The following is a 57,671-nucleotide window of genomic DNA, read 5'->3' as shown; positions in this document are numbered from 1 at the left end:
GAGAGCGCTGCGATCCAGCTCGGGTCGTGGAACAGACGCCCGTTGCTGAGTACATGAATGGATTTCTGTGGCAAAACGGCTTTGCACTTGGCCAGGATTTCAAGCAGGCCGTCGCGATAAAGCGTTGGTTCTCCGCCGCTGATTCCCAGATTTTCCTCGCCGGAGTCCATCAGGTCGATCAGCCGTAGGTTCTCCTCGATGTGCCAACGGTCATCGATATCTTTGGGCGGCTGCGAGCACATCAGGCAGAGGCTGTTGCAACGATCGGTCATGAACAGCAGGTTGCTGTCTGAGCCTCGTCGATAGAGCACTCGCACCAACGCGCTGCCTGGTGTGATGGCAATGACATCGCCGGGCTGCACGACATCCGCATCTTTGGGGGTGTGCAGGTATGGCCGCGCGCTGTCGAAGTCGCCGATCACTGGCTCCGGGATCAGGAATCCTCCCACTGGTAATGAGAGCAGATGCGGGCTCCGTAGCCGTTTTTCGTTTGGCAGCCAAAGCAGCAGGTCACCGAACTCGGCGCTTCCGGCACACACAGCCAGGCCTTGTTCGATGAACTCATCCAGAGTGATGACCTTGAGCAGTTTCGGCTCATTCAGGTGATGGATTTTGAAGTGGGTATCTTTGCGCAGCATTGCCATCAGCCCCTGTAACCCGGGAACCCGACATCGTTGTAAGAGCGCCTGTTCAACCAAGACAGCAGCACCCTCTGCACGTTGTCGTCGCCATCGCAAAGCAGGCCGAAAAGATGCTTCAGCAGCCCCATGTTTTTCTTGCAGAAGCTGCTGAACACTCGGTGCCCGATCGGGTCAGCTTGGCGGGCATAGTGTTCGACGGGGTCAGCGCCACAGTACGGGACAAGTGCGCAGTCGCAGCAGCCCGGCAGCGCCTCTGCTACACCACTGGCGAGCAACGCATGCATAACGGGCGATGCGAGTAATTCAGACAAGGGTTGGTGTACGGTGCCGAGCCTCAAGCCGTCTTCACCCATCTCCAGCAACATTCGGGCTTCGTCCGAGGGATAGACGTAACCGTCATAGTTGTAAACCAGCGCCGCAGTGCCTGCGCCAGCAGGGGAGCGCAGGTCTACATAGCCGGATGAGAAGGGTGTCAGGATATTCTTCAGCAACAGGCTTGTATAACTCTCTGAGAGGTATACGCCCTGTTGGTTGATACGCAGTAAATAGGCCAGTGCCTTCTTGTAGAAGGCGAGGTACTGCTCAATAGGGTAATCAAGTCGATGGGCACTTTTGGTGGCAAACCCATAAGGGCTCAGAGGCCGAAGCGAGATGCTGGAGAAGCCCTGGCTTACATACTCATCGATGATCGCTTCAGGCTGTTCGAGGCTTCTTGAGGTCAGCGTGGTCAGCGCGGAAACTGAATCATGACCAAGACGCTCACGGACCCACTGGATGCCTTTTACAGTGCGTTCGTAGGAGTCTCGTGACGGGGTAGGGCGGTTGGCATTGTGCAAGGATGCCGGCCCATCGAGCGACGTAGAAAACTGGATGCGATTTTGTTCTGCGAAGTCGAGTATTTCCTCCGTCAGGTGGTGCAGGGTGGTGGTGATGACGAACTGGATATCTCGTTGTTCGACCACGTTGCGTTCAACCACCCATTTGACAATCTGGCGGACGCGCTCGAAGGCCAGAAGCGGTTCGCCACCTTGAAACTCCACAGTCAGGGCAGGAGCATTGGATTCGAACAGGCGATCGACCGCCGCCTGTGCATCCGCTTCCGACAGGTCGTGGCCGGATCCGCCCAGAGGGGCCCGCGACACCTGACAGTACTGGCAGGTGTGGTTGCAGCGCAATGTAACCACGAACAAGTGAAGTGCAGGGCCCTGGAAGAGGAAGTCCTTGCGGCTGCGATACTGCGCGGCCATTTCCGGGAGCGGGTCGTGGCAGCCTGGCTCGTAAATGAAGTGGCGGGCCAGCAGGTCCTTGTAAAAAGTCGTACTTGCTTGAACGTCGAAGTAACTGAGGGCTCGTAATTGCGTGTCGTTCACGTGCATGTACTCACCGGTATCGGAGGTGAGTAGGATGTCACGGTCATGTCCCGTGTTCATGCGCATGAATCGAAAAGGCAGCAAGCGGTAGTGCTTGACGTCTGTCGCAATCAGTGTCACTGCGAAACCCCACATCCAGCGAGCGCGGCTCGGGCTAAGACTTCGCGCAACCCTGCTGTTTCGCGGTTGATATGGTCGCGTAGGGCGAAGTCGTTCAGATGCTGGAGGATCAGCGAGTGAGCCTGCTCCGGGGAAAGCGTTAGCCTTGCTTCAGCGGGGTGGGCCGTGAGGCTTATCTGATTGGTTTCAATACCGACCTGGATCGCGACAGTGTCGGCCAGGGAATAAGCGGCGCGTTGCACCACGCTGAGCGGGTAGGCTGCGCTGTCGAGTTTCAGCCTGACTGGCCATGTCATCGGAACCTGTCCTTCAAATCCATTGGAAGCGTGTGGATTTTGCAGGTTGCCGAGGCATTATGCCATCATAATTTTTTACATTTTTACGCGTTTTCCCAGCGTGGTAGGTGGTGCGCTCACTACGGCTCGGCCAATACTACGGGGTAGGGCCGGTAGCAAACCAATGGAAGTGAATGGAGCTCCATGGTTTGTCGAAAGGCAAAAATGATCAGCTAAACTGCCTGCCCGACAAAGCCTAAAGACTCTCAGGATCGCCAAAAAACATCTGAATCCGCGACCTCAACCACCGCTCCCCCGGGTCATTATCCTGCGAACCCCGCCACGCCATATGCAGCTCAAACGAGCGCACCGGTAACGGCGGGTCCTCGGCACGCAAACCACCCGCCGAGGTCAGCGCTTCCGCCGCATAATCCGGCACCGTAGCCAGAATGTCCGTACCCGCCAGCAAGGTACCCAAGCCATTGAACTGCGGCACCGCGAGCACAACGTGGCGCTTGCGGCCGAGTTTTTCCAGCTCTTCATCGATAAACCCGCTCAAGTCGCCGGCAAAGGACACAAGCGCGTGGGGCCGTGAGCAGAAGTCATCCAGGCTCAGCGAGCCCGGTACGCTGTCGGCGCGCAGCAGTTTGGGCAGGCTGCGGCGCAGCACCTTGCGCTTGGCGTTGGCGGGCAGGTCGGCGGTGTAGCTGACGCCAATGGAGATTTCACCGGAGGCCAGCAGGCCGGGCATCAGGATGTAGTTGACGCGGCGTACCACCAGCACGATGCCGGGGGCTTCGGAGCGCAGGCGTTTGAGCAGTTGCGGGAGCAGGGCGAATTCCACGTCGTCGGACAGGCCAATGCGAAACACGGCGGTGCTGGTGGCCGGGTCGAATTCGGCGGCGCGGCTGACGGCGGTGGAGATCGAGTCCAGGGCCGGGGAGAGCAGGGCGAAGATTTCCACGGCGCGGGCCGAGGGTTCCATGCTGCGCCCGGTGCGCACGAACAGGGGGTCATCGAACAACCCGCGCAGGCGTGACAACGCTGCGCTGATGGCCGGCTGGCCGAGGAACAATTTCTCGGCGGCGCGGGTCACACTGCGCTCATGCATCAAGGTTTCGAATACGATCAAGAGGTTAAGGTCGACACGACGCAGGTCGTTACGGTTCATCTTGTGTCCTGGAAGAGTCAGCAAACTTGATGTGAGCGGTCATGTAGCAACCCCTGAGGTTCGATTCAGAGGGATGACCGGCATGAATCTTACGGGGAAAGGCTGGTACTCTGCACCGGCTAATTGATTTTTCCTACGATAGTTGAGGGGTGTTCCTCCTTCGCGGAATCAATGACAGGCATGTCGACTATTAATGGTGACCGGTGGTCTTACCCCCAAAGCCCAGATAAAGTTCATGGCATTAGAGGTTACTTTGACGAGGTTTGCGATGTCCCGCACGATCCGTTTTCACAAGTTTGGTCCGGCCGAGGTGCTCAAATGCGAAGAGCATGCGGCCGCGCAGCCCGCACCGGGCGAAGTGCAGGTGCGTGTCGACGCGATCGGCATCAGTTGGTACGACATTCTGTGGCGCCAGAACCTGGCGTCTTCCCATGCACGCCTGCCTTCTGGCCTGGGCCATGAGATGGCCGGGGTTGTGGTTGCCCTCGGCGACGGCGTGGATGACTTGGCGGTGGGCGATAAAGTGGCCAGTTTTCCGGCCGAGAGCCCCAATGATTACCCGGTGTATGGCGAGCAGATCGTCTTGCCCCGTTCGGCCCTGACCCGTTATCCGGATGTCTTGAGTCCGATTGAAGCGAGCGTGCACTACACGCCACTGCTGATTGCGTACTTTGCCTACATGGACCTGGCGCGGGTCAAACCCGGCCAGTTCGCTTTGGTGACCGATGCCAGCCACTGTGCCGGCCCTTCGTTTGTGCAGTTGGGCAAGGCCCTGGGTGTGCGGGTGATTGCGGCCACCAAAGACAGTGCTGAACGTGAATACCTGCTGTCCCTCGGGGCAGAAAAAGTCATCGTGACCGAAGAGCAAGACCTGCTGATGCAGATCAACAAGTTCACCGACAACCGGGGCGTCGACGTAGTGTTCGATGGCCTGGGTGGCCCGCAGATGTCGCTGCTCGGGGACGTCCTGGCGCCGCGTGGCAGCCTGGTGCTGTATGGCCTGCAAGGTGGCAACCAGACGCCATTCCCGGCCTGTGCGGCGTTCCAGAAGAACATTCAGTTCTTTGTGCACTGTATCGGCAACTTCACCGGCAAGCCGGAGTTGGGCATTATCCAGGATCACGTGGCGTTGCAGCGCGCGTTGCGCGATATCAACCAGCTGACAGCCGACCGGGTGCTTGTCCCACTGAAGACAACGGTATTTCCGTTCAGTCAGTTCGTCGAAGCGCACCGATACATGGATGAATGCCCTTGCCGCGAACGGGTGGCGTTGCAGGTTGAAGCTGTTTGAGCTGTAGGAGTATTCGCAAATGAATACTCCGGCGCCTGAGCTGATGAGGCAAATGCGCCATTTGACAGGGCTTAACCCGCACCGGGGTTGAGCCGCCGCAGGGGCGTTCTGCCCCGTAAACAATACTGTTATTGCCTTGCGCCGCCCTGAAATCCAGTGCGGCGCTTGTGTGTGGGCGTCATTTAAGTTGGGCAGGCAGCTCATCTGAGCTGCTTTTTGACGCTGTTCTGTATCTGTTAATCATTATTTGAGTGCCGATAATTGAGTCTTCATTGTCATCTCAAGGATTGAGCCATGATTGATTACACGGCAGTTGCGTCACGCACCTTCACAACTAACGAGGCTCGGATTGTTTTTTTCGGCAAGTGCAAAACGAATACCCTTTTGCTTTACGCGCACCCAAGGTGCGCAGGTGATTAATGTTTGTCGGACAATTCTCTAATTGCTTAGTTAAAACAGTGTAGGACGTTGTCGGAACATTCCTAAGGCTAACAGCTATTTCGCTAGAGCCCGCGCAGGCGCTGGATTCTCCGGCGGGGCGGCCATAGGCCCCCTCAATGCTCTCACCTGCGCTTTTGTTGCAAGGTGCTAATGTTGACTCAAACTTGTGCTGCGCACTGGATGACAAGCCTACAGATGTAATAAGTCGAGCAACGCTGTTTGGTAGTTGCTTGAAACTGATATTTCAACTCGGGTAGTAGAACGATGAGCACTATTCATGAACAAGCCATGAGCTATGTTTACCAGCAAGTTCTGCAACGTTTAATCGGGCACTTTACGCGTGCCGAACGAACGTCACTTCAATTGCTCGTTCAGCGCATCGTGGTGGCCGCAGGCGGCATGGAACAAGTGGGCAATTACAAAGTACTGATCGCCCACGGTGGCGGCGAAGTGAGCAGCTACACCCTCGCGTTACTGCGTGCGGCGCAACTGACCATTGCCGGCCGCTCGCCCAAGACTTTTCAGATACGGGTGGCAACATTGCGGCATGCGGGTATGACTCAAGCAACGCTCGACTGCCTGAATCAAGGCTACGCAGCGCTGTTCTTCCATGACGACCCACGGGTAGAGCTGTTGATGGTGGAAAACCATGAGGTGCTGCCGTTCAACCATCAGCGCCCGGCGTCCAGTGCCGCTCGGGAAATCAGCCAGCGTAACAAACTGATGATTGGGCACCTGACGTCCGGCGATATCCGCGCCGCCCTGTGCGATGACACGCTCCTGGCCCTGGGCGATTTCTACCAGCGGGTCGCTACCTGGAACGGCGGCGTGCATGCCCTGGTCAGCGGTGATTCAGTGCGCAAGCAAAGCCAATACATCGCGTGGCTGAAAAAAAATGCGCTGGCGACCGGCCTTGCATTTGCGCCCGGCAAGCCATCGTCGCTCAATGGGTGGTTTGCACGCATGGAGGAATGGAGCGTGGGATGCTACCGCGACCTCTATGGCGAGCACTATGCCGGCAACGAAAGTCCGGGCCGGGGCGGGCATCGTCATTTGGCCTATATCGGTATCGCTGATCTGCTCAAGGACGCCGATGTCGCCCATGCGCCACTGCTCACCGGGTTCCTCGCCTACAAACGGGACCCGTTCGAGTTCCATTTCAGCCATCCCGCCTATCCCAACCCATTGCTCATGGCGCATTTGCACGGCGTGCAGGCCCAGTGTCTGCGTGAGCTGTCCTACGAACATGGCGTCGCGGGGTTTGTTCGGCGTGCGGCAGACTTCCTGCACCGCAGGCAAGTACCGGTCGCGCTGATCAAAGAAGCGTCAGGGCCAGAGGGGCAGTTGCTGTCCACCGCCTACATTCAGGAGTTCTCCGGCCTGGACGACAGCCAGTTGACGTGCCTGTTGTTTGCGCCCTTCGTTCAACATGGCGAACGGTTGGAGAGCTTCTTGCGTCAATGCCATCCCGGCATGCTGGTGGCACTTCCTGAACTGCACAAGGCACTACAGGGCAAACCCGCTGCGGACATCCTGCACCAGTGGCTAGTGGATACCAGTGGGCTGCCGCTGCCGCTGTTGCAGCACCTGTATCGTAAGCACCCGCTGCTGGGAGGGCGCGGCATGCGGGTATGCAAACAAACGCTGGCGCGGCCCAAGGTGCGCATCGCCCAAGTGTCGGGGCGTTAGCAGCGTGTATTCGCCAATCAAAGCCGGTGATCAACAATGAACCTTCGGGGGGAGCGGCAAGTAGACTTTGCCTATCAGGCGGTGTACCGCTACATGATCAATCTGATCAACGAAGTCAGCCGGGAAACGCCAGTGAAACTGCCTTCCCTGCGGCAGTTATCGACGCGCATGAATGTGTCGATCTCGACGATTCAGTACGCCTATTCGTTGCTGGAAAAGGAAGGACGAGTGTACTCGGTGGCCAAGTCCGGCTACTTCGCCTGGCCCGTGGCTGCAAACGCGCCCCTTATGGCAGGTACAGACTTGCTCGAGCGTTTGTACACGGCCGCCCGGCGCCCGGCGATGGTGGTGCTCAGTGGCGATGAACCGGCGCTGTTGGGGTCGCTGGATGGCGCGTTGCTGGCGCTGGAACGTCAATTGGTACGCCGGTATCCCCATCACCTGCAACCTTCGCAACCTTGTGGTGTGTGGGAGTTGCGCGCCGCCTTGGCCGCACGCTATACCTCGTCGCCCACCCGTTGTTGGCAAGCGGATGAGGTGTATGTGGGGGCCGACCTTCAAGGCGTACTGGACATCCTGATTGATGCCCTGGGCCTTAAAGGCACCGTGGTGGTGGTTGAATCTCCCTGCGATTACCTGGTGTTGCGCCTGCTACAGGCCGCTGGTGTGCGGGTCATTGAATGGCCCTGGCGCGCCGACGGCCGCCCCGATTTGGCCACTTTTGAGCACCTGCTGCGCCATGAGCCGGTGCACCTGGTGCTGCTCTCATCCGTGGTCAGCATGCCCTCGGGTAACGCCATGACCGAGCCCGAGCGGCTGCACGTAGCGCGTCTGCTCGACCAGCACGGCTGCTGGTTGCTGGAGAACGATACCTTTGGTGACCTGAGCTTTGCGCCGCCCGGATCGGCCTTGCGCGGCCTGGTCAACCCAGAGCGGCTGATCGTATTTTCTTCGTTCGAAAAGGTGTTGGGCCCGGAGGCGCCCTTTGGTTACCTGCTGGCGCAGCAGATGAGCAGTGAATTGCAGCGCCAATTCTTACTGCGTTCGTTTCGATTGTCCGCTATCCGACAACGCGCCATTGCCCGGCTGTACGAAAGCGGTCGGTTCGACCAGCACCTGCAGACGTTGCGCCAGCGCCTCCATGAGCAGGCGCACGCCATGAGTCACCGCTTGGATGCGCGTATGCAAGGGCGTGTGCACTACCGCATGCCCGTGGCCGGGGCGAGTTTCTGGTTGCAGTCCATGGCGCCGGTGGACATGCGCCTGGTGTTCCAACGCATGCTCGCCCAGCAGGTAGTGATTGCCCCCGGCGAGCTGTTCAGCCTCAGTGGTTTACATCACCAGCATATGCGCTTGAGCCATACCTTCAGCGGCCATCCCAACCTGGACATCGCCCTGGATACGCTGGCGCAGTCACTACGGCAGGCGCAGACTGAGTAGTGTGTGAAATTTCTCTTTAGATCGTCGGATCGATACCGTCGCGCAGTAGTCCAAGTCCCAGTAAACTGTCATTTTTTCCGAATCCTTCTTTTCGAGGTTTATGCATGACTATCAGTCCTTTTGCGGGCAAACCGGCGCCAGCCCAGTTGCTGGTGGATATCCCGCGACTGGTCACGGCTTACTACACCGGCCAGCCTGATGCAGCGATCTCCACTCAGCGCGTGGCTTTTGGTACTTCCGGGCACCGCGGCAGCTCGTTTGAACTGAGTTTCAACGAGTGGCATGTGCTGGCTATCAGCCAGGCCATCTGCCTGTACCGCGAAGCGCAGGGCATCACTGGCCCCTTGTTTGTCGGCCTGGATACCCATGCATTGTCGACGCCAGCCGGTGCCAGCGCCTTGGAAGTACTGGCGGCCAACGGCGTGCATGTGATGCTGGCCGAGGGCGATGAGTACACGCCGACGCCGGCGATTTCCCACGCCATCATCTGCTACAACCGCGGCCGTACCAGCGGCCTGGCGGACGGCATTGTGATTACACCGTCCCACAATCCGCCGCAAAGTGGCGGCTACAAGTACAACCCGCCTAACGGTGGCCCGGCTGATACCCATATCACCAAGTGGATCGAAGCCAAGGCCAACGAACTGCTCGCCAACAAGCTGGCCGGGGTCAAGCGCATCACTCACTCCCAGGCGCTCAAGGCCGACACCACCCATCGCCATGACTACCTCAACAGCTATGTGGCCGACCTGATCAATGTGATCGACATGGACGCGATCCGCAGCGCCGACCTGCGCTTGGGCGTGGACCCACTGGGCGGAGCAGGGGTGCGCTACTGGTCGGCGATTGCCGAGCACTACCGCTTGAACCTGGAGGTGGTGAATACCGAGGTCGACGCAACCTTCCGCTTCATGAGCGTCGACTGGGACGGCCAGATTCGCATGGACCCGTCTTCCAGCTACGCCATGCAAAGTCTGATCGGGCTCAAGGAGCGTTTCGACGTTGCCTTCGCCTGCGACCCGGACCACGACCGCCACGGCATTGTCACGCCTTCCGGAGGTTTACTGGCGCCCAACAACTACCTGGCGGTGTCCATCGACTACCTGTTCCAGAACCGTCCGGACTGGCGCGCCGATGCAGCCGTAGGCAAGACCGTGGTGAGCAGCGGCCTGATCGACCGCGTCGCAGCGCGTATTGGTCGTCGCCTGTACGAAGTGCCAGTGGGCTTCAAATGGTTTGCCGATGGCTTGTTTGAAGGGTCGTTGGGGTTTGGCGGCGAAGAAAGCGCCGGTGCCTCGTTCCTGCGCAAGGACGGCAGCGTGTGGAGCACCGACAAGGACGGCCTTATCCCGGCCTTACTGGCCGCCGAAATGACCTCGCGCAAAGGCCAGGACCCCAGCCAGATCTACCGCGGCCTGACCGATGCCCTCGGTGAGCCGTTCGCTATCCGTGTGGATGCCAAAGCCACTCCAGCGCAAAAAGCCCTGCTGGGCAAACTGTCGCCGGAGCAGGTCACGTCCACGCAATTGGCCGGGGAGACCATTCAGCAGATCCTCAGCCATGCGCCGGGCAACAACCAGGCGATTGGCGGCTTGAAAGTCATGACCGAAAACGGCTGGTTTGCCGCACGGCCCTCGGGCACTGAGGACATCTACAAGATCTACGCCGAGAGTTTCGTTGGCGAAGAGCACCTCAAGCAACTGGTGGAGGAGGCGCAGGTGTTGGTTGATGGGGCAATCAGCCAATAACTGACACTCATGCGGTAGAAGTGTGGGAGGGAGCAAGCCGCCTCCCACATTAGATAGCAACAAGAGTTGAGATCAGGCCAGGTCCACCAGCACGATTTCGCTGTCCTCAATCGCCGTTACCCGCAATACCAGTTCATCCTCAACCGCCACACCATCTCGCGCCTTTGCCTGCACGCCATTGACGTCAATCACGCCCGTGGCGGGCACCAGGTACGCCCGGCGGCCACTGTCCAGCCGGTACTCCGCGCTTTCTCCAGCTTTCAGGTTAGCTGCCACCAAGCGTGCATCCGCACGAATTCGCAAGCTTTCACTGTCGCCAGCCTTGCCGCTGGCCAGGGTTACAAAGCCCTCGCGGTTGCCTTGTGGAAACGGTTTGGCGCCCCAGGACGGTGGCAAGCCGGCTTCATTGGGGATGATCCAGATCTGAAAGATCTTGGTTGGCGTAGCCTCCAGGTTGTACTCGCTGTGGGCAATGCCGGTGCCTGCGCTCATTACTTGCACGTCGCCGGCTTCGGTGCGGCCTTTGTTACCCAGGTTGTCGGCATGGCTGATGGCCCCTTCGCGCACATAGGTGATGATTTCCATGTCGCGGTGCGGGTGCTGGGGAAAGCCGCTGCCGGGGGCGATGATGTCGTCGTTCCATACCCGCAAGTTGCCCCAGTGCATGCGCTGGGGGTCGTGGTATTCGGCAAAGGAAAAGTGGTGATGAGCGTCAAGCCAGCCATGGTGGGCGCCGCCCAGTGTGTTGAAAGGTCGAAGTTCAAGCATGATCGTCTCCTGTTGATGAACCTATCATCCAGCAGCGCATGATCGAGAAAAAGCGTAAAAAATGCCTGTTTATGATTCATTTATTCGATGTTTAACCCCGGTGTTCACTTTCACTTCATCGCCTAACTGCATGACAACAAAGCATTTGGCTGGAACTGAGCGGCGTTTCCGGCGACCATGACGGCTTGGTCAAAACAAGCTCACCGCAGGAGTCCGCGTGTCGCAACAACAGCCTGATCTACCCCCCGAACTGCGCCCCTTGGCTGAAATGCCGTTGTTGAAGCGGCTTGCCGCGCGCCTGTTCGGCCATGGCCTCACCCGTTTGCGTGCGCAGCATCGATTTTCCTGGTTGCATGGCCAGGCCGACGGCTTTTGCAGTGGGCATGAGGCTGGCGTTGAGTACGGTTACCGTGAGGGTAGGGCTGATGGCATCGAGGAGGGCCGACAAGTCCTGCTGATTCGTGACTTTCGCCCCGATGAGCACCGTGCGCCAGGCATAGATGACAGCCTGTTCGACGATTGGCGATTGCCGCTCACCGCAGAGGTGAAGAAGCGCATGAAGGCCGATGTCGCGCGCCTGCTGCCAGCCCATGCGCAGCCAAGCGCGGCGCAATGGAAGATGATCTTCAGCGACACCCCCTCGACCTCGGTGATTGCGGGGGCCGGCGCTGGCAAGTCGACGTCCCTGGTGCTGCGCATCCTGCTGCTCAGCCATTACCTGGGCTTTGAACTGAGTTCGATGACTGTGGTGACGTTCACCCGCGAGTCGCGCAAGGACTTCATCAACAAACTCATGGAAATTCTCAACCTGTGGGGCCAACCCCTTGGCAGCAAGGAAGCCCAGGCGCTGGTGCGCACCTTTCATTCGCGCATCCTGCCGATGGTGCGCAGCCTGCCGGGTTTTGAGCGGCTGCAGGCCTTTGAGAACCTCAGCGGTGGTTTTGAAGACGCCGACAGCAACCCCTTCGACCTGCGTATCAGTGACGCCCAGCGCCAGCAGATGAACGCTTGTTATCACCGCTTGTATGGCCGCCATCAGCGTTTTCGCGAGTTGATTGCACCCTTGGCCCGCCATAGCCTTCAGCTCAAGGAGCTGGAGCGCGATCATCCTGACGTGCAAAAGCGTATGGCCGTGACTGAATTGGCCGCCAAGCGCGATGAAGAACTCTGTGATGTGATTGAGGACCTGTGGTTTCGCGCCGGTGCCTGGCCGATCAAAGGTATCGAACCCAGCCGTCAGACCTTTGAAATCAACGGCGCGCGATTTCATTGCCACGGCTACATCCCGGAGCTGGACGCCTGGGTGGTACTGGGGTTCGATGGGCGTGAAAACCCGCAGATCAGTCGGCCGAATTCGAAACTCTCGGTGCGTGCAGAATGGGCAGTAAAGCGCACGTTGTTTCAAGCTTTCTGTAATAAGCCACTGATATGGCTGGATAATTACAAATCTTCAAAGCGCCTTTTGAGCAGCTTGGGCGGCGATGCCACGGCCGGGCCAGGCTTTGATTACAAGGTCAAAGGCGAACTCGCTTCGGCGCCCCTGTTGGACAGTTTTGTCATGGCAGCCGGGTTTATCGAGAACCTCGGCCTGGATGTCCCCACGGCGGTTGGCCAGATGAGTTTTGCCAAGGACGACCCGGATCGGCTGTTCTTCGAGGCCCTGAGCATTTTCTGGAAGGCGCTGGAAGATCACCTGCTGGAACAATCGCCGCCGATCATGACCTACAACCGGATGTTCTCGCTGTTTGGCGAAAACACCCCGGAGAACCTCAAGCTGCTGAGTGATCCCTTGTTGCGGCCGATGTCGCACTTGATGATCGATGAATTCCAGGACGTATCGCCGCAGATCGTGTCCTGGATCCGCGCCAGCCTGCGCGAAATCCGCAGCCGTGGGCCGGCCATGCACGTCGGGCGCGCAGCCCAACGCTCATCCTTGCTGTGCGTGGGGGATGACTGGCAATCCATCTATGGCTGGCGCGGCAGCTCGCCCAAGTACTTCATGGAGTTCAACAAGGAGTTTGTTTCGCCCAGCACCACCCGCGTGATGTTGGGCGAGAACTACCGCAGCCACCAGCACATCATCGACGCTGCCGAACATATCGTCCGTAGCGCGCCGGCCATCCCGGGCAAGAAGGCCAAGGCCAGTGGCGAGCCCAAGGTATTGGTGCCCGTCACGGTGTTGGAACGTGACGACGCGGCACTGGGGCAGCGGTTGCTCGAGCACTATCAGCGGGGCGATTCAATCCTGATGCTTTATCGAAAAAGTAGCGATAAGTTATTGATTCAAGAGCATATTCAGTCTGTAGTTAATGTGGATTCTAGCTCGGCGCTTCAGGCGCGCAGGCTTAAACAGCTGACTTATCACAGTGCCAAGGGCTTGCAGGCGGATGCGGTGTTTTTGCTGGGCGATTGTCAGCATGTCACCAGCTCGCCGTATAAGAATCAGGTCTATCGCATGGCGGGCTTGGGTAAGGATGGCGACAGTGAGCCTTATGACAATGCCCAGAGAGACGAGGTGTTGCGCCTGGCCTATGTGGGGATCACCCGGGCGGTCAGCCATTGCTATTGGTATGTGGAGAAGCCGGAAGGCCAAGGCGTGAATGTGCCCAGGGCGTCTGAGCGGGTGGATGGCAGGAAGGTGTTTTTTGATGATCAGCGTGCGCCGAAGGGGGCTGGCTGACCTGCGATAAGAGCCCGACAGCCGACGCGTCTCTACCTGACAACACGGGATCGAACATGTGGGAGCTGGCTTGCCTGCGATGGCGGCCTGACAGCCGACGCCTATCTACCTGACACTCCACGATCCAACTGTGAGAGCGGGCTTGCTCGCGACGGCGGCCTGACAGGCGACACAGTTGGAACGGGGCGCCTGAGATCAAAAGCAGATCAAGAGCGACTCGCTTCGCATCGTGGTTACCGTCAGAGTGGGGCGGTTAGCCCCGCCTCACGCCCGCAACGAAACCGGCGGCACGAAACTCTCCAATTCATCCTCCACGGCCTCGATGATGCGCTCCACATCAGCCGCGTTCATCACCGTAGCGCACGGAATCCCCGCGATAGCGATCAACGTCTCGCCGCTGGCCCGGTCGAACAGGCGGGCGATCATGCTGCCGGGGGCGTCCATGCTGCCCTCGAAGCCCATGGGGTGAAAATGCCAGCGCATCAGCTGGCAGGCGTTGGGAAATGTCACTTTGTTCATGTTGCCCACCTTGTTCATTGAGCGCTTCCTTTAGCTCGCGGCAGGGGCCAGGACCTTCGCTGGTCATGACATCTAGGGCTTAAAAATAGCATTCGTTCGCAACTGCAAGGTGACTTTTTTGCGCCCGTTCGGCGGTTCTTTCGCCTGGTTTTGATATAGATCATGTCCTACAGAGGAATAGGCAAAAGGCCATTAGTCAGGCGCTCGATTTGACCATTGAAGGGGCGGGTAAACTTCGGCACTCTCAAATATTTTCTCCCGTCGTAGAGCCCAATATGCCCGACATCGCCCCAGACGATGAGTGTCAGAATTCCCACGCTACCGGCCAGTTGGTGCTGCGCCATCACCTGTGCTGGCGTCATCGCGATCTGGACGGGGTGATGGCTTACTACCATCCCGAGATCCAGTACCACGATTTTTTCCAGAACCGTGTGGTGGGCTATGCCGAGTTGCGCGAGTACTTGCAAGCCAGCATGCCCCGTGAGGCGGATGAGGCCATTGAACACACTGACCGCATCCGCGCCGATGGCGATACGGCGTTTATCCAGTACCGCATCACGTTGCGTGGCGGCCAGGGCCTGGTGTCGTTTCGTACCAGTGAGGCCATTACGGTGCGCGACGGGTTGATCTGGCGGGTGAATGAATATGCGTCCTTGGTGCACGAGCAACCCGCCCAGGCCCTGCGCCCTACGGTCAGCCGCCTGGGCCTGTCGCCCCAGCAGTTGGGTTATATGGCCAATGACCTGCAACAATATTTTGAGCGTCAGCAGCCGTATCTGGACCCGGAGCTGGATCTGCAGCGGGTCGCCAAGGCCTGTGGCTACAGTCGCAACCAGATGTCCTACCTGCTGAACCAAGTGCTGGGGCAGAGCTTCTATCGCTACGTCAACCAGGCGCGACTCCAGCATTTACTGGCCGCGCTGGACCACGCCACCGCGCCGGTCAAAGTTGATGAGTTGGCCTTTGCGGCCGGTTTCAATTCACTCTCGGCGTTTTACAGCGCTTTTCGCCAGCACACCGGGCAATCGCCCAAGGCGTACCTCAAACAAATTTCCCTGCGTGCACGCGCGCAAGACAGCCCCTGACACTGCACTCTAGGATCGGCCCTATCGAACCGAGGTAGGGGAAGCTGGCATGCCGGCATGGCGCAATATCAGTTTATGGATGGACCAGTTGGACGACCCGCTGTTAGCGCGTCCATCGCTGGAGCACGACCTGGACGTCAATGTGGCGATTATCGGCGCCGGCTACACCGGCCTGTGGACCGCCTATTACCTGAAGCGCCAGGCCCCCGAGCTGAAAATCGCGATCATCGAGGCACAGACTGCTGGGTTTGGCGCATCCGGTCGCAATGGTGGCTGGTTGATGGGCAACCTCTTGGGGGAAGACCGACTGCTGGCTGAGCTTGCCCCTCAGCACCGGAGCGCTTCGTTTGACCTGCTGCACGGTATCCCTGATGAAGTGGCCCAGGTGCTGGTCCGCGAAGGCATTGACTGCGACTACCGCAAAGGCGGCGCCTTGTATTGCGCCGCACGCTACCCCGAGCAGGAAGTCAGCCTGCGCCGCTATCTGGACAAGCTGTACGCCCAGGGCCTCACCGAAGACGACTACCGCTGGCTCAGCCCGCAGCAATTGGCCGAGCAGGTCCGCATTGCCAAGCCTTATGGCGGCATCTATGCCCCCCACGTCGCGACGATCAACCCGGCAAAGCTGGTGCGTGGCCTGGCGCGGGCGGTTGAGAATCTGGGCGTGATCATTTACGAAAACAGCCCCGTGACCCATTGGCAGTCCGGCGGCCTGCGCACCGCCAAGGCCAGCGTGCGCGCCGCCTGGGTGGTGCCTGCTGTCGAGGGTTACGCCAATACCTTGGCCCCATTGGGCCGCTACCAGTTACCGGTGCAGAGCTTGATCGTCGCCACCGAACCGCTGCCGGCCAGCACCTGGGCAGACATCGGGCTCAGTCAGGGTCAGGCCTTTGGCGAGAGCAGCCGACAGGTCACCTACGGCCAGCGTACGGCCGACAATCGTCTGGTCTTCGGCGCCCGTGGTGGCTATCAATTTGCCGGCAAGTTGCGGCACAACTTCGACCTGACCGACAGCGAAGTGGAGTTGCGTCGCTACCTGTTTGGCGAACTCTTCCCACAGCTGAAAAAGGCCAGGATTACCCATTCCTGGGGCGGCAACCTCGGCATGTCGCGCCGTTTTCGTCCGCACATGCTCTGTGACCACGCCACGGGCATCGCACTGTCCGGCGGCTATGGCGGGGAGGGCGTGGGCGCCACCCACCTCGGCGGCCGCACCCTGGCCGATTTGATCCTCGGCCGCGACACCTTGCTGACCCAACAACCCTGGGTGATTCGCGAAGGCGGCCTCAAAGCACTCAAGGCCTGGGAGCCAGAGCCGTGCCGCTGGCTGGGTTACAACGCGATCATTCGTAGTTTTGTCCATGAAGACCAGGTCTTGGCCAACCCCAACACTGCGCCCTGGCGCCGCAAGCTGGCAACTGGCGTTGCCGGTTTCATGGAAGGCTTCATGCACTGACTCGTTCCACCCACAGGGGAAAACCCATGAGTATCATGCAATTCAAAGACACGCTGAACACCCCACTGCCAGATTCATCACCGGTGGCGGTGCCCCTGGGCGAGCCCATCGCCGTGGCCTCCACCTTGAGCGTGGAGCGCAACGATGGCGTCGAGACCGGCATCTGGGCCTGCACCCCGGGGCGCTGGCGTCGGCAGATCACGTCCCAGGAGTTTTGCCATTTCATCCAAGGGCGCTGCACCTTCACGCCCGACAATGGGGAAACCCTGCACATACAAGCCGGTGACGCACTGATGTTGCCAGCCAATAGCACCGGTATCTGGGATATCCAGGAAACCGTGCGCAAGACCTATGTCCTGATTCTGTAACGCTTTGATCCTTGATCGCCTGCCATAAAAACAGCCCTAAAACCGCCAGGAAATCGAACCATGAAAGCCATTGCCCTGTTGCCCTTGATGTTGGTGGCCTCTATCAGCCAGGCCGCCGAGACCGTGAAGATCTATAACTGGTCGGACTACATCGCGCCGGACACCACCAGGAATTTCCAGAAAGACACTGGCATCGGTTTCACCTATGACGTGTACGACAGCAACGAAACCCTCGACGGCAAGCTGATGACCGGTAAATCGGGCTATGACGTGGTGTTCCCCTCCAACCATTTCATGGCGCGACAGATCCAGGGCGGCGCCCTGAAAAAACTCGACAGGAGCCAGTTGCCCAACTGGAAAAATCTCAACCCCGTGCTGCTCAAGGCCCTGGAAGACAACGACCCCGGCAATGCCCACGGTTTCCCGTACCTGTGGGGCAGCACCGGTATCGGCTACAACATCGACAAGGTCAAGGCGGTACTCGGCGACAACGCCCCGGTGGATTCCTGGGACTTGATCTTCAAACCGGAAAACATGGCCAAGCTGCAAAAATGCGGCGTCGCCATTCTCGACAACGGCCCCGAACTGCTGCCAGCCGCGCTGAATTACCTGGGCTTGCCGCACCACAGCAAAAAAGCCGAAGACTACAAGAAGGCCGAGGCCTTGCTGATGAAAGTGCGACCTTACGTGGCGTATTTCCATTCCTCGAAATACACCGCCGATCTGGCCAATGGTGACATCTGTGTCGCCGTCGGTTTCTCCGGCGACATCCTGCAGGCCGAAAGCCGCGCCAAAGAAGCCAAAAACGGCGTGAATATCGGCTACAACATTCCCAAGGAAGGCGCGGCAATCTGGTTCGACATGGTCGCCATGCCTGTCGACGCACCGAATGACAAAGCCGGCTATGCGTTCATGAACTACCTGCTGCGCCCGGACGTGATGGCGAGTATCACCAACTACGTGCATTACGCTAACGGCAACGCGGCGGCCGACAGCCTGGTAGACCCGGCGATCAAGGCCGATACCAAGGTGTATCCCAGCGCGGAAATGATGGGCAAGTTATTTGCACTGCAAGCCATGCCGTTGAACATCGACCGGGTGCGTACTCGGGTTTGGAATACCATTCGTACGGGGCGTTAAATAACAGGAAAACAGCGCCACCAGGAAGGCCGATAAGTCATCGGTACTGGGTGGAATAAATAATCACGTCATAGTTAAGACATGTGATGTCAATTATTTGGAGTGGAAAGTGTTATTGCCTGCGTGAGAGATTTCAATCCGCAACGCGTAACACTTTCACATACACTCATGATCTGACAGGTGACTTATATGTCTTCCATACAAAGCCTTCCCACTGGCGGCACGTGGACCCAACCGGAAAACAGCCCGCCCACCTTACGCGGCACAGACCAGCGTGAGCGCCTCGAAGCCAGGCGTGGCGAGCCCTCGGTCCTCATCGGCGGTGGCGGTGGCGACCAGCTGGTGGGGCGCCAGGGTGAAAACACATTCAAATATGAAAAAAGTACCGACTCCCTTAGCGATGACCCTGACACCCTGTTGAATTTCAACCCCAAGGAGGATGAAATCGATGTGGCCGGGGTATTAAAAGACCACAACATCTCAGCTATTAATATTCAGCCAGGCCCGCCCGTGGAAGTGGGGGATGTGCAACTGACTCATGAGTTTGGCGTGAGCACTTTGACTATCAAGGTCAACCCTGAAGGGCCGAACTTTTCTATACGCGTTGATGGCGTAAATCTTTTGCCGCAGCATATTAATTTCTTTCATTCGGACTAAGCCTATGGGTTCTCCAAGTCATGCCCCAACGACTGAATGAATAACGAAAACAACTCGGGTTGCGACGAAATGTCCAGCTTGGCGTACAAATGCCTGCGGTGCACCTTGACGGTGTCCGGCGAGATCTTCAGGCGTTCGGCCATGGCCTTGGAGGAGAAGCCCCGCAACACCAGCCGGGCGATTTCCAGTTCGCGGTCCGACAGTACACCGCTGCCGAAATGACTCAGGGCATCGCGAATCTGGCTGTCCATGGCCGGTGCCCGCTCGGTGCTTTGCTGCCAATGCTGCTGCATGAGCGGCAACACCCAGGCCGACAGCGTGGTCAACAGCCCGGTTTCTTCAAAGCTGAAGCGCCGTTGCATGCCCAGTGACAACGACAGGGTGCCGGCGCCTGGCAATTGCAGGATCAATTGCACTTCGTCTTCCAGCACATTGTCATGGAAATAATTGAGGAAGTACTCACTCTGACGAAAATGGTCCGGCGCCACTTCCTCCAGGCGGTATACGCCGCTGGCGTAGTTTTCCCGGCAGGCCTGGTAAAACGGGTCGAGCAGGTACAAGCCGTTGAGGTACACCAGCATCGACGCCGGCTTGCTGCTGGGCTGAGCGTCGTACTCTTCCAGGGCCTGGGGCGGGCCATCCAGCGGATAGAAAATCGCCAGGGCATTATCGAAGGGCAGGCATTGGTGCAATAACAGCACCAATTGCTTCCAGAACCGTTCGGTGCCGATCTGAGACAGGGTGCGGCCCAACCCCGCGTGCATACCGATTTCCCGGAACAGGTTCATCTCAACATCCCCACCCTCAAATGATCGGCCAAGGGTTAGGCTTCTGGGGGGCACCGTCAAGGGGAGTACGCCAATAGGGGAATTGGCCGACAGCCCCGCCAGCCGATAACGTCGTCACTGTCCAACGGGAAGCATATCCCGAGGAAAAATCATGTTTCGTTTCTGCCTCACACCAAAAACAACGACAGAGGATAACGATATGAGTGCTTCCCCCGCGCCCGATGGCGTGCTCAAGCCCACCCTGAGCGTCTTCGATGTAGTGGCCATTACCGTTTCAGCGGTAACGCCGGCCAGTTCCGTCTTCGTGATCGCCCCGTTTGCCATCCAGCAGGCGGGCAGTGGCGTGTTCCTGGCGTTTGTGATGGCGGCGTTGCTCGCGTTGATGTTTGCCTTCTGTTACGCCGAGCTCGGCCGCGCCCATAACAGCGCCGGTGGCGAGTACGTGTATGCCAAGCGCGTGTTTGGTGGCATGGCCGGTTACGCCACCTTCCTGACGGTTCTGGTGATGTTGCTGTTTATTCCGCCGGTATTGGCGACCGGTGCGGCGACTTATCTGAATAACGCTCTGGGCACGACATTCGACGCGCAAACTGTCGCCCTGGTGATCGTGGTATGCAGCTACGCCCTGGGCATCCTCAATATCAAGCTCAACGCCTGGATCACCGGCACCTGCCTGCTATTGGAAGTGGCGGCGTTACTGGTGATTGTGGTGATCGGCTTCGGTAATCCGGTGCAGCCGGCCAGTGTGTTGCTGCAGCCGCAAATCGTCGAAAACGGCGTGTTGCACCTGGCGCCCTGGGCGTTGGTGATCGGCGCCGTCGGCATCGGCCTGTTCTCGTTCAACGGCTACGGCCCGGCGGTGTTGCTGGCCGAAGACATGAAGTGCGGCGGCAAGGGCGTGCACAAGGCGGTGCTCTGGTCGTTGGGGTTGGTGGTGGTGATTGAGTTGGTGCCGATCACCGCGCTGTTGATCGGCGCGCCGTCCCTGAGCGAGATGATCAGCAGCCCCGACCCGATCGGCTACCTGTTGACCAGCCATGGCAATGAAACCCTGTCGCGGTTGGTGAGCGCCGGGATCTTCCTGTCGGTGTTCAACGCCATCGTTGCCATCGTGATCCAGATTGGCCGGGTGGTGTTCAGCAGCGGCCGCGATGCGTTGTGGACGCCTGGCATCAACAAGCTGTTCACGCGTATTCACCCGCGCTGGGACTCACCGTGGCTGGCGACGCTGTTTCTGGCGATCCCTTCGGCGCTGTTGAGCTTCAGCTCCAACCTGGCCGACCTGACCTCGTTCAGCGTTCTGCTGATCATGCTGGTGTACCTGGTGGTGGCGCTGAGCGCGCTGATGAGCCGGGTGCTGCTGCGTGATCGCGAGCATCCCTATCGCATGCCGTTATGGCCGCTGCCGGCATTGCTGGCGGTACTGGGTGCCGGTTACCTGCTGGTCACCTTGATCCTGGAGGCCTCGGTACGCGACATCATGATCATCATCGGCTTGCTGGCCCTGTCGGTGATTTTGTATTGCATCAGTGGCCGGTTGAGTCCGGCGTTTCAGAAATTGTAAGGAGTGGGTATGCGTGCACGTCAATTGGGCATCACGTTGGGGCTGGGCATGCCCGGCGAATTGAATGCCATCACCGATGTTCCCGGGGTTCGCGTCGGTCATGCCACGCTCAAGGCACAGGTCGACGGCAAGCAGGTGCGCACCGGCGTTACGCTGATCCAGCCGCGTGCCGGGGAAGCGCGGCATCAACCGTGTTTTGCCGGCTACCACGTGCTCAACGGCAATGGCGACGCCACGGGGCTTGAATGGATCAGCGAGGCGGGGCTGCTGACCACGCCGATGGCCATTACCAACACCCACAGTATCGGGGTGGTGCGCGACAGCCTGATCGCCCTGGAGCGCGAGCGCCTGGCGGACCCGGCGGTGTACTGGTGCATGCCGGTGGTCATGGAAACCTACGATGGTCTGCTCAACGATATCTGGGGCCAGCATGTTCGTCCTGAGCATGTGCGCCAGGCCTTGGATCTGGCTGAAAGCGGCCCGGTGCAGGAAGGCGCAGTAGGCGGTGGCACCGGCATGATTTGTCACGAATTCAAGGGCGGCATCGGCACTGCGTCACGGCGCTTGCCAACGGAGCAGGGCGGCTGGACCGTGGGCGTACTGGTGCAGGCCAACCATGGCAAGCGCCAGGAGCTGCGGGTCGATGGTTACCCGGTGGGCCGTCATTTGATGGACATTGCTTCGCCCTTTGCCGAGCGTGGCACTCCCGGCATGGGCTCCATCGTGGTGATCATCGCCACGGACGCCCCCTTGCTGCCGCACCAATGCCAGCGCCTGGCACAGCGCGCGTCCATTGGCATTGCGCGCACCGGTGGCGGCACCGAGGATTCCAGCGGCGACCTGTTCCTGGCGTTTGCCACCGGTAACCGTGATTTGCCGCCGGCCGACTATGGGCGCAAGGACCTGCCGCTCAGCACCGGGTTGCAGATGGTCAACAACGACCATATTTCGCCGCTGTTCAGCGCGGCGGCAGAGGCGGTGGAGGAGGCGATCATCAATGCCATTCTGGCAGGTGAAGACATGACCACTCAAGACGGCGTCAAGGTGCCGGGCCTGGCTGGCGAAACCCTCTTGGCAGCCCTGCAACAGTGTGGCTGGAGTATGTCCCGGTAATGGGGGACAGCGCACTTTAATAGTGCGAATAGTGGCTCTTTAATGTTGCTAATGACACCGTGACAATATATTGGATCCATTAATCAAGTGGGCCGCTCACTTAGAGTGGCTTTACTTGTATTTAATATTTAAATAGTGGTGTGCGCCGATTCGGCCACACAAACGCAACGGCCCCCAATAAACACTGCGTGCGTCTTCTTCAACTTGAACCTGCGTCACAAGTGTGCGATGGAAATAGATGTAGACGAAAGATTTCAAGTTGTGTCAGTTTTCTTACGCCTTCAAAAGAGGTGAGTGATAGGACTATCCTCGCCCGCGAGGTTCCTATCGAACAAAGACTGATGCACTTGCAAACAAGGAAGTACGTTTATGTCAAAAGTAAAAGACAAAGCTATTGTATCTGCCGCGCAAGCCAGCACTGCTTACTCGCAAATCGATAGCTTCAGCCATTTGTATGACCGTGGCGGCAACCTCACGGTCAATGGCAAACCGTCCTACACCGTAGACCAGGCAGCGACCCAGCTGCTGCGGGATGGTGCTGCGTACCGGGACTTTGATGGCAACGGCAAGATCGATCTGACCTACACCTTCCTCACCTCGGCTACCCAGAGCACAATGAACAAACATGGCATCTCGGGGTTCAGCCAATTCAACACCCAGCAGAAAGCACAGGCCGCACTGGCCATGCAATCCTGGGCGGATGTCGCCAACGTGACCTTTACTGAAAAGGCTTCCGGCGGTGACGGCCACATGACCTTCGGCAACTACAGCAGCGGCCAGGACGGCGCCGCGGCCTTCGCTTACCTGCCCGGCACCGGTGCGGGCTACGATGGCACCTCGTGGTACCTGACCAACAACAGCTACACGCCGAACAAGACCCCGGACCTGAACAACTATGGCCGGCAGACCCTGACCCACGAAATCGGCCACACCCTGGGCCTGGCTCACCCTGGCGACTACAACGCCGGGAACGGCAACCCGACCTATAACGACGCCACCTATGGACAGGACACGCGTGGCTATAGCCTCATGAGTTACTGGAGCGAGAGCAACACCAACCAGAACTTCAGCAAAGGCGGTGTCGAGGCTTACGCTTCCGGCCCGCTGATCGACGACATCGCCGCGATCCAGAAGCTCTACGGTGCCAACCTCAGCACCCGCGCCACGGACACCACCTACGGGTTCAACTCCAACACCGGGCGTGATTTCCTCAGCGCCAGTTCCAATGCCGACAAGCTGGTGTTCTCGGTATGGGACGGTGGCGGCAACGACACCCTGGACTTCTCCGGTTTTACCCAGAACCAGAAGATCAACCTCACTGCCACCTCGTTCTCTGATGTGGGCGGCCTGGTGGGCAATGTATCCATCGCCAAGGGCGTCACCATCGAGAACGCGTTCGGCGGTTCGGGCAACGACCTGATCATTGGTAACCAAGTCGCCAACACCATCAAGGGCGGGGCCGGCAACGACCTCATCTACGGTGGCGGCGGTGCGGACCAGCTGTGGGGCGGCACTGGCAGCGACACTTTCGTGTACGGTGCCAGTTCCGACTCCAGGCCAGGGGCTGCGGACAAGATCTTCGACTTCACCTCCGGTTCGGACAAGATCGACCTGTCCGGTATCACCAAGGGTGCGGGCGTGACCTTCGTCAACGCATTTACCGGGCATGCCGGCGATGCTGTACTGACCTATGCCTCAGGTACCAACCTGGGCACCTTGGCGGTGGACTTCTCCGGGCACGGCGTGGCGGATTTCCTCGTCACCACCGTTGGCCAGGCGGCTGCCAGTGACATCGTAGCCTGATGTAAAGCGCGCGGTGCTTCGGCGCCGCGCTCCAGGCCGGAGTTGGATATGCCACGTTTTTCCCATTTGATCGCCTGTGTTGTGCAGGTGTTGTTCGTGTCGGCAGGAGCCCACGCAATGGCTAGCAGTCTTGTATTACCCACCTCCGCGCAGCTTGCCGGGCAGTGGGAGCTGAAGCAGCAGGATCAGGTGTGCGCGCTCAAGTTAGTGGAGCAAGCCAACGCCCTGGAGGGCGATATCGCCTGTGCCGAGCAATGGCTGGGCGACAAGCCGCTGACGTGGTCGCCCACCCCGGATGGTATTTGGCTGTTTAACGCTGAAGGCTCAGGGATCACCCATTTGAATCGCCAGAAAGAGGGCGACTATCAAGCCCGCACTAAAGCGGGCGAAGTTGTAAGGCTGCAACGAAAACTTTAATTAAAAGTTATAAGCATATAACTCGATTTGTTAGGCGGCCGTACCCTACTTGGTAGGGGTGACCCTTTTGCGTAATTCGCTGCAAGGAAAAACAATTAATATGGCGAAGTCCCATGGGGTGGCGCCCTTATTCAGGGCGTTGGGTGAATACAAGAGTATTTTGATCAGCGTTGGCTGTTTCACGGCATTGATTAACCTATTAATGCTGGTGCCCTCGATTTACATGCTGCAAGTGTATGACCGGGTGTTGTCCTCCCAGAATGAAACCACCCTGGTGATGTTGACGCTGATGGTCGTGGGCTTCTTTGCGTTTATCGGCCTGCTGGAAGTGGTGCGCAGCTTTATCGTGATCCGCATTGGCAGCCAGTTGGAGCGACGTTTCAACTTGCGCGTGTACAAAGCCGCGTTCGAACGCAACCTGCAGCGCGGCCAAGGGCACGCCGGGCAATCCTTGGGCGACCTGACCGCTCTGCGCCAATTCATCACGGGGCCAGCGCTGTTCGCGTTTTTCGATGCGCCCTGGTTCCCGATCTACCTGTTCGTGATTTTCCTGTTCAATGTGTGGCTCGGCGTGCTGGCCACGGCCGGCGCGGTGCTGTTGATTGGCCTGGCGTGCCTTAACGAATACCTGACCAAAAAGCCATTGGGCGAGGCCAGCGGTTATTCGCAGCAGTCCACCCAACTGGCCACCAGCCATTTGCACAACGCCGAAACCATCCAGGCCATGGGCATGCTCGGTGCGCTGCGCCAACGCTGGTTTGGCGTGCATTCGCAGTTCCTGGGCTTGCAGAACCAGGCCAGCGACACCGGTTCGATCATCACCTCCTTAAGCAAATCCTTGCGCCTGTGCCTGCAATCTTTGGTGCTGGGCCTGGGCGCCTACCTGGTGATCAAGGGCGACATGACCGCCGGGATGATGATCGCAGGCTCCATCTTGATGGGCCGCGTACTCAGCCCCATCGACCAACTGATTGCAGTGTGGAAGCAATGGAGTTCGGCCAAGCTGGCCTATCAGCGCCTCGACGAACTGCTGCGCGAATTCCCGCCAGAGATCGAGCACATGGCCTTGCCTGCGCCCAACGGCCAAGTCAGTTTCGAGCAGGTCAGCGCCGGCCCGCCGGGGCGGCGCATGGCGACCCTGCATCAGGTCAGCTTTAACTTGGCCGCCGGTGAAGTGCTGGGCGTGCTCGGCGCGTCCGGTTCCGGTAAGTCCACCCTGGCTCGCGTGCTGGTGGGCGTGTGGCCAACCCTGGCCGGTACCGTACGCCTGGACGGCGCGGATATTCACCGCTGGAACCGCGACGACCTCGGCCCGCATATCGGCTATTTGCCCCAGGACATCGAGCTGTTTAGTGGCAGCATCGCCGACAACATCGCGCGCTTTCGCGAGGCCGACCCGGAACTGGTGGTCAAGGCCGCGCAACAGGCCGGCGTGCATGAACTGATCCTGCGTCTGCCCCAAGGCTACGACACCGTGCTGGGCGACAACGGCGGTGGCTTGTCCGGCGGCCAGAAACAACGCGTGGCCCTGGCCCGCGCCCTGTACGGCGGGCCGCGCCTGATCGTGCTGGACGAACCCAACTCCAACCTCGACACCGTCGGCGAAGCCGCATTGGCCAGCGCCATCATGCAGATGAAAGCCCAGGGCAGCAGCGTGGTGCTGGTCACCCATCGTTCCTCGGCATTGGCCCAGGCCGATAAGTTGCTAGTGCTCGGCGAAGGCCAACTGCAAGCGTTCGGGCCCAGTCAGGAGGTGTTGCGGGCGTTGTCCGGGCAGCAGGAAGCGCCGAAAGAAAAAACCGGTGTCAGCTTCAGCCGTCACTACCAGGCCGGAAGGAATCCAGGCGCATGAGCAGCCTTACCGTTGAACCTCAAATCAAAGAACGCGATGCCGGCTTTTTCGTAAAAATGGGCTGGGTGATGACCATCGTCGGTGCCGGCGGGTTTTTCCTCTGGGCCAGTCTCGCACCGTTGGACCAAGGCATTCCGGTCCAAGGCACCGTGGTGGTGTCCGGCAAGCGCAAGGCGGTACAAACCTTCAGCCCCGGCGTGGTCAGCCGCATCCTGGTGAAAGAGGGCGAGTTGGTCAAGCAAGGTCAGCCGCTGTTTCGTCTCGACCAGACCCAGAACCAGGCCGATGTGCAATCGCTGCAAGCCCAGTACCGCATGGCCTGGGCCAGCGTGGCGCGCTGGCAGAGCGAGCGTGACAACCTCTCCAGCATCACCTTTCCTGCAGAACTGAGTGCCAACCCCGATCCGGCCTTGATGCTGGTGCTAGAAGGTCAGCGCCAACTGTTCAGCAGCCGTCGCGACGCGTTTGCCCGTGAACAAGCCGGGATCCGCGCCAGCATCGAGGGCGCCAACTCTCAGCTAAGTGGTATGCGCCGTGCCCGCAGTGACTTGACCGCCCAGGCCCAATCTCTGCGCGCGCAACTGAGCAACCTGCAACCCTTGGCCGACAACGGCTACATCCCGCGCAACCGCCTGATGGACTACCAGCGCCAGTTATCCCAGGTGCAGCAGGACCTGGCGCAAAACGCCGGTGAAAGCGGCCGGATAGAGCAGGGCATTGTTGAGTCGCGGCTCAAATTGCAGCAGCACAGCGAGGAATATCAAAAAGAGGTGCGCAGCCAATTGGCCGACGCGCAACTGCGCAGCCTGACCCTTGAACAGCAACTGACCTCCGCCGGCTTCAACCTGCAACACAGTGAGATCAACGCGCCGGCCGATGGCATCGCGGTCAACCTCAGCGTGCACACCGAAGGCGCCGTGGTGCGTGCCGGTGAAACCCTGTTGGAGATCGTGCCCCAGGGCACACGCCTGGAAGTGGAAGGGCACCTGCCGGTGCATTTGGTGGACAAGGTCGGCACACACTTGCCTGTCGACATCCTCTTCACCGCCTTCAACCAAAGCCGCACGCCACGGGTGCCGGGCGAAGTCAGCCTGATCTCCGCCGACCAGATGCTCGATGAAAAGACCGGTGCGCCGTACTACGTGCTGCGCACCAGCGTCAGCGAGGCGGCGATGGAAAAACTCAACGGCCTGGTGATCAAGCCCGGCATGCCCGCCGAGATGTTCGTGCGCACCGGCGAGCGTTCACTGCTCAACTATCTGTTCAAGCCGCTGCTGGACCGCGCCGGCTCTGCGTTGACTGAGGAATGAGCATGAAGCCAGTGTTCATTTCGCTGTTGCTGGTGTGTGGCAGTGCCCAGGCCGCGATGGGGCCCTTCGATGTGTACGAGCAGGCGCTGCGCAACGACCCGGTGTTCCTCGGCGCCATCAAGGAGCGCGACGCCGGCCTGGAAAACCGCACCATTGGCCGTGCCGGCTTGCTGCCGCGGCTGTCCTACAACTACAACAAGGGCCGCAACAATTCCGAAGCGCACCTGCCCGACGGGCGCGGCGGTAGTTACCGCGACGACCGTAACTACAACAGCTATGGCTCGACCTTCAGCCTGCAACAGCCGTTGTTCGACTACGAAGCCTATGCCAACTACCGCAAGGGCGTGGCCCAGGCGCTGTTCGCCGATGAAAGCTTTCGCGACAAGAGCCAGGCGTTGCTGGTGCGGGTGTTGAGCTATTACACCCAGGCGCTGTTTGCTCAGGACCAGATCGACATCGCCAGGGCCAAGAAGAAGGCGTTCGAACAACAGTTCCAGCAGAACCGGCATTTGTTCCAGCAAGGCGAGGGCACCCGCACCGATATCCTTGAAGCCGAGTCGCGCTACGAGTTGGCCACCGCCGAAGAGATCCAGGCCCTGGATGAGCAGGACGCCTCGCTCCGGGAGTTGGGCGCATTGATCGGTGTGCAAAGCGTCAACATCAACGACCTGGCACCGCTGAACCAGAGCTTTGCCGCGTTCACCCTGACCCCGGCCAACTACGACACCTGGCATGAGTTGGCGCTGACCAACAACCCTGTGCTGGCTTCGCAGCGCCAGTCCCTGGAAGTGGCGCGCTATGAAGTGGAACGCAACCGTGCCGGGCATTTGCCCAGAATCACCGCGTATGCCACCTCGCGCAAGCAGGAGTCCGACAGCGGCAACACCTATAACCAGCGCTACGACACCAACACCATCGGCGTCGAAGTGAGCATGCCACTGTATGCCGGTGGCGGTATCTCGGCCTCCACCCGCCAGGCCAGCCGCGCGATGGAGCAGGCGGAGTACGAGCTGGAAGGCAAGACCCGGGAAACCCTGATCGAATTGCGTCGCCAGTTCAGTGCGTGCCTGTCGGGCGTGAGTAAGTTGCGCGCCTATCAGAAAGCGCTGGCATCCGCCGAGGCGCTGGTGGTGTCGACCAAGCAGAGCATTCTCGGCGGCGAGCGCGTCAACCTCGACGCACTGAACGCCGAACAGCAGTTGTACAGCACCCGCCGCGACCTGGCCCAGGCGCGTTATGACTACTTGATGGCCTGGACCAAATTGCACTATTACGCGGGCAACTTGCGTGACACCGACTTGGCCAAAGTGGACGAAGCCTTCGGCCCGGATGGAAAACTGTAGGAGCGAGCTTGCTCGCGAAAAACGTCAACGATGACGTGGACATCCTGGCTATACGCGGTGCCAGTGAGTTCTTCGCGAGCAAGCTCGCTCCTACAGGGGGAATAACAATAATAGGGAGTGTGCACATGATCACCGATTCACCACGTTTCAAACCCTTCACCGCAGGTTCCTTGCTCTTGCTGTCCGTTGCGGCACAGGCGCAATACACCGAGACCGGCCAACCGGGTAACCCCGCCAGTTGGCGCTCCGCCGAGTACCAGAGCGACTGGGGCCTGGGCCGCATGAAGGCCGATGAAGCCTACGCCGCCGGGATCAGCGGCCAAGGCGTGAAAATCGGTGCGCTGGACTCAGGGTTCGATACCAATCACCCGGAAGCTTCCAAAGACCGTTTCCACCCGGTCACCGCCACGGGCACCTATGTCGATGGCAGCGCCTTCAGCACCACGGGCGCGCTCAACCCGAACAATGATTCCCACGGCACCCACGTCACCGGCACCATGGGCGCCGCCCGCGACGGCGTGGGTATGCATGGCGTTGCTTACAACGCGCAGGTCTATGTGGGCAACACCAACGCCAACGACAGCTTCCTGTTCGGCCCCACGCCAGACCCCAAATACTTCAAGACCGTGTACACCGCACTGGTGGATTCCGGCGTGCGCGCCATCAACAACAGCTGGGGCAGCCAGCCCAAGGACGTCAGCTACCAGACCTTGGACAATATGCACGCGGCGTACGCCCAGCATTACAACCGTGGCACTTGGCTGGACGCGGCCGCGGACGTGGCCAAGGCCGGTGTGATCAACGTGTTCAGCGCCGGCAACAGCGGCTATGCCAACGCCAGCGTGCGCTCGGCCTTGCCGTATTTCCAGCCGGAGCTGGAAGGCCACTGGCTGGCCGTGTCCGGGTTGGATAAGGCCAATAACCAGAAATACAACAAATGCGGCGTCGCCAAGTACTGGTGTATTTCTACCCCCGGCGCGCTGATCAACAGCACCATTCCTGACGGGGGGTATGGGGTGAAGTCCGGCACCTCGATGTCAGCGCCCCATGCCACCGGCGCGTTGGCGCTGGTGATGGAACGTTATCCCTACATGACCAACGAGCAAGCCTTGCAGGTGCTGCTGACCACCGCCACGCAGCTCGACGGCTCGATCACCCAGGCGCCCAACGCCATTGTCGGCTGGGGCGTGCCTGACCTGGGCCGGGCGATGCACGGTCCTGGGCAACTGCTCGGGCCCATGGAGGTCAACCTGGCCGCCGGGCAGGGCGATGTGTGGAGCAACGGCATCTCCGACCAGGCGCTCATCCAGCGCCAGGCCGAGGACCGCGCCGAGCACACGGCCTGGCAGCAAACCCTGATCGACAAGGGTTGGCAAAACGGCGTGGGTGCCTCTGCCAGCCAGCAGGACCAGACTGATTACGCCATCGGCAGTGCCCGCGACCAAGCGGCGGCCCAGCGTGTGTACGAGGGCAGCCTGATCAAGGCCGGTGCCGGTAGCCTGGTGCTCAGCGGCGACAGCACCTATCGCGGTGCGACCCTGGTCAACGGCGGTCTGTTGGCGGTCAATGGCTCGCTGACTTCAGCAGTGACGGTCAATGACAGCGGCACCCTCGGCGGTTCCGGGCGTATCGCCGCGTTGTCGGTAAACAACGGCGGCCGTGTGGCCCCGGGTAATTCCGTGGGCACCTTGCAAGTGGCAGGGGACGTAAACCTCGGCGCCGGCTCGACCTATGCCGTGGAGCTGACGCCCACCAGCAGTGACCGCATTGTCGCCGGTGGCCAGGCGATTCTTGGCGGCGGCACCGTCACACTGGCGCTGGAAAACAGCCCGACCTTGCTCAGCCAGAGCGAGGCCCAAAGCCTGATCGGCCGGCAGTACTCGATTCTCGAGGCGGCGGGCGGCATTCAGGGCCAGTTCGGGCAAGTGCTGCCCAACTACCTGTTCCTCGGTGGCACCCTCGACTACGCCGCCAATGCCGTGCAACTGAACGTGGGGCGCAACGACGCCAGCTTCGCCAGCGTCGGCGCGACCCGCAACCAGCGCAACGTCGCGGTGGCTGCTGAGCAATTGGGCGCCGGCAACCCGGTGTATGAAAGCCTGCTGCAGTCGCAATCGGTTGCCGTGGCCCAGCAGGGCTTGCAACAACTGTCCGGGGAAATCTACCCGGCTGTGGGTGCGATGCTGATCAACGACAGCCTGCAACTGCGTAACGCCGTGGGCGAGCGCCTGCGCCATGTGCCAGTGGCCGGTGAAAGCAACCTGTGGTTCAAAGTACTGGGCGCCTGGGGCAAGACTGATAGCCGCACTGAAACGGCGGGGTCCACCACCTCCATCGGCGGCCTGTTGGCGGGTGTGGACGGCGCGCTGGATGAGCAGACCCGCGTGGGTGTGGTTGCCGGCTACAGCGACAGCTCCTTGAACATGGGCAGCGGTACCCATTCATCGGCGTCCATCGACAGCTACCACTTTGGCGCGTACGCCGGGCGCGAGCTGGGTGACTGGCGCCTGAGCGTCGGCGGTGCCTACAGCTGGCATCGCGGCGACGTGAAGCGCGACCTGCAATGGGGGGATGTCAGCGGCAAGCAAAAAACCAAGCTGGACGCGACCACGGCGCAGGTCTTCACCGAAGCCGCGTACCGCATCCGCCTGCAAGCGGTGGCCCTGGAGCCGTTCGCCAACCTGGCCTATGTGCATCTGAACAGCGAGTCCTTCCACGAAAAAGGTGATGCCGCTGCCCTGGAACGCGGCAGCGACCGGCGTGATGCGGTGCTCAGCACCCTCGGTGTGCGCGCCCTGAAAACCCTGGCCCTCAATGACCACCAGCAACTGGACCTGTCCGGTTCGTTGGGCTGGCAACACAGCCTGACGGCGGTGGAGTCAGAGGAACACCTGGCGTTTGTCGCCGGCGGGCCTTCATTTGCGGTGCGCAGTGCGCCATTGCTGCGCGACGCTGCCCTGGTGGGCGTGCAGGCCAGCCTGGCGTTGAATGCGTCGACGCGGGTCAACCTGGATTACAACGGCCAGCTGGGTGGGCGCGCGAAAACCCAGGGCGTGGGCTTGAGCCTGAACTGGCAGTTCTGAAGACACCGTGAACCTGATCGTTCCCACGCTCCGCTGATCGTTCCCACGCTCCGCGTGGTAACGCCTCTTGTGACGCTCCGCGTCACGCTTTGGGACGCAGAGCGTCCGGGGCCGCATTCCCACGCGGAGCGTGGGAATGATCAGCGGCGGTGTTCTGGAGAAAGTGATTTACACACGTGCAATAAGAAAACTAAGGAAGGTCACCGTGAAAAAAAGCAAGTCAGGGTTAACTACCGCCATCCACACAGGCCCGGGCTATCCGCTCAAGGCGCTGAGCTGCGTGCCATACGGCGCGTTGCTGTGTTGCCTGGCAAGCCTGGGGACCGCCCAGGCTGCACCCTATGTGGAAACCGGCAAACTGGGCGACGCCGCCAGCTGGCGCAGCAATGAGTTCAAGGCCGACTGGGGCCTGGGCGCCGTGCACGCCGACACCGCCTATGCGGCTGGCTATACCGGCAAGGGCGTCAAGCTGGGGATCTTCGACCAGCCGGTGTACGCCCAGCACCCGGAGTTTGCCAGCCCCGACAAGGTGGTGACGATTGTCACCGAGGGCATTCGCCAATACACCGACCCGTATATCCCGGTGAAGGCCGGCGACGCGTTCCGCTACGACGGCACGCCGTCCAAGGACTCCAACGGCAAGCTGGGTAACCACGGCACCCATGTCGGCGGCATTGCGGCCGGTAACCGCGATGGCGGGCCGATGCACGGCGTGGCGTTCAACGCACAAATCCTCACCGCCGAAAACGGTGACCCGGGCCCGGAAGACGGGATCATCCTCGGCAACGACGGCGCCGTGTACAAGGCCGGCTGGGATGGGCTGGTCGCCAGTGGCGCGCGTATCATCAACAACAGCTGGGGCATCGGCATCGGTGATCAGTACGCCAAGGGCGGCCGCGATCCGGCGTTCCCCAATTTCACCGTCAACGAAGCCCAGGCGCAGTTCAATACCATCAGGCCGATCCTTGGCACCCTAGCAGGTGGCGCGTACCAAGGCGCCATCGACGCGGCCCGCAGCGGTGTGCTGACCATCTTTGCTGCAGGCAATGACTACAACCTCAACAACCCGGATGCGATTTCCGGCCTTGCGTATTTTGTGCCAGAGATCGCGCCTAACTGGCTGTCCGTCGCGGCCCTCCAGCAGAACCCGAATACGGCAAGCCCCGATCCGTATGTGATCAGTACTTTCTCCTCGCGTTGTGGCTATGCGGCGAGCTTTTGCGTGTCGGCACCCGGCACCAAGATCTACAGTTCGATCATCAACGGTACCGACCTGAGCAACCTCACCACCGACTGGGCCAACAAAAATGGCACCTCCATGGCCGCACCTCACGTGGCAGGCGCCGCAGCGGTGCTGATGGAGCGCTTCCAATACATGAGCGGCGACCAGATCTCCACCGTGCTCAAGACCACCGCCACCGACCTCGGCGCGCCGGGCATCGATTCGCTGTATGGCTGGGGCATGATCAACCTGGGCAAGGCGGTCAACGGCCCCGGGATGTTTATCACCGCTGAGGATATCCCGGCCGAGTTCCGTATCGACGGCGCCTACGGCAGCGGCCAGTTCGTCGCGGACCTGCCGGGTGTCGGCGCGGTGGTGGATGCCGGCAAACCCACCCAGCGTGTGTGCGATGACCTGCACTGCGGGCGGGATGTGTGGAGCAACGACATCTCGGGCCATGGCGGCCTGACCAAGCAAGGCATCGGTACCTTGGTGCTCACCGGCGCCAATACTTACAGCGGGCCGACGCTGGTCAACCAGGGCTTGCTGGCAATCAACGGTTCGGTCACCTCCGACGTTACCGTCAGCCAGAGCGGTGTGGTCGGTGGTTCGGGGCGTATCGGTTCGCTGAGCGCGAAAAGCGGCGGCACCGTGGCGCCGGGCAATTCCATCGGCACCTTGAACGTGGCGGGCAACGTCAACTTTGAACCGGGTTCGACCTACGCGGTAGAACTGTCGCCCACCAGCAGCGATCGCATCGTCGCCGGCGGCACGGCCACCCTCAACGGCGGCACCGTGACTCTTGCCCTGGAAAACAGCCCGACCTTGCTGAGCGCCACCCAGGCCCAAAGCCTGATCGGCCGTCAGTACAACATCCTGCAAGCGGCAGGCGGCGTCACCGGTAGCTTCGCGGCAGTGGTGCCCAATTACCTGTTTGTCGGCGGCACCTTGAACTACGCCGCCAACGGTGTGCAGCTGGATGTGGCACGCACTAACAGCTTCGCCAGCGTGGCGGCTACGCCGAACCAGCGCGCCGTGGCCGCCGCCGCCGAGCAATTGGGCGCAGGCAATGGCGTGTATGAAAGCTTGCTGCTGGCACCCACGGCCGCTTCGGCTCAAGGCGCGTTCCAGCAACTGAGCGGGGAGGTATACCCGGCGCTGGAAACCGCACTGGTCAATGACAGCCGCTACGTACGCGAAGCGGTGGGCGAACGCCTGCGCAATGGCGAGATGGGCGCTACCAGCCAAGCCATCGACAGCCGTGGCAACGTGTGGGTCAAGGCACTGGGTGCATGGGGCAAGACCGACAGCCGCAACGACACGGCGGGCTACACCACCTCTATCGGCGGCATGCTCGCCGGTGTGGACGGCGCCCTCGATGAGGCCACACGCATCGGCCTGGTGGCCGGCTACAGCGACACGTCGCTGAACATGGGCAGCGGCACCCACAGCCGCGCCTCGGTCGACAGCTATCATTTCGGCGCCTATGCCGGGCATGAAATCGGCGCCTGGCGCCTGAGTGGCGGCGCGACCTACAGCTGGCACCGCGCCGATGTCAAACGCGACCTGCAATACGGCGACGTCAGCGGCAAGCAAAAAGCCAAGGTCGATGCCCACAGCACCCAGGTATTCACGGAGGCGGCGTACCGTATCAACCTGCAACCGCTGGCCCTGGAGCCGTTCGCCAATCTGGCCTACGTGCACCTGGACACTGACAGCTTCAAAGAGAAGGGCGACGCCGCCGCGCTGAGAAGTGGCGACGACAGCCGTGACCTGGTGCTCAGCACCCTGGGTATGCGTGCCTTGAAGACCTTCAATATCAACGACCATCAGCAACTGGAAGTCTCCGGCACCCTGGGCTGGCAGCACAACCTGAGCAGCACCGATTCGGAGCAGCACCTGGCGTTTGCCTCGGGCGGCCCGTCGTTCACGGTGGAAAGTGCGCCAATGGTGCGCGATGCCGCGTTGGTCGGAGCACGGGTCAGCCTGGCATTGAGCAAGGATGCGCGGGTGAACTTCGATTACAACGGCTTGCTGGCCAGCAAGGAGAAGGTGCACGGCGTCGGCTTGAGCCTGGACTGGGCGTTCTAAAGCTTCAAAAACCCCTGTAGGAGCGAGCTTGCTCGCGAAGATCATCAACGATGACGCGTTCCACCTGAAGGAACGCGGCGCACTTGAGTTTTTCGCGAGCAAGCTCGCTCCTACAGGGGGGTAACGGATAACAGGTGTTTTGGCTTTCTCTACAAATCCAACAACAGAGAGGCACTACCAATGGGTATCTTTGACTATAAAAACCTCGGTACCGAGGACTCCAAGGCGTTGTTCGCCGATGCCATGGCGATCACGCTGTATTCCTACCACAACCTGGATAACGGCTTTGCCGTCGGTTACCAGAACAACGGCCTCGGGCTGGGCTTGCCTGCCACCCTGGTCAGCGCGCTGATTGGCGGCAGCAATGCCCAAGGGGTCATCCCCGGGATACCCTGGAACCCCGACTCGGAAAAAGCCGCCCTGGAGGCGGTGCAAGCAGCCGGCTGGACGCCCATCAGCGCCAGTACCCTGGGCTACAGCGGCAAGGTTGATGAACGCGGCACCTTCTTTGGCGAAAAATTCGGCTACGGCACGGCGCAGGCCGAGGTGCTGGGCAAGTACGATGACGCGGGCAAGCTGCTGGAGCTCGGCATCAGTTTTCGCGGCACTTCGGGGCCTCGGGAAAGTGTGATCACCGACTCCATCGGCGATGTGATCAGCGACCTGCTCGCCGCCTTCGGGCCCAAGGACTATGCCAAGAACTACGCGGGGGAAGCCTTTGGCGGCTTGCTCAAAAACGTGGCGGACTACGCCAGTGCCCAGGGCCTGGGCGGCAATGACGTGGTGGTCAGCGGCCACAGCCTTGGGGGCCTCGCGGTCAACAGCATGGCCGACTTGAGCGACAACAGCTGGTCGGGGTTCTATAAGGACTCCAACTACGTGGCCTACGCGTCGCCGACCCAGAGCGCCGGCGACAAGGTGCTTAACGTCGGCTATGAAAACGACCCGGTGTTCCGTGCCTTGGATGGCTCGTCATTCAACCTGTCGTCCCTGGGCGTGCACGACAAGCCCCACGAGTCGAGCACCGACAACATCGTCAGCTTCAACGACCACTACGCTTCATCCCTGTGGAACCTGCTGCCATTTTCCATTCTCAACCTGCCCACCTGGGTCTCGCACTTGCCCACCGGTTACGGCGACGGCATGACCCGCATCCTCGACTCGGGCTTCTACGAACAGATGACCCGCGACTCGACGGTGATCGTCGCCAACCTGTCCGATCCGGCACGGGCCACCACCTGGGTGCAAGACCTCAACCGCAATGCCGAGGCGCACAAGGGCAATACCTTCATCATCGGCAGTGACGGCGACGACTTGATCAAAGGCGGCAGGGGCGCGGACTTTATCGAAGGTGGCAAGGGCAATGACACCATCCGTGACAGCAGCGGGCATAACACGTTTTTGTTCAGCGGGCAGTTTGGCAATGACCGGGTGATTGGCTACCAGACGACGGACAAGCTGGTGTTCAACGACGTGGCGGGCAGCACCGATTACCGCGACCACGTCAAGGTGGTGGGCGCGGATACCGTCATTAGCTTTGGTACGGATTCGGTGACGCTGGTGGGTGTGAGCAGTCTGTCGGGGGAGGGGATAGTCATCAGCTAACGTATTCGGTGTGGGAGCTTGCTTGCCTGCGATGGCGGCGGTCAAGACAGCCATGCGGTGACTGACAAATCGCTATCGCAGGCAAGCCAGCTCCCACATTTGATGGGGTGTTGCTAGAAGATCACTTTTCCTTACGCACCGTGGCCACATCATCGGCCTTGATACGAATACGCTTGCCGGCAATATCGGTGAACTCGTAGAAGCCGTCGGCGGTCTTGGCGTTGGGCGTGTCCTTGGTCAAATACTGCGTGCCGTTCTGCAAGGTCACCACGGTTTGCGTGGAGCAACCGGCCAATACCAGAAAAGTGAGTGCAACCAGTGGCAGACCCAAATTCTTCATGTTCATAACCCTTACCTTTAACCCTGAAAAGTCCCGCAGCGTCTGGCTGCGCGGCCATAAATATTACTTGATCAACCCCCTCATCAGATTGTTTTTTTGCAAAAAGTTGCAGGCGCCATTTATCTATTACTGATTGCAACAACCGCTTTGCCCCGGCACTCTGTATGCATAACCAGTATTTGATTGCTCTGCGCCATGGCCAACCCCCTCGAAGATCCCTTGTATTACCTGCATAACTTCCGCCAAGTGCTGGTTTGGTTGGGGCAGCGCTATGCCGATTTGCTCGATGCGCACGAACAGCATTTCATTCAGCAATTTGACAGGTTGCCTCTGGCGTCCCAGGCGTTGTTGGTGCGGATGGTGATGCGCAAGGGCGTGCATTTTCGCGCCACCAAGCTCCATTACCTGGAAATCGGTTGCCCTCATGCGGCGGCGGGGCCACTGCGTGAGTTGGGGTGGGTGGAGGATCAAAGCCCGCTGCCGTTTGCCACCCTGTTCGCCCTGCTGCAAAAAAGTGAATTGCTCGGCGCCTTCAGGCCCTGGATCGACCAACCCAAGGGCAACAAGGCCGACTGGCTTGAACCCTTGGCGGCGCAATTTACCGAACCGCGCAGCTTTACCCAGTGGTGTCCCGACGTGGGCGATGTGCTGTATAGCCTGACAGTGATGGAGTTGTGTGATCGCCTGCGCCTGATGTTCTTCGGCAACCTGCACCAGGACTGGTCGGAATTCGTGTTGGCAGATCTGGGCATCTATACCTATGAAAAAGTCGAGTTCTGCGCCGAGTCTCGTGGTTTACGCAGCCGTGACGACGTGCATGGGTTTTTATTCCTGCACCAGTGCCAGCAAGCCTTTGAAGCCGGTGAGGCACTGGATACGGTGTTGGCGCAGGTCGCCACGTTGTGTACCGACAACCCGTGGCTGGAAAAGCGTCGTGCCAAGCTGCTGTTCCAGATCGGCCAGTATTGCGAACGGTGCGCCGAGCTGGCACTGGCCGAACAGATCTACCGCAATTGCACTCATCCCGGCGCGCGGGCGCGGCTGATCCGCGTACTGGAACGTCAGGAGGATTACGCCCAAGCCATGGCCCTGGCGACCGAGGCGCAACAGGCCCCACACAGCGCAGCGGAACACCAACACCTGCTTCGCGTAGTGCCGCGCCTGCGGCGCAAACTCGGCGGGCCGGCGCTGCCCAGGGCCAAGCCCCAAGCGGTGGCACGCCTGGACCTTTCGCTGGTGCAGGAACCGCTGCTGTCGGTGGAATCCTGCGTGCTGGCGCACTTGAGCGAACCGGATGCACCGGTGCATTACGTCGAGAATGGCCTGATCAATTCGCTGTTTGGCTTGCTGTGCTGGGAGGCGATTTTTGCGCCGCTGCCGGGGGCGTTCTTCCACCCGTTCCAGCGCGGGCCGGCGGACCTGCACAGCGAGGACTTTTATCAACGCCGAGAAGCCTTGTTTGCCGCGTGCTTTGCGCAACTGGAGGACGGTCGCTACAAGGCAAGCATCCGCCAACGCTACGTGGATAAATGGGGCATCCAGTCGCCCTTTGTGTTCTGGAACCTGCTCAGCGAAGACCTGCTGGAGCAAGCCCTGGCCTGCCTGCCCGCCGAGCATTTGCGCCATTGGTTCACGCGCCTGTTGCAGGATATCCGTGCCAACCGGGCCGGGATGCCGGACCTCATCCAGTTCTGGCCGGCGCAAAACACCTATCGCATGATCGAGGTCAAGGGGCCCGGCGACCGCCTGCAAGACAACCAGTTGCGTTGGCTGGCGTTCTGCGGCGAGTACCAGATGCCGGTCACCGTCTGCTACGTGCGTTGGGCGGAGCAACCCGCTTGAGTTACAGCGTGGCCGTGCGGGCGCTGTGTGAGTTCACGGCCAAGGTCGGTGACCTCGACCTGCGCTTTACGCCGTCGCCCAGCGCCCAGGAAGGCATCGTCGGCCATCGCACGGTGGCATCCCGGCGCAGCGCGCACTATCAGCACGAGGTCACCCTGGAGGGCGATTACCAGCAGCTCAAGGTGCGGGGCAGGGCGGACGGCTACGACCCGGACGCCAACCGCCTGGAAGAAGTCAAAACCTACCGTGGCGACCTCGCTGCCCAGCCCGCCAACCATCGGCAACTGCACTGGGCCCAGGTCAAGGTGTATGGCTGGCTGATGTGCCAGAAACTCGGGCTCGATCATATCGACCTGGCGCTGGTGTACTTCGACATCGTCGGCGAAGGCGAAACCGTGCTGAACCAGCGGTTCGATGCACCCGACCTTGAGCAGTTCTTCAATCAGCAATGCGCGCTGTTCCTGGACTGGGCCCGGCAGGAGATGCAGCACCGTGCGGCACGCAACGCTGGCGCGCAGAGCCTGGCGTTTCCCCATGTCGACTTCCGTACCGGGCAGCGCGACTTGGCCGAGTCGGTCTACAAAGCGGTGACTACGGGCCGGTGCCTGATGGCCCAGGCGCCCACGGGTATTGGCAAGACCATCGGCACCATCTTCCCGCTGCTCAAGGCCCTGGCGCCGCAGCAACTGGACAAGCTGTTCTTCCTCACCGCCAAGACGCCCGGGCGCAAGCTGGCGCTGGATGCCGCCCAGGTGCTGTACGACAGCAGCCCCGAGCTGTCACTGCGTGTGCTTGAACTGGTGGCCCGGGACAAGGCGTGCGAACACCTGGACAAAGCCTGCCACGGTGATTCCTGCCCATTGGCCAAGGGCTTTTACGACCGCCTGCCTGCCGCCCGCCAGGCCGCGTCCAAGGTGCGCCTGCTCGATCAACAAAGCCTGCGCAACGTGGCGCTGGCCCATCAGGTATGCCCGTACTACCTGAGCCAGGAAATGGCGCGCTGGAGCGACCTGATCGTCGCCGACTACAACTATTACTTCGACTTTGGCGCCATGCTGTTCGGCCTGGCCCAGCTCAACCAGTGGCGTGTCGCGGTGCTGGTGGACGAGGCGCACAACCTGGTCGAACGCGCGCGCTCGATGTACAGCGCCAGCCTGGACCAGTACAGCCTCAAGACCTTGCGCGATAACGCGCCCGAGCCCCTGAACAAACCCTTGCAGCGCTTGAACCGTGAGTGGAATGCCTTGCACAAGGACCAACTCGCACCGTATCAGGCGTACGCCGCCAAACCTGACAAACTGCTCCAGGCCCTGAGCCTGTGCACCAGCGCCATGGGCGACTACTTCAACGACCACCCCGAAGCCCTCAGCGGTGACCTGCAAGCCTTCTACTTCGACGCGCTGCAATGGGCCAAAGTGGCCGAGCTGTTCAATGAGCACTTTATCTTCGATATCACCAAGCGCTCGTTCAGCGGCAAGCGCAATAGCTCGACTCTGTGCCTGCGCAACGTGGTGCCGGCCGAGTTCATCCGGCCCAGGCTGACCGCCGCGCGCAGCAGTGTGCTGTTTTCCGCGACCTTGAGCCCGCGCCATTATTACGCGGACTTGCTGGGCCTGCCGGCGGATACCGCCTGGGTTGATGTGGCATCACCGTTCAAGGCCGAGCAATTGCAGGTCAGCGTCGTTGACCGCATCTCTACGCGGTTTGTGCATCGCCAGGCGTCGCTGGAACCTATCGTGGAACTGCTCGCGCGGCAATTCGCTGCGCAACCGGGTAACTACCTGGCGTTTTTCTCAAGCTTCGATTACCTGCAACAGGTGGCCCAGTTAATGGCCGAACGGCACCCGCAGATTGCGTTGTGGTTGCAGGCGCGGGGCATGGCCGAGGCCGAGCGCCAAGCCTTTTTGGAGCAGTTCACCCACCACAGCCAGGGCATTGGCTTTGCGGTGCTGGGCGGTGCGTTTGGCGAAGGTATCGACCTGCCCGGAGCGCGCCTGATCGGTGCGTTTATCGCCACCCTGGGTTTGCCGCAGCTCAACCCGGTGAATGAGCAGATCAAGGCACGTATGGGCGCTGTTTTCGGCGCGGGGTATGACTACACCTACCTGTATCCCGGTATTCAGAAAGTTGTGCAGGCAGCGGGGAGGGTGATCCGCAGCCAGCAGGATCGCGGGGTGGTGATGCTGATCGATGACCGCTTTGGCGAATCGCGGGTGCGCCAGTTGCTGCCGCGCTGGTGGGCGATCACCCCCCTGTAGGAGCGAGCTTGCTCGCGAAAAACGTCAACGATAACGCGGGTTTTCTGAATAAACGCGGCGCCGGTGAGTTTTCCGCGAGCAAGCTCGCTCCTACAGGTTTGTGTTAGACCACTTCCAGGTAAGAGCTTTGTATCTCCCGCGCCAACTCACGCACGGTGTCGATGAATTCTGTCAGCCGAGTGTGCAGCCCATCTTCCAGAATCTCATCAATCCCCGTGTACCGCAGCCGCGCCTCGAACTCCGCCGCCAGGCGTTGCGCCGTGCGCCCATAACTGCCGGGCAGGTCGGCCAGGATATGGCTCAACTCCTCGATGCAGGCATGCAGCGAACGCGGCACATCGCTGCGCAACAGCAGCAACTCTGACACCGAGCGTGCATTCAAGGCATTCGGATACAGCTCGGTATAGGCCTCGAACGACGACAACGCGCGCAGCAGGGCGCTCCACTGGTAATAACCGCGTGCCGATACGTCGCTGACTTCTTCCGACTCCTCGCCGAACATCTCATAGCGCGCATCCAGCAGGCGCAAGGTGTTGTCAGCACGTTCGACAAAGGTGCCCAGGCGAATGAAGCGGTAGGCGTCATTGCGCATGATGGTGCCCGAGGTTGCGCCCCGAAACAGGTGCGAGCGTTGCTTGACCCAATCACAGAAGTGGCTGATGCCATGCCGTGCCAGGCCACCGGCGGCGATGCTGCGCATTTCCAGCCAGGTGGCGTTGAGGTTTTCCCACATGTCGGCGGTGATGCGCCCGCGTACCGCATGGGCATTGCCTCGGGCGGCACGCAGGCAGTTGTAGATGCTCGCGGGGTTTTGCGCGTCGAGCGCAAAGAAGTGCAACATGCGTTCGGCATCCAGGGTCTGGTGCCGCTCCAGGTAGCTGTCCAGGGTGCCGCTGCTGAGCAACGACATCGCCAGTTCATCCAGGCCATCGCTGCGCCCGGCCTGGGGCATCAAGGACAACGAATAACTGACTTCCAGCATGCGTGCCAGGTTCTCGGCGCGCTCCAGATAACGCGACATCCAATACAGATCTGCAGCTGTTCTACTCAGCATACTCAGCCCTCCACCACCCAGGTGTCCTTGGTTCCACCGCCTTGCGACGAGTTGACGACCAGCGAGCCTTCCTTCAGCGCCACGCGGGTCAAGCCACCGGGCACCAGGCGGGTTTCCTTGCCCGAGAGCACGAAGGGTCGCAAGTCGATGTGCCGGGGCGCGATGCCGTTTTCGACAAAGGTCGGGCAGGTGGACAGGCTCAAGGTGGGTTGAGCGATATAGGCATGGGGGCGGGCCTTGATGCGCTGGCGGAAGTCTTCGATCTCGGCGGCCGTCGACGCCGGGCCCACCAGCATGCCGTAGCCGCCGGAGCCCTGGGTTTCCTTGACCACCAACTGCTCCAGGTTGGCCAGCACATGGGACAGCTCATCGGGCTTGCGGCATTGGAAGGTCGGCACGTTCTGCAGGATCGGTTCCTCGTCCAGGTAGAAGCGGATCATCGCGGGTACGTAGGGGTAGATCGACTTGTCGTCAGCCACCCCGGTGCCGATGGCATTGGCCAGCACCACATTGCCGGCGCAGTAAGCCGCCACCAGCCCCGGCACGCCGAGCATCGACTCGGGATTGAACGCCTGGGGGTCGAGGAAAGCGTCGTCGATGCGTCGGTAGATCACGTCCACGGCCTTGGGGCCGTCGGTGGTGCGCATGAACACCTTGAGGTCCTGCACGAACAGGTCGGCGCCTTCCACCAGTTCCACGCCCATTTCCCGGGCAAGGAACGCGTGTTCGAAGAAAGCGCTGTTGAAGCGCCCAGGGGTCAACACCACCACATTCGGGTTATCGAGGCGGCTGGCGCTCTTGAGGGTCTTGAGCAAGAGGTTGGGGTAGTGGTCCACCGGGGCAATGCGCTGCTTGGCGAACACTTCCGGGAACAGGCGCATCATCATCTTGCGGTCTTCGAGCATGTAGCTCACGCCGCTGGGGGTGCGCAGGTTGTCTTCCAGCACGTAGTAGGTACCGTCGCCGTCGCGCACCAGGTCGACGCCCGAGATGTGCGAATAGATGCCGCGGTGCAGGTCGAGACCGACCATGGCTTTCTGATAGCCCTCATTGCCCAGGACCTGATCGGCGGGAATGATCCCGGCCTTGATAATGCGCTGGTCGTGGTAGATGTCGGCCAAAAACAGGTTCAGCGCGTTGACCCGTTGGATACAGCCGCGTTCGATCAGGCTCCACTCACTGGCGGGGATGCTGCGGGGAATGATGTCGAAGGGGATCAGGCGTTCGGTGTCTTGCTCGTCGCCATACAGGGTGAAGGTGATCCCGGCGCGATGGAACAGCAAATCCGCTTCACGGCGACGCTGGGCCAGCAGTTCCGGCGGCGTGTGGGCCAGCCAGCGAGAGAAGTCCTGATAATGCGCACGGCAAACGCCGTTTGCGTCATTCATTTCATCAAAGAAAGATCGAGCCATTCCAGTACCTTGTCAGTGCCCAGTGTGGCTTTGGGTGGCACTGCCGCTTAAAAAAACGCATGTTTTTATGAGCCCGTGGCTGAAGGTGCCAACAGACCTGGTCCTTACTTTCTTATGGGGGCGGCTCTGGGTCGGGGGGTAACGCATGCTCCTGTTTTCGGGATGGTGAATGGATAAAGCAATGCCTGTGCCGGAATGCCGTTAATCCCCTGTAGGAGCGAGCTTGCTCGCGAAAAACTCACCGGCACCGCGTTTAATCAGGCAGCCCGCGTTAGCGTTGACGTATTTCGCGAGCTAACTCGCTCCTACAGAGGGCGGCGGTCGCCCTGAATTGGTGCGCGAACCTACTTGAACTTCACAAGGCCCCGATTCTTCTAAGGAGTTTCGTCACCTTGTGGAGCACCGTCGTGTCCAGAATCATCTCCCCCCACACTCCGGAAGCGGCCCTGAACGACCACAGCGAACACAACGCAAAGATATTCGGCTCGCCCAAGGACCGCCTCGACTTTTACCGGCGCGAGATCCAGTACGAAACCAGCATCCTGGCCAACCGCACCGACGCCTACCTGACCGCGCAATCCTTCCTGGTGATTGCCTTTGTCTCCGGCATGGGCAACCTCAACCCGGAATGGGGCAAGCTGTTCACGCTGGTGGTGCCGATCTTCCTGGTTTCGCTGGGTATTCTCAGTTCGCTGAATGCCTGGCCCGGTATCCGTGCGGCGTATGAAATCATCGACCACTGGCACTACAAGCAAAGCGAATTGCTGCGCAGCGAGCCAGTGATGGGCATGGCCTACGATGAGTCGCCCCTGTTTTCCGAAGTGGAGTCGAGCCACAAGGGCTATCGCAAGTCGTTGTTGTTTTCCATGCGTGCGCCGTGGTTGTTCATGGTGTTCTGGCTGGTGTTGGGCATCTATGCGTTCTATATCCAGGTGGACAATCCACTGCGCTGACCACGCGAACGGAACTTCAGCCGTGGCCGTGACGCCTTAGCTCTATGCGGTTCAGATTTTTCATCGGCCTGCAAAGAGGTGCCTCATGACCCAGCCTAAAGATCCCCAGACCCACAATCGCAACGACCCCGCCATCGACGGCGGCGAGCCTGCCCCTGGCACCGCCGCCGATGCGCCCAAGGATCCAACGCCTGCGAGCGACCCAAAGGCCAAGGAAAACGACTACAGTCCAGACTTCAAGCCCGAGCGCGAGCACAAGCCTGAAACCGATGCCGATATCGATACCCAAGGCGGTTAGAGGAGACGCACATGTCAAAAGAACTGGACGATGAACTCAACGACCCCGGCAATGAAGACCCGGGTTCGTTGATGGACGATGCCGAGGTGCCGCTGAACGACCTGGATGAAGCGGCGGACGTTGGCAACACTGAAAATCAGGACTGATCCGGCGGCGGGCCCGAGGGATTGCTGAGCTTGAAGTAGACGTCTTCCTCGGCCCCGCCGTCCAGCGACACCTCCTGGCCCACCACGCGGTTATCGATCAGCGTCTGCGCCTGATCGCGGCTGATATTGACCACCGTGCTGCGCTTGCCAGTGATCACATACACCACATCCACCCCATGCTCGGCCAGAGCTGCCAGGTAGTTGGCATGGGGCAGGTCTTCGCCCAGTTCATATTGACGTTGCTCGCGGGTGGTCACGCCGCCTGCCTGCGCCAGGTATTGCTGCGAATATCCCAGGCGTTGGCGTTCCTCAAGCAATCGTTGGGCGATCTTTTTCATTAGCTGACTCGCAGTGTGGGTCTTGGCTGTTTGAAACCCCGGCGTAGTGCAGGATTCAATTTTTTTGCGCAGCCTGACGCTCATACCATGCCAGCATGGGCTGGGTACTCAGGCCATGGGCCAGGATGCTCAATGCGATGACCGACAACGTCAGGTTGACCGCCACCGCACTGCTGGTGCCTACCAGACCGTGGTTGAGCGCATAGAACAGGTAGTAAATGCTGCCGATCCCACGGATGCCGAACCAACTGACCAGGCTGCGTTGGCGATGGTCCAGCAGGCGGCCCCAAGGCATGGCGAATACACTGGCGGGGCGAATCACACAGAACAGTAACGGCGCCACCGCCAACGCGGCCCACTCCCAGTGGCTGACCAGCACGATGCCCAAGACGGTCACCAGGAACACCTCCATGGCCCGCTCCACCAGGCTGCCGAAGGCCAGCATGTCACCCATCATCACGCCTGCCGCGATCTGGGTGTCCTTCAACTGGCTGACGTCGCCGTGCAAGGCTTGCTCGGGCTCGATTTCGAGGTGGCCCACCACCGGTTGCGCCAGGTGCTCGGCGGGTGTCTGGGCGTTGCCGGTGGACTTCACCTCGGCCTGACGCAACCCCAGGCCCGCCGCGAATACCGACAGGAAGCCATAGCCGCCCACGGCTTCGGCGGTCACATAGGCAAGGGCGATCAATGCCAGTGTCAGGTAATCATTGGGCGAGAGGGTGCTGTCGGCATTGATCAGGCGCAGGCGCAACGTCACACGGCCGATACCTCGGCCCATCCAGTAGCCGATCAATAGCCCGACCGGCACCGCCCATACCAGGTTTTTCAGCACCCAACCGCCGACCCAGTCGCCATCGAAGCCGCCGTGTTGCATGAACAGCAAGCCGAAGATCACAAACGGAAAGGCGCTGCCATCGTTCAGCCCCGCTTCGCCGGACAGACCGAAGCGCAGCGCGTCGTAGTCCTGGGCATTGTTGACCTGAACCAGACCCGCCAGCACCGGATCGGTCGGCGCCAGGATCGCGCCCACCAACAAAGACACCCCCCACGACAGATCAAGCAGGTAATGCAACAACAGCCCGGTGCCGAGGATGGTCAACAGCATGACCGGGCCGGCCAGGCCGAAGGCGATGCGCCAGGTGCGATGCTTGAGCGGCAGGCGCAATTTAAGGCCGCTGACAAACAGCGAAAACAGCACTGCCACTTCGGTCAGGTGCTCCATCCAGCGCGCCGACCCCTTGATGTCCAGGTGCAGCAGGTCCACACCCAGCGGGCCGATGGCGATACCCAGCAACAGGCACACCGCCGAAGTGGTGACCGGCATCCAGCGCAGATAGGAGGACGTGAGGGCGAGGGTGAGCAGCACCGCGCCCAATACGGCCAACCATAGAATGAAAGTCATAGTGCGTGCACCCGGCCGTGGTTCATTCAGGTTGGAGGGCGGTGGCCAAGTGCGGGTTCAAACAATCACCGGGTTGAAGTGGCATTCCGCGGGCTTGCCCGTGAATGCGGTATACCCGTCAACATAGTCGGTGACTGACACCCTGTATTCGCGAGCAAGCCCGCTCCCACATTTGACTGTGTTTGGTCATGACACTCCCTTGGCATGACACCTCAGCGAGCCCCCAGCGGCGGCAAGCGCCGTTTCACCGGGGTTTTCTTCACAATCGCAGTATTGGTCTCGGCATACCCATTGATCCGGTCCAGCAGGCTGTCCAACTGATCCATGGTGCGCACATGCAGGCGGGCGATAAAGCAGTCCTCGCCGGTGACCTTGTCGCATTCGGTGAACTCAGGGATCGCCTGGATCTGGCGCTCCACTTCCTGCAGTTTGCCGGGCAGGGGGCGGATGCGCACGATGGCTTGCAGCAGGTAACCGAAGTGTTTGGGGTCGATGTCGACGGTGTAGTGGGTCAGCACGCCGCGTTCTTCCAGGCGCCGCAGACGTTCGCTGACGCTGGGTGACGACAGCCCGGTGATGCCTGCCAGGGCCTTGAGGGACAACCGCGAGTCGTCCATCAAAGCGGCGATCAATTGCTGGTCGATGGTGTCGATCATGGTCTGTGCCTAATAAGAAAAGGTGATTTCGGGCTTTTGCCTTTTTTAGTCGCTGTAGCCGTCACCAACAGATTGCCATACTGGAGCCTCACTTGAGGAGCCTCAATCATGGATTCATCCATTCGTCGCGGGTCGTGGGAAATGGTCGCCGCCATGCTGATCTCGGGCAGCATTGGCTGGTTTGTGCTGGTGTCTGGCGTGTCGGTGATCGAGGTGGTGTTCTGGCGCTGCGTGATCGGTGCGCTGACGCTGGTGCTGGTGTGCGCCTGGCTGGGTTACCTGCGCCTGGACCTGCTCAGTTGGGCAAAACTGGGGCTGGCCGTGCTCAGCGGTGTGGCCATTGTCGGCAACTGGTTGCTGCTGTTCGAATCCTACTCCCGTGCCTCCATCGCGATCAGCACCGCGGTGTACAACGTGCAGCCGTTTATTCTGGTAATGCTGGCGGCGGTGTTTCTCGGTGAAAAAATCACCGTGCAGAAACTGGCGTGGTTGAGCGTGGCGTTCCTGGGCATGTTGGCGATTGTTACCGCCCATGGCGAGCAAACGGGTGGAGGAGATTACCTGGTAGGCATCGCGCTAGCCCTGGGCGCGGCATTTTTGTATGCGGTCGCGGCGTTGATCATCAAGCGCCTCAAGGAAGTACCGCCGCATTTGATGGCATTGATCCAGGTGGCCACTGGCGCGCTATTGCTGGCGCCGCTGGTGCCCTGGAATGGCCTGCCGGCATCCACCACGACGTGGGCGGCCTTGGTCACCTTGGGGGTGGTGCACACGGGTTTGATGTATGTACTGCTGTATGGCGCGATCCAGAAACTGCCGACGGCCATTACCGGCGCACTGTCGTTCATCTACCCGATTGCGGCGATCTTTGTGGATTGGATTGCGTTCGGGCATCGCCTGGGGTGGCTGCAATGGCTGGGTGTGGCGGCGATTCTGCTGGCAGCGGCAGGGTTGCAGCGGGGTTGGTGGTGGCCCCGCAACCTCGGTAGGCGCGAGCTTGCTCGCGAAGAAGGCTAACGATGACGCAGCGCATCGGGTTGAAACGCGGCGTCCTCGAGCTTTTCGCGAGCAAGCTCGCTCCTACAGATGAGGGTTAGTGCGTGCCCTGATAGATGAGGTTTTCCGGATTGAAATGCTCCACCGCGCTGCCAGGCTGCGGCAGGCCGAGGATATGCCCCTTGATCTTGCCCACCACATGCATCTCGCAGGGTTTGCAGTCGAACTTGAGGGTCAGCACTTCGTCACCGTGGATCAATTGCATCGGCGCCACCTTGGTCTTTACCCCGGTCACACCCTTGGCCTGTTTAGGGCACAGGTTGAACGAGAAACGCAGGCAGTGCTTGGTGATCATCACCGGCACTTCGCCGGTTTCTTCATGGGCTTCGAAGGCCGCGTCGATCAGCTTCACGCCGTGACGATGGTAGAAGTCCCGGGCCTTCTGGTTGTAGACGTTGGCCAGGAACGACAGGTGCGCCTCAGGGTAAACCGGCGGCGGCGAGGTTTCAGCCTTGCGCCCGCCCCGCGGATGCGCGGCGACGCGTGCGGCAGTCAGTGCTTCGATCACTTCACGGCGCAAGGCCTTGAGCTGCGAATTGGGAATGAAGAACGCCTGCGGCGCATCCAGTTCGATGCGGGTGGCATGGTACTCGGTGGTGCCGAGTTGGCCGAGCAGGTCGCGCAGGGTGTCCAGCGCCTGTTCCGGCTTGTTGGCCACGCCAAACGGGCCAGGCAGGGTGACGCTGGCGCTGATGCCTTCTTCGCTGGTCGCGGTGATTTGCAGCTGCTCTTCACGCAGGCGTGCGACCCATGACAAGCCGATACGGCGCTCGGCCGAGGTCTTGAGCAGGGCCTGTTGCCAGTTGTGGTCCAGGTTGCGATTGAGCGGGTGATGCGGGCGCAGTTGATGCAGGCCGGCCGGCATTTCGTTGGGCTCGACGCGGTAGCGGTAGCGCTTTTCACCGTCTTCCTCGAACTCACCCTTGGGCTCGGCGATGTTGGCGCGAAAACCCACCACTTCACGCTTGATCAGCACATTGAGGCCGTCGCCGTTGGACAGCGGCTCATGGGTGACCACCTGCAAGTCGCGCTTGCCAGCTTTTTCCACGGTGCCCACGGGCAGGCCGGTAAAGGTCGGGGTGTCAAACGCGCCGATGTCGATCTTGCGGTCGCTGACAAAGTAATCGGTGCTGCCACGGTGGAAGGTTTTTTCCGGGTCGGGCAGGAAGAAGTGCGCGGTACGCCCGCTGGAAGCGCGGGCCAGGTCCGGGCGGTCTTCGAGGATCTCGTCGAGGCGCTGTCGGTAGTAGGCGGTGATGTTCTTCACATAGCCCATGTCCTTGTAGCGGCCTTCGATCTTGAACGAACGCACACCCGCTTCGACCAGGGCGCGCAGGTTGGCGCTCTGATTGTTGTCTTTCATCGACAGCAGGTGCTTTTCAAAGGCTACCACGCGGCCTTGGTCATCTTTCAGGGTGTAGGGCAGGCGGCAGGCCTGGGAGCAGTCGCCACGGTTGGCGCTGCGGCCATTTTGCGCGTGGGAGATATTGCACTGCCCGGAGAACGCTACGCACAGGGCGCCGTGGATAAAGAACTCGATGGCGGCATCGGTCTCGTCGGCAATGGCGCGGATCTCTTGCAGGTTCAACTCGCGGGCCAGTACCAACTGCGAGAAACCGGCCTGGTCGAGAAACCTGGCCCGGCCCAGGGTGCGGATGTCGGTTTGGGTGCTGGCGTGCAGCTCGATCGGCGGAATATCCAGCTCCATCACGCCCAGGTCTTGCACGATCAGCGCATCCACACCGGCATCGTAGAGCTGATGGATCAGCTTGCGCGCGGGCTCCAGCTCGTTGTCATGCAAAATGGTGTTGATGGTGGTGAAGACGCGGGCGTGGTAACGGCGGGCGAATTCCACCAGTTGGGCGATATCGCTCACCTCGTTACACGCATTATGGCGGGCGCCAAAGCTCGGCCCGCCGATGTAAACGGCGTCGGCGCCGTGCAGGATAGCCTCGCGCGCAATGGCGACATCGCGGGCAGGGCTGAGCAATTCCAGGTGATGCTTGGGCAAGGACATAGTTTTTTTAGTCAGGCTTGTCACGGTTGAGGCGCGCATTGTAGCTGTGAAATGCCTGGGCGGCATCTACCGCAGGGCTGTCGGGCCTAATGCAAGTCCGTTAAGCGAACGCATTACTCAACGCAACGAAGCCCCAATGTGGGAGCTGGCTTGCCTGCGATGGCGATTGAACATTCACCACCGCTATCGCAGGCAAGCCAGCTCCCACCTTTTTGACGGCGTTCGACATTCCGATCAGATCGGCGCTAACGGCGTCACAGATTCAAGCCTTGGCAGCCATCGCCGTCACTTCCACCCGCATACCTTCTACCGCCAAGGCGGCAACGCCCACTGCCGCCCGCACTGGCCAGGGCTTGGCGAAAAAGCGCTTGTAGACCTCGTTGAACGCCGCGCGGTCGGCCATGTCGGTGAGGTAGATGGTCAGGTGCATGACCCGGTCCATGGAGCTGCCGGCTTTTTCCAGCGCAACTTTAAGCGCTTGCAGGGTGCACTCGCTTTGCAGGGTGATATCGCCCAGCTCCAGGCTGCCATCGGCATGGGTGGGAATCTGGGTGGAGACCAGGATGCCGTTGAAGCCGATCACGTCGGAGGAGATGGAATCGGCGTCCGGGTCAGGGGTATAGGACAGGTCGTGGTTGGCCATGGGCACCTCGTGTTGGCAGGAACAGAAAGGCGCCATGGTCGGTGAAATTCAGCCCAGGGGCAAACCCCGGCTTATATCCAGCGTCGGAACAGTACGCTGGCGTTCACGCCGCCAAAGCCGAAGCCATTGGACAGCGCATATTCAATCGGCATGGGACGCGCCTCATCGCGCACCATGTCCAGGCCGTCGGCGAGGGCGTCCGGGTTTTCCAGGTTGAGTGTCATTGGCGCGATCTGGTCACGCAGGGCAAGCACGGTAAAGACGGCTTCGATGCCCCCCGCAGCACCGAGCAAGTGGCCGGTGGCGGATTTTGTCGAGCTGATCGCCGGGCTGCCGCCGGCACCGAATACCGTCCTGATCGCCGCCAGCTCGCCTTTGTCGCCCACAGGCGTGGAGGTCGCGTGGGCATTCAGGTACTGCACCTGCGATGCCTCGATGCCCGCCTGGCGCAACGCTTGAGTCATTGCCCGGCGCGCACCGTCACCGTCTTCAGGCCCTGCGGTCATGTGATAGGCGTCTGCACTGGTGCCATAGCCCACCAGTTCGGCAATCGGCTGCGCGCCCCGCGCCAGGGCATGCTCCAGTTCTTCAATTACCAGAATGCCGGCGCCTTCGCCCATCACAAAGCCGTCGCGCGCTTGATCGAAGGGGCGCGAAGCGCGCTGCGGGGTGGCATTGAAATCGCTGGACAACGCTCGCGCTGCGGCGAAACCGGCCAGGCTGACGCGATGAATCGCCGCTTCGGCACCGCCGCATACCGCGACGTCGACTTCCCCGGCGCGGATCATTCGCGCTGCGTCGCCGATGGCCTGAACCCCGGCTGCACACGCGGTTACTGGCGCACCCAGCGGGCCTTTCAAGCCATAGTTGATCGACACATGCCCGGCGGCCATGTTGCTCAGAAACGATGGAATGGTGAAGGGCGACAGACGACGCGGGCCCTTGCTGTCAGTGGTGCGCACCGCATCGGCAATGGCCGGGAAACCACCGACACCGGAGGCGATGATGGTCGCCGTGCGCGCCTGCTCCTCAGGTGTTTTGGGTGCCCAATTGGCCTGCTTCAGGGCTTCATCCGCCGCCGCCAGGGCGAACAAGATAAAGCGGTCCATCTTGCGCTGTTCCTTGGCCGCCAACAGTCGATCAGGATCAAAACCGGCTTCGGGGTCTTGCAACGCACTTTGCACCTGGCCGCCGATGCTGACCGCCAGATCACCGATCATCTCTTGCGGCAAACAGCGGATGCCCGACTGCCCGTCCAGCAAGCGCTGCCAAGTGGATTCCACGCTCGACCCCAGCGGCGTCAGCGCGCCCATGCCCGTCACGACGATACGTTTACTCATGCTCAATCGACTCCTGTTGCTTGAAGGATACACAGCGTATGGACGTCACTATCATCATGAAAGTAACATGGTGTCCTACAAGTTTGTACTCGCACACAGGAATACTTATGCAGCGCAAATCCCTCATCAGTGCCGAATGCCCCATCGCCCGTAGCCTTGAACGGGTAGGGGAGTGGTGGAGCATGCTGATCATGCGCGACGCCTTGCACGGCTTGCGCCGTTTTGACGAGTTCTCGCGCAGCCTGGGCATCGCGCCCAACATGCTGACGCGCCGCCTTAATGGCTTGGTAGAAGCGGGGATGCTGGAGCGCCGCGCCTACAGCGAGCGGCCGCCACGCTACGAATACGTGCCGACGGCCAGAGGCGAAGACTTTCGTATGGTGCTGATGGCGTTGGTGGCCTGGGGCAATCGGCATTACGCCGAGGAGGGCATCAGTGTCGAGGTGGTGGAACGCGAGACGGGCCGGCCGGTGCAGCCGATGATGACGACGGAGGAAGGTGCGTGGGTGGCGATGGATCAGTGCGTGGTACAGCCCGGCCCGGCCGCCAGCACAGGGATGCGCCAACGGCTGAGCCGTGAGTGATTGATTACTCTTTTACATCCATGAACTCTTCGGCCCACGCCACATAGCTCTCAGGCAAGGTGTAAGTGTGGGTCAACTCCGTCGCACTGAGGTTCGAGGTGCTGTGGGTCAGCTGGCGCTGGGCACGCAGGCTGTCGTAAGTGGCCTTGATCGCGGCGAAGTAGGCGCCATGCCCGGCCACCACGATGCGCACGCCCAGGCTGGCCAGGCGCTCGCTGTCGTGCAGTTGCGGGTTGCCGTAGGTCACCAGCATCAGCGGAACGCTGAGGTTCTGCGCGATTTGCTCCAGGTGGTCGAAGTCCTTGACGCCGACCATGCAGATGCCGTCAGCACCGGCCTTTTCGTAGGCCTTGGTCCGCGCAATCACGTCGCTGGTGGGCAGCACGCCGGCATTGGTGCGCGCAATGATCGACAGCGCCGGGTCGACACGTGCCTCCAGCGCGGCCTTGACCTTGCCGATGCCTTCTTCGACGGAAATCAGGTCCGTGGATTTACGCCCGAATTGCGCGGGCAAGAGGGTGTCTTCGATGGTCAGCGCAGCGACGCCGGCGCGTTCCAGTTCTTCGACGGTGCGCATCACGTTCAGGGCGTTGCCGTAGCCATGGTCGGCATCGGCGATGAAGGGCAACTGGGCCACACGGCCGATGCGGGTGGCTTGCTCGACGAACTCACTCAGGGTAATCAACGCAAAATCGGGGGCCGCCAGCACCTGCAGGGAGGCGACTGAACCGCCCAGGATTCCCACTTCAAACCCCAGGTCGGCCGCGATGCGGGCAGACATGGGGTCGAATACGGAGGCGGTTTCAACGCACAGGGGCGTTGCCAGCAGGTCACGGAAGTTACGGCGTAGCGCTGAGTGAGAAATCTTGGGCATGGTCTTTCCTGGCTTTGGTCATCGTCAAGTGACGATCAATGTCTATTCGTGGTGCCGGGAGATTACCACGCAGATGCCCCTGTGATTATGACGTTTGAGCAGGCGTGCTAACGAGCGCCGGGGCTGTATGCCGGGCCGGCCTGAGGTCAGCGACGAGGGGCCGGGGATTCCCGAAGCGGACCTGGAGCGTGTATTCGACCCGTTCTTTCGCCTTCGGCGTGGTTCGGGCTTGATGGCCCGGATTGAATTTGCGCGCTAGCGTGATGCGATATACGCATTTTTATTGAATTAGGTTATGCGTAATCAGTATTTTACATCTTACCTTCAGCCCGCAAAAATAGCCCTCACACCCCATAGCTATAAACAATAACCTTTTAAACCGAGACCGTGCGTGCGGATCGACTTGCATGCCCCACAAGGCATCTGGAGACGAACGTGCGTTACCTCAAAATCCTGGCGGCCGGGTTCGCCGCCTCATTTCTGTGCCTGACGGCGCAAGCGCAAACCCTGGTGGTCGGCGACCAGAGCTACAACGCCCAGGCCGTGATGGAAGCGGCGGGGGTGCTGGATGACTTGCCCTACACGCTGGACTGGAAACAGTTCACGGCCGGCTCACCAGTGGCCGAAGCGCTCAACGTCGGCAGCCTGGACCTGGGCCTGCTCGGGGATGCCCCGGTGTTGTTCCTGGGCGCCTTGGGTGCACCGATCAAGGTGATTGCCGTCAGCCGGCAAAATCTCGACGGCGTAGCCATCCTGGTAAAAAAAGACTCGTCGATCCGCAGCCTGACCGATCTGGCAGGCAAACGCGCCGCGATCTGGAAGGGCTCCTGGAGCCAGCAACTGTTGCTGACCGCGCTGGACAAGGCCGGGGTTGCGCGGGATTCGCTGCAATGGCGTTACCTCAGCGCCCTGGACGCCTCCCACGCGCTGGAAGGCGGTGCCGTTGACGTGATCGCCACCTGGGAACCCTACGTCACGCAACAGGAACGCCAAGGTGCGCGGGTGCTGGCAACCGCTGAAGACTTGATCCCGGCCCAGAGTTTCATTGCCGCCAACGCCAGTGCTGTGGAGGCCAAGCGTGAACCCATCAGTGACTTTCTCCAGCGCCTGAAAACAGCCCGCGACTGGGCGCGCCAGAGCCCGGCCAACGCCAACGCGTATGCCGATGCCTGGGCCAAGCGCACCCGCGCTGATGCCGACATCGCCCGCGTCTGGTTTGCCCGCGCACGCACCACCGTCGAGCCGCTAACGCCTCAGGCGCCCATTGAGGCGCAAAAGACCGTGGACTTTTTTGCCGGCCTGGGTCTGGTCAAGTCTTACTCGGCCGCCACGTTGTTCGACCCTTCATTCGCGGCCGCCTTGCAACCCGCCGTCGCCACCACCCAGCCCTGACCGCTTGAAGGACTAGTGCGCAATGACTAAAAGACAGCTCAAACTGGGCGCCCTGACCATGGGCTGCGGTGGGCCGGGCCGCCATAACCTGTGGCTTGATCCGCAATTGCCGGCCGATGCCAGCGTCAACGTCGATTGGTACATCGAGATAGCGCGCCAGGCCGAGGCGGCGCTGTTCGACCTGATGTTTATCGTCGACAGCCAGTTCATCACCGAAGGCTCGCCCTCCCATTACCTCAATCGCCTGGAGCCGCTGACCTTGCTGTCGGCACTGGCCGTGAGCACGCGGCATATCGGCCTGGTCGGTACGCTGACCACCTCGTATAACTCGCCGTATAACGTCGCCCGGCGCCTGGCCTCCCTGGACCTGATCAGCAAAGGCCGCGCCGGCTGGAACGTGGTGACCAGTGGCGATGCCGGTACCGCCGGCAATTACAGCCGCGACGAACACTACGACTACGCCACGCGCTATGGGCGTGCCGCCGAACACGTTCAGGTGGTACAGGGGCTGTGGAATTCTTACGAAGACGATGCGTTTGTGCGCAACCGTGCCACTGGGCAGTTTCTCGACCCGAGCAAGCTGCACAGCCTGAACCACCAGGGCGAACACTTTTCGGTGGTGGGCCCGCTGAATATCCAGCGCTCCCCCCAGGGCCAACCGGTGATATTCCAGGCTGGCGACTCCGAACAAGGCCGCGACCTGGGCGCCGCCACCGCCGATGTGATCTTCACCCACGCAGCCAGTATCGAGCAGGGCCAGGCGTTTTACCGGGATATCAAGGGTAGGGCGGCACAACGGGGGCGCGATCCGGAACAGGTACTGATCATGCCCGGTGCGGAAATTTACGTGGGCGACACCGATGCCCATGCCCGGGAAATCGAGCAGCACTATCATCAGCTCGACCACAGTTTCGCGCTGGCGCTCAAGGAGTTCGGGCGCAATTTTGGTTGGCATGATTTCAGCCAATACGACCTGGACGCGCCGTTCCCGCAAGAGAGCCTGGAGGCCGCGCGCAGCAGTTTTTTCACCGCAGCCAAACGCATCGCAGACCAGGCCCGGGAAAAGGGCTTTACCCTGCGCCAGGCCGTCGAGTTTGGCCGGCAATTGCGCCCAGGCGCGTTCGTGGGCAGCGCCGCCACGGTGGCGCAGAAACTGGCGGATTGGTTCCAGGCGCGGGCGGTGGATGGGTTCAATATCTACATCGGGCACCCTGGGCAATTTGATCGTTTTACTCAGGAGGTGATCCCTTTGCTGCAGGAGCGCGGTGTTTATCGCACGGCCTACGAGGGCTCGACCTTGCGTGAAAGCCTGGGCTTGGCGATTCCGAGGTTTGCGCGCACTCCCTCACCCTAAGGGGTGATTTCGATGACTTTGCGGGTGTGGGACTATCACTTCAGTCCCTGGCGCCAGTGACCTGGTGTCGCACCCAACCGTTATGACGGCGAGTCTTCGAAGTGGAAAATGATCGACTGTCTTCAGCCCAGTGGTTCGAACAGATAGCCAGGGTGACCGAGAGCATCGGGCACGCGGGGTTTGCCGCCACGTTGTTCGATGCCCTGGGGTGTATCCGCCCCATTCAGGCCACGACCTTGTACCTGTACCCCCACGACGGCATGCCCAGCGCAGTGTTCGAACTGGACGGGCCATGGCTGCCCCAGGGCAATGTGCGCCAGTACCTCTCCGGGTTTTACTTGCTCGACCCGTTCTACGGCGCCTGCGTGGAGGGGGCGGCTTCCGGCTGCTACGACCTCGCCGACGTAGCCCCCGATCACTTCGAGCACAGCGAGTACTACCAGTCGTTTTACCGGCATTCGCACCTGGAGGATGAGCTCAACTACATCCTGCAGGCGAGCAACGGCTTGAGCCTGGCGGTGTCGCTGGCCTTTACGCAAAAGCTCGACGCGGCCACCACCGAGCAATTCAAGCGCATAGCACCTTGGGTACTGGCGGTGCTGGGCAAGCACTTCGCCGGCCTGGAGACTCAGGGCGCGCGCTTCGAAAGCCTGTTGGAACAG

General features: G+C 60.7%; 47 protein-coding genes and 1 pseudogene (2 of these 48 running past the window's edge). 31 read left to right on the top strand and 17 right to left on the bottom strand.

All coding sequences use genetic code 11. The annotated features are described in order from the left end of the window. The 4 genes from hxsC to BMH52_RS19630 all read right to left on the bottom strand — a co-directional run. On the bottom strand, positions 1-644 hold the 5' portion of the coding sequence (hxsC, locus tag BMH52_RS19645) for a His-Xaa-Ser system radical SAM maturase HxsC (RefSeq protein ID WP_073844754.1). The gene continues 592 nt to the left of window position 1, outside the view; the window shows 644 of its 1,236 coding nt (coding positions 1-644); its start codon is at positions 642-644; its stop codon lies beyond the left edge, outside the window. Beyond that, a complete protein-coding gene (hxsB, locus tag BMH52_RS19640; protein WP_073844752.1) occupies positions 644-2,131 on the bottom strand; it encodes a His-Xaa-Ser system radical SAM maturase HxsB in 1,488 nt (495 codons plus the stop codon). Before hxsB ends, hxsC begins: the two co-directional genes overlap by 1 nt. Further along, a complete protein-coding gene (hxsD, locus tag BMH52_RS19635; RefSeq protein ID WP_073844750.1) occupies positions 2,128-2,427 on the bottom strand; it encodes a His-Xaa-Ser system protein HxsD in 300 nt (99 codons plus the stop codon). Before hxsD ends, hxsB begins: the two co-directional genes overlap by 4 nt. A gap of 235 nt (positions 2,428-2,662) precedes the next feature. Then, a complete protein-coding gene (locus tag BMH52_RS19630; RefSeq protein WP_034127379.1) occupies positions 2,663-3,577 on the bottom strand; it encodes a LysR substrate-binding domain-containing protein in 915 nt (304 codons plus the stop codon). 268 nt (positions 3,578-3,845) lie between these two features. On the opposite strand from BMH52_RS19630, the gene BMH52_RS19625 reads away from it, so the two are divergent. From BMH52_RS19625 to pgm, 4 genes are all read left to right on the top strand, one after another. Continuing rightward, positions 3,846-4,868, top strand: a complete 1,023-nt coding sequence (locus BMH52_RS19625) for a zinc-dependent alcohol dehydrogenase family protein (protein WP_014718390.1) — start codon at positions 3,846-3,848, stop codon at positions 4,866-4,868. Between the two features lie 705 nt (positions 4,869-5,573). Continuing rightward, entirely contained in the window at positions 5,574-6,998 is a 1,425-nt protein-coding gene (locus BMH52_RS19620; protein ID WP_177345100.1) for a hypothetical protein, read from the top strand. Between the two features lie 36 nt (positions 6,999-7,034). After that, positions 7,035-8,438 (top strand): PLP-dependent aminotransferase family protein, encoded by a 1,404-nt coding sequence (locus tag BMH52_RS19615; RefSeq protein WP_014718391.1) that lies wholly within the window; start codon positions 7,035-7,037, stop codon positions 8,436-8,438. A 104-nt stretch (positions 8,439-8,542) separates the two neighbouring features. Further along, complete coding sequence (pgm, locus tag BMH52_RS19610; RefSeq protein WP_073844748.1) at positions 8,543-10,186, top strand: phosphoglucomutase (alpha-D-glucose-1,6-bisphosphate-dependent); 1,644 nt, start codon at positions 8,543-8,545, stop codon at positions 10,184-10,186. A gap of 72 nt (positions 10,187-10,258) precedes the next feature. Here pgm and BMH52_RS19605 read toward each other — a convergent pair whose 3' ends face one another. Next, a complete protein-coding gene (locus BMH52_RS19605; protein ID WP_073844747.1) occupies positions 10,259-10,954 on the bottom strand; it encodes a pirin family protein in 696 nt (231 codons plus the stop codon). Positions 10,955-11,171: 217 nt separating this feature from the next. Here BMH52_RS19605 and BMH52_RS19600 point away from each other — a divergent pair, with 217 nt between their 5' ends. Continuing rightward, positions 11,172-13,634, top strand: a complete 2,463-nt coding sequence (locus BMH52_RS19600) for a UvrD-helicase domain-containing protein (protein WP_073844746.1) — start codon at positions 11,172-11,174, stop codon at positions 13,632-13,634. 264 nt (positions 13,635-13,898) lie between these two features. Here the strand turns inward: BMH52_RS19600 and BMH52_RS19595 are convergent, their stop codons facing one another. Beyond that, entirely contained in the window at positions 13,899-14,171 is a 273-nt protein-coding gene (locus BMH52_RS19595; RefSeq protein WP_014718395.1) for a DUF1652 domain-containing protein, read from the bottom strand. A 257-nt stretch (positions 14,172-14,428) separates the two neighbouring features. On the opposite strand from BMH52_RS19595, the gene BMH52_RS19590 reads away from it, so the two are divergent. From BMH52_RS19590 to BMH52_RS19570, 5 genes are all read left to right on the top strand, one after another. Next, positions 14,429-15,238, top strand: a complete 810-nt coding sequence (locus BMH52_RS19590; RefSeq protein WP_014718396.1) for an AraC family transcriptional regulator — start codon at positions 14,429-14,431, stop codon at positions 15,236-15,238. A gap of 49 nt (positions 15,239-15,287) precedes the next feature. Next, the gene (locus BMH52_RS19585) at positions 15,288-16,694 is read left to right on the top strand and encodes an FAD-binding oxidoreductase (protein ID WP_073844745.1); all 1,407 of its coding nucleotides are present in this window, start codon (positions 15,288-15,290) and stop codon (positions 16,692-16,694) included. A gap of 26 nt (positions 16,695-16,720) precedes the next feature. Then, positions 16,721-17,062, top strand: coding sequence for a cupin domain-containing protein (locus tag BMH52_RS19580; RefSeq protein WP_014718398.1), 342 nt, complete (start codon positions 16,721-16,723; stop codon positions 17,060-17,062). Positions 17,063-17,122: 60 nt separating this feature from the next. Beyond that, the gene (locus BMH52_RS19575) at positions 17,123-18,202 is read left to right on the top strand and encodes a polyamine ABC transporter substrate-binding protein (protein WP_014718399.1); all 1,080 of its coding nucleotides are present in this window, start codon (positions 17,123-17,125) and stop codon (positions 18,200-18,202) included. Positions 18,203-18,391: 189 nt separating this feature from the next. Further along, the gene (locus BMH52_RS19570; protein ID WP_014718400.1) at positions 18,392-18,859 is read left to right on the top strand and encodes a M10 family metallopeptidase C-terminal domain-containing protein; all 468 of its coding nucleotides are present in this window, start codon (positions 18,392-18,394) and stop codon (positions 18,857-18,859) included. 2 nt (positions 18,860-18,861) lie between these two features. On the opposite strand, the gene BMH52_RS19565 is transcribed toward BMH52_RS19570, so the two are convergent. After that, the gene (locus BMH52_RS19565) at positions 18,862-19,647 is read right to left on the bottom strand and encodes a helix-turn-helix transcriptional regulator (protein ID WP_014718401.1); all 786 of its coding nucleotides are present in this window, start codon (positions 19,645-19,647) and stop codon (positions 18,862-18,864) included. Between the two features lie 199 nt (positions 19,648-19,846). Between BMH52_RS19565 and BMH52_RS19560 the strand changes: the two genes are divergently transcribed. The 10 genes from BMH52_RS19560 to BMH52_RS19515 all read left to right on the top strand — a co-directional run bounded on the left by BMH52_RS19560 (position 19,847) and on the right by BMH52_RS19515 (position 37,050). Further along, positions 19,847-21,211, top strand: a complete 1,365-nt coding sequence (locus BMH52_RS19560) for an APC family permease (RefSeq protein ID WP_014718402.1) — start codon at positions 19,847-19,849, stop codon at positions 21,209-21,211. Between the two features lie 9 nt (positions 21,212-21,220). Further along, positions 21,221-22,324, top strand: a complete 1,104-nt coding sequence (locus BMH52_RS19555; RefSeq protein WP_073844744.1) for a P1 family peptidase — start codon at positions 21,221-21,223, stop codon at positions 22,322-22,324. A 369-nt stretch (positions 22,325-22,693) separates the two neighbouring features. After that, positions 22,694-24,127 (top strand): serralysin family metalloprotease, encoded by a 1,434-nt coding sequence (locus tag BMH52_RS19550; protein ID WP_014718404.1) that lies wholly within the window; start codon positions 22,694-22,696, stop codon positions 24,125-24,127. Between the two features lie 48 nt (positions 24,128-24,175). Further along, entirely contained in the window at positions 24,176-24,544 is a 369-nt protein-coding gene (locus BMH52_RS19545) for an AprI/Inh family metalloprotease inhibitor (protein ID WP_014718405.1), read from the top strand. Positions 24,545-24,644: 100 nt separating this feature from the next. Continuing rightward, the gene (locus tag BMH52_RS19540; protein ID WP_019820085.1) at positions 24,645-26,396 is read left to right on the top strand and encodes a type I secretion system permease/ATPase; all 1,752 of its coding nucleotides are present in this window, start codon (positions 24,645-24,647) and stop codon (positions 26,394-26,396) included. Continuing rightward, on the top strand, positions 26,393-27,706 hold the full coding sequence (locus tag BMH52_RS19535) for an HlyD family type I secretion periplasmic adaptor subunit (RefSeq protein ID WP_014718407.1): 1,314 nt from the start codon (positions 26,393-26,395) through the stop codon (positions 27,704-27,706). Before BMH52_RS19540 ends, BMH52_RS19535 begins: the two co-directional genes overlap by 4 nt. 2 nt (positions 27,707-27,708) lie before the next feature. Continuing rightward, positions 27,709-29,049, top strand: coding sequence for a TolC family outer membrane protein (locus tag BMH52_RS19530; RefSeq protein WP_003191155.1), 1,341 nt, complete (start codon positions 27,709-27,711; stop codon positions 29,047-29,049). 125 nt (positions 29,050-29,174) lie between these two features. Next, positions 29,175-32,132 (top strand): autotransporter serine protease, encoded by a 2,958-nt coding sequence (locus BMH52_RS19525; RefSeq protein ID WP_072434550.1) that lies wholly within the window; start codon positions 29,175-29,177, stop codon positions 32,130-32,132. Positions 32,133-32,337: 205 nt separating this feature from the next. Next, a complete protein-coding gene (locus BMH52_RS19520) occupies positions 32,338-35,445 on the top strand; it encodes an autotransporter domain-containing protein (protein WP_019820082.1) in 3,108 nt (1,035 codons plus the stop codon). A gap of 180 nt (positions 35,446-35,625) precedes the next feature. Continuing rightward, entirely contained in the window at positions 35,626-37,050 is a 1,425-nt protein-coding gene (locus BMH52_RS19515; RefSeq protein ID WP_073844743.1) for a lipase, read from the top strand. A 121-nt stretch (positions 37,051-37,171) separates the two neighbouring features. Here the strand turns inward: BMH52_RS19515 and BMH52_RS19510 are convergent, their stop codons facing one another. Next, positions 37,172-37,396, bottom strand: a complete 225-nt coding sequence (locus BMH52_RS19510; RefSeq protein ID WP_003191162.1) for a YgdI/YgdR family lipoprotein — start codon at positions 37,394-37,396, stop codon at positions 37,172-37,174. 189 nt (positions 37,397-37,585) lie between these two features. Between BMH52_RS19510 and BMH52_RS19505 the strand changes: the two genes are divergently transcribed. Both BMH52_RS19505 and BMH52_RS19500 read left to right on the top strand, forming a co-directional pair. Continuing rightward, entirely contained in the window at positions 37,586-39,232 is a 1,647-nt protein-coding gene (locus tag BMH52_RS19505; protein ID WP_073844742.1) for a VRR-NUC domain-containing protein, read from the top strand. Next, positions 39,229-41,490: an ATP-dependent DNA helicase gene (locus BMH52_RS19500; protein WP_073844741.1), complete on the top strand. Its 2,262-nt coding sequence runs from the start codon at positions 39,229-39,231 to the stop codon at positions 41,488-41,490. The genes BMH52_RS19505 and BMH52_RS19500 overlap by 4 nt, the downstream gene beginning before the upstream one ends. Before the next feature lie 103 nt (positions 41,491-41,593). Here the strand turns inward: BMH52_RS19500 and BMH52_RS19495 are convergent, their stop codons facing one another. Next, positions 41,594-42,544: an alpha-E domain-containing protein gene (locus BMH52_RS19495; protein ID WP_014718413.1), complete on the bottom strand. Its 951-nt coding sequence runs from the start codon at positions 42,542-42,544 to the stop codon at positions 41,594-41,596. A 2-nt stretch (positions 42,545-42,546) separates the two neighbouring features. Continuing rightward, positions 42,547-43,956, bottom strand: coding sequence for a circularly permuted type 2 ATP-grasp protein (locus BMH52_RS19490; RefSeq protein ID WP_060767315.1), 1,410 nt, complete (start codon positions 43,954-43,956; stop codon positions 42,547-42,549). A gap of 407 nt (positions 43,957-44,363) precedes the next feature. Here BMH52_RS19490 and BMH52_RS19485 point away from each other — a divergent pair, with 407 nt between their 5' ends. From BMH52_RS19485 to BMH52_RS29650, 3 genes are all read left to right on the top strand, one after another. Further along, complete coding sequence (locus BMH52_RS19485) at positions 44,364-44,909, top strand: hypothetical protein (protein WP_014718415.1); 546 nt, start codon at positions 44,364-44,366, stop codon at positions 44,907-44,909. An 85-nt stretch (positions 44,910-44,994) separates the two neighbouring features. Next, complete coding sequence (locus BMH52_RS19480) at positions 44,995-45,207, top strand: hypothetical protein (protein WP_072434553.1); 213 nt, start codon at positions 44,995-44,997, stop codon at positions 45,205-45,207. Between the two features lie 11 nt (positions 45,208-45,218). Then, complete coding sequence (locus BMH52_RS29650) at positions 45,219-45,353, top strand: hypothetical protein (RefSeq protein ID WP_014718417.1); 135 nt, start codon at positions 45,219-45,221, stop codon at positions 45,351-45,353. Here the strand turns inward: BMH52_RS29650 and BMH52_RS19475 are convergent. The 3 genes from BMH52_RS19475 to BMH52_RS19465 all read right to left on the bottom strand — a co-directional run bounded on the left by BMH52_RS19475 (position 45,344) and on the right by BMH52_RS19465 (position 47,749). After that, entirely contained in the window at positions 45,344-45,691 is a 348-nt protein-coding gene (locus BMH52_RS19475) for a helix-turn-helix domain-containing protein (RefSeq protein WP_014718418.1), read from the bottom strand. The genes BMH52_RS29650 and BMH52_RS19475 overlap by 10 nt on opposite strands. Before the next feature lie 55 nt (positions 45,692-45,746). Beyond that, entirely contained in the window at positions 45,747-47,093 is a 1,347-nt protein-coding gene (locus BMH52_RS19470) for a sodium:proton antiporter (RefSeq protein ID WP_014718419.1), read from the bottom strand. 212 nt (positions 47,094-47,305) lie between these two features. Next, positions 47,306-47,749: an Lrp/AsnC family transcriptional regulator gene (locus tag BMH52_RS19465; RefSeq protein ID WP_014718420.1), complete on the bottom strand. Its 444-nt coding sequence runs from the start codon at positions 47,747-47,749 to the stop codon at positions 47,306-47,308. A 108-nt stretch (positions 47,750-47,857) separates the two neighbouring features. Here BMH52_RS19465 and BMH52_RS19460 point away from each other — a divergent pair, with 108 nt between their 5' ends. Then, complete coding sequence (locus tag BMH52_RS19460; RefSeq protein WP_032903427.1) at positions 47,858-48,766, top strand: DMT family transporter; 909 nt, start codon at positions 47,858-47,860, stop codon at positions 48,764-48,766. A gap of 76 nt (positions 48,767-48,842) precedes the next feature. Here the strand turns inward: BMH52_RS19460 and BMH52_RS19455 are convergent, their stop codons facing one another. From BMH52_RS19455 to fabF, 3 genes are all read right to left on the bottom strand, one after another. After that, on the bottom strand, positions 48,843-50,822 hold the full coding sequence (locus BMH52_RS19455) for a U32 family peptidase (protein ID WP_019820074.1): 1,980 nt from the start codon (positions 50,820-50,822) through the stop codon (positions 48,843-48,845). Positions 50,823-51,084: 262 nt separating this feature from the next. After that, positions 51,085-51,465 carry a RidA family protein gene (locus BMH52_RS19450; RefSeq protein ID WP_014718423.1) on the bottom strand — a complete coding sequence of 127 codons (381 nt, stop codon included), beginning with the start codon at positions 51,463-51,465 and terminating at the stop codon, positions 51,085-51,087. Between the two features lie 71 nt (positions 51,466-51,536). Beyond that, complete coding sequence (gene fabF / locus BMH52_RS19445) at positions 51,537-52,805, bottom strand: beta-ketoacyl-ACP synthase II (RefSeq protein ID WP_073844740.1); 1,269 nt, start codon at positions 52,803-52,805, stop codon at positions 51,537-51,539. A 107-nt stretch (positions 52,806-52,912) separates the two neighbouring features. Here fabF and BMH52_RS19440 point away from each other — a divergent pair, with 107 nt between their 5' ends. Further along, positions 52,913-53,389, top strand: a complete 477-nt coding sequence (locus BMH52_RS19440) for a helix-turn-helix domain-containing protein (RefSeq protein WP_073844739.1) — start codon at positions 52,913-52,915, stop codon at positions 53,387-53,389. 4 nt (positions 53,390-53,393) lie between these two features. Here the strand turns inward: BMH52_RS19440 and BMH52_RS19435 are convergent, their stop codons facing one another. After that, complete coding sequence (locus BMH52_RS19435) at positions 53,394-54,263, bottom strand: oxaloacetate decarboxylase (protein WP_019820071.1); 870 nt, start codon at positions 54,261-54,263, stop codon at positions 53,394-53,396. A gap of 142 nt (positions 54,264-54,405) precedes the next feature. Here BMH52_RS19435 and BMH52_RS29415 point away from each other — a divergent pair. The 4 genes and pseudogenes from BMH52_RS29415 to BMH52_RS19415 all read left to right on the top strand — a co-directional run. Then, positions 54,406-54,522: pseudogene (locus BMH52_RS29415) on the top strand (ATP-binding protein); the annotation flags it as partial. A 176-nt stretch (positions 54,523-54,698) separates the two neighbouring features. Beyond that, positions 54,699-55,655, top strand: coding sequence for an ABC transporter substrate-binding protein (locus tag BMH52_RS19425; RefSeq protein ID WP_073844738.1), 957 nt, complete (start codon positions 54,699-54,701; stop codon positions 55,653-55,655). A 22-nt stretch (positions 55,656-55,677) separates the two neighbouring features. Next, positions 55,678-57,009 (top strand): LLM class flavin-dependent oxidoreductase, encoded by a 1,332-nt coding sequence (locus BMH52_RS19420; protein ID WP_014718429.1) that lies wholly within the window; start codon positions 55,678-55,680, stop codon positions 57,007-57,009. 101 nt (positions 57,010-57,110) lie between these two features. After that, on the top strand, positions 57,111-57,671 hold the 5' portion of the coding sequence (locus BMH52_RS19415) for a helix-turn-helix transcriptional regulator (RefSeq protein ID WP_073844737.1). 279 nt of this gene lie beyond the right edge of the window; the window shows 561 of its 840 coding nt (coding positions 1-561); its start codon is at positions 57,111-57,113; its stop codon lies beyond the right edge, outside the window.

This window comes from Pseudomonas sp. BTN1 (assembly GCF_001907715.1).
Lineage (GTDB): Bacteria > Pseudomonadota > Gammaproteobacteria > Pseudomonadales > Pseudomonadaceae > Aquipseudomonas > Aquipseudomonas paracarnis.
This window is presented reverse-complemented; position numbering and strand designations above follow the sequence as displayed.

Excerpts from the sequence above, each read along its gene's own strand:
- BMH52_RS19535 (WP_014718407.1), top strand. The coding sequence starts at position 26,393 with ATGAGCAGCCTTACCGTTGAACCTCAAATCAAAGAACGCGATGCCGGC.
- BMH52_RS19620 (WP_177345100.1), top strand. The coding sequence starts at position 5,574 with ATGAGCACTATTCATGAACAAGCCATGAGCTATGTTTACCAGCAAGTT.
- BMH52_RS19565 (WP_014718401.1), bottom strand. The coding sequence starts at position 19,647 with ATGAACCTGTTCCGGGAAATCGGTATGCACGCGGGGTTGGGCCGCACC.
- BMH52_RS19490 (WP_060767315.1), bottom strand. The coding sequence starts at position 43,956 with ATGGCTCGATCTTTCTTTGATGAAATGAATGACGCAAACGGCGTTTGC.
- BMH52_RS19505 (WP_073844742.1), top strand. The coding sequence starts at position 37,586 with ATGGCCAACCCCCTCGAAGATCCCTTGTATTACCTGCATAACTTCCGC.
- BMH52_RS19465 (WP_014718420.1), bottom strand. The coding sequence starts at position 47,749 with ATGATCGACACCATCGACCAGCAATTGATCGCCGCTTTGATGGACGAC.
- hxsD (WP_073844750.1), bottom strand. The coding sequence starts at position 2,427 with ATGACATGGCCAGTCAGGCTGAAACTCGACAGCGCAGCCTACCCGCTC.
- BMH52_RS19595 (WP_014718395.1), bottom strand. The coding sequence starts at position 14,171 with ATGAACAAGGTGGGCAACATGAACAAAGTGACATTTCCCAACGCCTGC.
- BMH52_RS19560 (WP_014718402.1), top strand. The coding sequence starts at position 19,847 with ATGAGTGCTTCCCCCGCGCCCGATGGCGTGCTCAAGCCCACCCTGAGC.
- BMH52_RS19555 (WP_073844744.1), top strand. The coding sequence starts at position 21,221 with ATGCGTGCACGTCAATTGGGCATCACGTTGGGGCTGGGCATGCCCGGC.
- BMH52_RS19630 (WP_034127379.1), bottom strand. The coding sequence starts at position 3,577 with ATGAACCGTAACGACCTGCGTCGTGTCGACCTTAACCTCTTGATCGTA.
- BMH52_RS19510 (WP_003191162.1), bottom strand. The coding sequence starts at position 37,396 with ATGAACATGAAGAATTTGGGTCTGCCACTGGTTGCACTCACTTTTCTG.
- BMH52_RS19580 (WP_014718398.1), top strand. The coding sequence starts at position 16,721 with ATGAGTATCATGCAATTCAAAGACACGCTGAACACCCCACTGCCAGAT.
- BMH52_RS19615 (WP_014718391.1), top strand. The coding sequence starts at position 7,035 with ATGAACCTTCGGGGGGAGCGGCAAGTAGACTTTGCCTATCAGGCGGTG.
- BMH52_RS19440 (WP_073844739.1), top strand. The coding sequence starts at position 52,913 with ATGCAGCGCAAATCCCTCATCAGTGCCGAATGCCCCATCGCCCGTAGC.
- BMH52_RS19450 (WP_014718423.1), bottom strand. The coding sequence starts at position 51,465 with ATGGCCAACCACGACCTGTCCTATACCCCTGACCCGGACGCCGATTCC.
- BMH52_RS19475 (WP_014718418.1), bottom strand. The coding sequence starts at position 45,691 with ATGAAAAAGATCGCCCAACGATTGCTTGAGGAACGCCAACGCCTGGGA.
- BMH52_RS19545 (WP_014718405.1), top strand. The coding sequence starts at position 24,176 with ATGCCACGTTTTTCCCATTTGATCGCCTGTGTTGTGCAGGTGTTGTTC.
- BMH52_RS19550 (WP_014718404.1), top strand. The coding sequence starts at position 22,694 with ATGTCAAAAGTAAAAGACAAAGCTATTGTATCTGCCGCGCAAGCCAGC.
- BMH52_RS19605 (WP_073844747.1), bottom strand. The coding sequence starts at position 10,954 with ATGCTTGAACTTCGACCTTTCAACACACTGGGCGGCGCCCACCATGGC.
- BMH52_RS19530 (WP_003191155.1), top strand. The coding sequence starts at position 27,709 with ATGAAGCCAGTGTTCATTTCGCTGTTGCTGGTGTGTGGCAGTGCCCAG.
- BMH52_RS19575 (WP_014718399.1), top strand. The coding sequence starts at position 17,123 with ATGAAAGCCATTGCCCTGTTGCCCTTGATGTTGGTGGCCTCTATCAGC.
- BMH52_RS19625 (WP_014718390.1), top strand. The coding sequence starts at position 3,846 with ATGTCCCGCACGATCCGTTTTCACAAGTTTGGTCCGGCCGAGGTGCTC.
- BMH52_RS19455 (WP_019820074.1), bottom strand. The coding sequence starts at position 50,822 with ATGTCCTTGCCCAAGCATCACCTGGAATTGCTCAGCCCTGCCCGCGAT.
- BMH52_RS19435 (WP_019820071.1), bottom strand. The coding sequence starts at position 54,263 with ATGCCCAAGATTTCTCACTCAGCGCTACGCCGTAACTTCCGTGACCTG.
- BMH52_RS19540 (WP_019820085.1), top strand. The coding sequence starts at position 24,645 with ATGGCGAAGTCCCATGGGGTGGCGCCCTTATTCAGGGCGTTGGGTGAA.
- BMH52_RS19470 (WP_014718419.1), bottom strand. The coding sequence starts at position 47,093 with ATGACTTTCATTCTATGGTTGGCCGTATTGGGCGCGGTGCTGCTCACC.
- BMH52_RS19515 (WP_073844743.1), top strand. The coding sequence starts at position 35,626 with ATGGGTATCTTTGACTATAAAAACCTCGGTACCGAGGACTCCAAGGCG.
- BMH52_RS19460 (WP_032903427.1), top strand. The coding sequence starts at position 47,858 with ATGGATTCATCCATTCGTCGCGGGTCGTGGGAAATGGTCGCCGCCATG.
- BMH52_RS29650 (WP_014718417.1), top strand. The coding sequence starts at position 45,219 with ATGTCAAAAGAACTGGACGATGAACTCAACGACCCCGGCAATGAAGAC.
- BMH52_RS19480 (WP_072434553.1), top strand. The coding sequence starts at position 44,995 with ATGACCCAGCCTAAAGATCCCCAGACCCACAATCGCAACGACCCCGCC.
- pgm (WP_073844748.1), top strand. The coding sequence starts at position 8,543 with ATGACTATCAGTCCTTTTGCGGGCAAACCGGCGCCAGCCCAGTTGCTG.
- BMH52_RS19525 (WP_072434550.1), top strand. The coding sequence starts at position 29,175 with ATGATCACCGATTCACCACGTTTCAAACCCTTCACCGCAGGTTCCTTG.
- BMH52_RS19590 (WP_014718396.1), top strand. The coding sequence starts at position 14,429 with ATGCCCGACATCGCCCCAGACGATGAGTGTCAGAATTCCCACGCTACC.
- BMH52_RS19420 (WP_014718429.1), top strand. The coding sequence starts at position 55,678 with ATGACTAAAAGACAGCTCAAACTGGGCGCCCTGACCATGGGCTGCGGT.
- BMH52_RS19495 (WP_014718413.1), bottom strand. The coding sequence starts at position 42,544 with ATGCTGAGTAGAACAGCTGCAGATCTGTATTGGATGTCGCGTTATCTG.
- fabF (WP_073844740.1), bottom strand. The coding sequence starts at position 52,805 with ATGAGTAAACGTATCGTCGTGACGGGCATGGGCGCGCTGACGCCGCTG.
- BMH52_RS19570 (WP_014718400.1), top strand. The coding sequence starts at position 18,392 with ATGTCTTCCATACAAAGCCTTCCCACTGGCGGCACGTGGACCCAACCG.
- BMH52_RS19585 (WP_073844745.1), top strand. The coding sequence starts at position 15,288 with ATGCCGGCATGGCGCAATATCAGTTTATGGATGGACCAGTTGGACGAC.